General features: G+C 67.4%; 55 protein-coding genes and 1 tRNA gene (2 of these 56 cut by a window edge). 23 read left to right on the forward strand and 33 right to left on the reverse strand.

The window, feature by feature from the left end:
* The 3 genes from ilvA to LTH93_RS05885 form a co-directional block, all read right to left on the reverse strand.
* Nucleotides 1–1094: the 5' portion of a threonine ammonia-lyase gene (ilvA, locus tag LTH93_RS05875; RefSeq protein WP_241465159.1), read on the reverse strand. The gene continues 193 nt to the left of window position 1, outside the view; 1094 of the gene's 1287 nt are visible here — the first part of the coding sequence; its start codon is at nt 1092–1094; its stop codon lies off the left edge, out of view.
* Nucleotides 1091–2545, reverse strand: coding sequence for an AI-2E family transporter (locus LTH93_RS05880; RefSeq protein WP_241465160.1), 1455 nt, complete (start codon nt 2543–2545; stop codon nt 1091–1093). Before LTH93_RS05880 ends, ilvA begins: the two co-directional genes overlap by 4 nt.
* A gap of 145 nt (nt 2546–2690) precedes the next feature.
* Nucleotides 2691–3608, reverse strand: a complete 918-nt coding sequence (locus LTH93_RS05885) for a Bax inhibitor-1/YccA family protein (RefSeq protein WP_241470400.1) — start codon at nt 3606–3608, stop codon at nt 2691–2693.
* 191 nt (nt 3609–3799) lie between these two features.
* On the opposite strand from LTH93_RS05885, the gene LTH93_RS05890 reads away from it, so the two are divergent.
* Nucleotides 3800–4429, forward strand: coding sequence for a biotin transporter BioY (locus tag LTH93_RS05890; protein ID WP_241470401.1), 630 nt, complete (start codon nt 3800–3802; stop codon nt 4427–4429).
* A 52-nt stretch (nt 4430–4481) separates the two neighbouring features.
* Entirely contained in the window at nt 4482–5093 is a 612-nt protein-coding gene (locus tag LTH93_RS05895) for a CbiQ family ECF transporter T component (protein WP_241470402.1), read from the forward strand.
* A 189-nt stretch (nt 5094–5282) separates the two neighbouring features.
* Here LTH93_RS05895 and LTH93_RS05900 read toward each other — a convergent pair.
* From LTH93_RS05900 to LTH93_RS05965, 14 genes are all read right to left on the reverse strand, one after another.
* A tRNA-Leu gene (locus LTH93_RS05900) sits at nt 5283–5356 on the reverse strand.
* 59 nt (nt 5357–5415) lie between these two features.
* Nucleotides 5416–6807: an NAD(P)/FAD-dependent oxidoreductase gene (locus LTH93_RS05905; protein ID WP_241465164.1), complete on the reverse strand. Its 1392-nt coding sequence runs from the start codon at nt 6805–6807 to the stop codon at nt 5416–5418.
* Between the two features lie 72 nt (nt 6808–6879).
* Nucleotides 6880–8337, reverse strand: a complete 1458-nt coding sequence (locus LTH93_RS05910) for a S8 family serine peptidase (protein ID WP_241470403.1) — start codon at nt 8335–8337, stop codon at nt 6880–6882.
* Nucleotides 8334–9317, reverse strand: a complete 984-nt coding sequence (locus LTH93_RS05915) for a Ppx/GppA phosphatase family protein (protein ID WP_241470404.1) — start codon at nt 9315–9317, stop codon at nt 8334–8336. The genes LTH93_RS05910 and LTH93_RS05915 overlap by 4 nt, the downstream gene beginning before the upstream one ends.
* 76 nt (nt 9318–9393) lie before the next feature.
* Nucleotides 9394–10044: a DUF501 domain-containing protein gene (locus LTH93_RS05920; RefSeq protein WP_241465167.1), complete on the reverse strand. Its 651-nt coding sequence runs from the start codon at nt 10042–10044 to the stop codon at nt 9394–9396.
* Nucleotides 10045–10097: 53 nt separating this feature from the next.
* Nucleotides 10098–10667: an FtsB family cell division protein gene (locus tag LTH93_RS13440; protein ID WP_241465168.1), complete on the reverse strand. Its 570-nt coding sequence runs from the start codon at nt 10665–10667 to the stop codon at nt 10098–10100.
* Between the two features lie 230 nt (nt 10668–10897).
* Complete coding sequence (gene eno, locus LTH93_RS05930) at nt 10898–12178, reverse strand: phosphopyruvate hydratase (RefSeq protein WP_241465169.1); 1281 nt, start codon at nt 12176–12178, stop codon at nt 10898–10900.
* A 109-nt stretch (nt 12179–12287) separates the two neighbouring features.
* Nucleotides 12288–13076 (reverse strand): MazG nucleotide pyrophosphohydrolase domain-containing protein, encoded by a 789-nt coding sequence (locus LTH93_RS05935; RefSeq protein ID WP_241465170.1) that lies wholly within the window; start codon nt 13074–13076, stop codon nt 12288–12290.
* A gap of 2 nt (nt 13077–13078) precedes the next feature.
* Nucleotides 13079–14230, reverse strand: a complete 1152-nt coding sequence (locus tag LTH93_RS05940; RefSeq protein WP_241465171.1) for an adenosine deaminase — start codon at nt 14228–14230, stop codon at nt 13079–13081.
* Nucleotides 14231–14290: 60 nt separating this feature from the next.
* Entirely contained in the window at nt 14291–15040 is a 750-nt protein-coding gene (locus LTH93_RS05945) for a DedA family protein (RefSeq protein ID WP_241465172.1), read from the reverse strand.
* 10 nt (nt 15041–15050) lie between these two features.
* A complete protein-coding gene (locus LTH93_RS05950; protein ID WP_241465173.1) occupies nt 15051–16400 on the reverse strand; it encodes a thymidine phosphorylase in 1350 nt (449 codons plus the stop codon).
* Complete coding sequence (locus LTH93_RS05955) at nt 16397–16861, reverse strand: cytidine deaminase (protein WP_255727359.1); 465 nt, start codon at nt 16859–16861, stop codon at nt 16397–16399. The genes LTH93_RS05950 and LTH93_RS05955 overlap by 4 nt, the downstream gene beginning before the upstream one ends.
* Nucleotides 16862–16932: 71 nt before the next feature.
* Entirely contained in the window at nt 16933–18150 is a 1218-nt protein-coding gene (locus LTH93_RS05960; protein WP_241465559.1) for an amidohydrolase, read from the reverse strand.
* A gap of 19 nt (nt 18151–18169) precedes the next feature.
* Nucleotides 18170–19300, reverse strand: a complete 1131-nt coding sequence (locus LTH93_RS05965; RefSeq protein WP_241465174.1) for a mannose-1-phosphate guanylyltransferase — start codon at nt 19298–19300, stop codon at nt 18170–18172.
* Nucleotides 19301–19787: 487 nt separating this feature from the next.
* On the opposite strand from LTH93_RS05965, the gene sdhC reads away from it, so the two are divergent.
* The 5 genes from sdhC (at nt 19788) to LTH93_RS05990 (ending at nt 24437) form a co-directional block, all read left to right on the forward strand.
* Entirely contained in the window at nt 19788–20174 is a 387-nt protein-coding gene (gene sdhC / locus LTH93_RS05970; protein ID WP_342357756.1) for a succinate dehydrogenase, cytochrome b556 subunit, read from the forward strand.
* A gap of 2 nt (nt 20175–20176) precedes the next feature.
* The gene (locus LTH93_RS05975) at nt 20177–20683 is read left to right on the forward strand and encodes a succinate dehydrogenase hydrophobic membrane anchor subunit (protein ID WP_241465175.1); all 507 of its coding nucleotides are present in this window, start codon (nt 20177–20179) and stop codon (nt 20681–20683) included.
* A gap of 79 nt (nt 20684–20762) precedes the next feature.
* Entirely contained in the window at nt 20763–22550 is a 1788-nt protein-coding gene (gene sdhA / locus LTH93_RS05980) for a succinate dehydrogenase flavoprotein subunit (protein WP_241465176.1), read from the forward strand.
* A complete protein-coding gene (locus LTH93_RS05985) occupies nt 22550–23338 on the forward strand; it encodes a succinate dehydrogenase iron-sulfur subunit (RefSeq protein WP_241465177.1) in 789 nt (262 codons plus the stop codon). Before sdhA ends, LTH93_RS05985 begins: the two co-directional genes overlap by 1 nt.
* Before the next feature lie 97 nt (nt 23339–23435).
* Nucleotides 23436–24437, forward strand: a complete 1002-nt coding sequence (locus LTH93_RS05990) for a hypothetical protein (protein WP_241470405.1) — start codon at nt 23436–23438, stop codon at nt 24435–24437.
* A gap of 17 nt (nt 24438–24454) precedes the next feature.
* On the opposite strand, the gene LTH93_RS05995 is transcribed toward LTH93_RS05990, so the two are convergent.
* From LTH93_RS05995 to LTH93_RS06010, 4 genes are all read right to left on the reverse strand, one after another.
* Entirely contained in the window at nt 24455–25564 is a 1110-nt protein-coding gene (locus tag LTH93_RS05995) for a YihY/virulence factor BrkB family protein (protein WP_241465179.1), read from the reverse strand.
* 18 nt (nt 25565–25582) lie between these two features.
* Nucleotides 25583–26590: a tryptophan--tRNA ligase gene (trpS, locus tag LTH93_RS06000; RefSeq protein WP_342357815.1), complete on the reverse strand. Its 1008-nt coding sequence runs from the start codon at nt 26588–26590 to the stop codon at nt 25583–25585.
* 137 nt (nt 26591–26727) lie between these two features.
* Nucleotides 26728–27489 carry an exodeoxyribonuclease III gene (locus tag LTH93_RS06005; RefSeq protein ID WP_241470663.1) on the reverse strand — a complete coding sequence of 254 codons (762 nt, stop codon included), beginning with the start codon at nt 27487–27489 and terminating at the stop codon, nt 26728–26730.
* 161 nt (nt 27490–27650) lie between these two features.
* Nucleotides 27651–28286, reverse strand: coding sequence for a hypothetical protein (locus tag LTH93_RS06010; protein WP_241465180.1), 636 nt, complete (start codon nt 28284–28286; stop codon nt 27651–27653).
* Nucleotides 28287–28452: 166 nt separating this feature from the next.
* Here LTH93_RS06010 and LTH93_RS06015 point away from each other — a divergent pair, with 166 nt between their 5' ends.
* Entirely contained in the window at nt 28453–28794 is a 342-nt protein-coding gene (locus tag LTH93_RS06015) for a hypothetical protein (protein WP_241465181.1), read from the forward strand.
* On the opposite strand, the gene LTH93_RS06020 is transcribed toward LTH93_RS06015, so the two are convergent.
* From LTH93_RS06020 to LTH93_RS06035, 4 genes are all read right to left on the reverse strand, one after another.
* Entirely contained in the window at nt 28778–30295 is a 1518-nt protein-coding gene (locus LTH93_RS06020; RefSeq protein WP_241465182.1) for an MFS transporter, read from the reverse strand. The genes LTH93_RS06015 and LTH93_RS06020 overlap by 17 nt on opposite strands.
* Before the next feature lie 122 nt (nt 30296–30417).
* Nucleotides 30418–31077 (reverse strand): DUF4064 domain-containing protein, encoded by a 660-nt coding sequence (locus LTH93_RS06025; RefSeq protein ID WP_241470406.1) that lies wholly within the window; start codon nt 31075–31077, stop codon nt 30418–30420.
* A gap of 58 nt (nt 31078–31135) precedes the next feature.
* Nucleotides 31136–32431 (reverse strand): ABC transporter permease, encoded by a 1296-nt coding sequence (locus tag LTH93_RS06030; RefSeq protein WP_241465184.1) that lies wholly within the window; start codon nt 32429–32431, stop codon nt 31136–31138.
* Nucleotides 32428–33135, reverse strand: coding sequence for an ABC transporter ATP-binding protein (locus LTH93_RS06035; RefSeq protein WP_241465185.1), 708 nt, complete (start codon nt 33133–33135; stop codon nt 32428–32430). Before LTH93_RS06035 ends, LTH93_RS06030 begins: the two co-directional genes overlap by 4 nt.
* Before the next feature lie 208 nt (nt 33136–33343).
* Between LTH93_RS06035 and LTH93_RS06040 the strand changes: the two genes are divergently transcribed.
* The 5 genes from LTH93_RS06040 to LTH93_RS06060 all read left to right on the forward strand — a co-directional run bounded on the left by LTH93_RS06040 (nt 33344) and on the right by LTH93_RS06060 (nt 39194).
* Nucleotides 33344–34351, forward strand: a complete 1008-nt coding sequence (locus tag LTH93_RS06040; protein ID WP_241470407.1) for an ABC transporter ATP-binding protein — start codon at nt 33344–33346, stop codon at nt 34349–34351.
* Nucleotides 34341–36161: an ABC transporter permease gene (locus tag LTH93_RS06045; RefSeq protein ID WP_241470408.1), complete on the forward strand. Its 1821-nt coding sequence runs from the start codon at nt 34341–34343 to the stop codon at nt 36159–36161. The genes LTH93_RS06040 and LTH93_RS06045 overlap by 11 nt, the downstream gene beginning before the upstream one ends.
* Nucleotides 36162–36402: 241 nt before the next feature.
* On the forward strand, nt 36403–37452 hold the full coding sequence (locus LTH93_RS06050) for an ABC transporter permease (RefSeq protein ID WP_241465188.1): 1050 nt from the start codon (nt 36403–36405) through the stop codon (nt 37450–37452).
* Complete coding sequence (locus LTH93_RS06055; RefSeq protein WP_241465189.1) at nt 37449–38222, forward strand: ABC transporter permease; 774 nt, start codon at nt 37449–37451, stop codon at nt 38220–38222. Before LTH93_RS06050 ends, LTH93_RS06055 begins: the two co-directional genes overlap by 4 nt.
* A 174-nt stretch (nt 38223–38396) precedes the next feature.
* Nucleotides 38397–39194, forward strand: a complete 798-nt coding sequence (locus LTH93_RS06060) for an ABC transporter ATP-binding protein (protein ID WP_241465563.1) — start codon at nt 38397–38399, stop codon at nt 39192–39194.
* A gap of 28 nt (nt 39195–39222) precedes the next feature.
* On the opposite strand, the gene LTH93_RS06065 is transcribed toward LTH93_RS06060, so the two are convergent.
* Nucleotides 39223–39723 (reverse strand): MarR family winged helix-turn-helix transcriptional regulator, encoded by a 501-nt coding sequence (locus tag LTH93_RS06065; protein WP_241470409.1) that lies wholly within the window; start codon nt 39721–39723, stop codon nt 39223–39225.
* 132 nt (nt 39724–39855) lie between these two features.
* Here LTH93_RS06065 and LTH93_RS06070 point away from each other — a divergent pair, with 132 nt between their 5' ends.
* The 7 genes from LTH93_RS06070 (at nt 39856) to LTH93_RS06100 (ending at nt 47372) form a co-directional block, all read left to right on the forward strand.
* Nucleotides 39856–40779: an SDR family NAD(P)-dependent oxidoreductase gene (locus LTH93_RS06070; protein ID WP_241465191.1), complete on the forward strand. Its 924-nt coding sequence runs from the start codon at nt 39856–39858 to the stop codon at nt 40777–40779.
* Nucleotides 40780–40838: 59 nt separating this feature from the next.
* A complete protein-coding gene (locus tag LTH93_RS06075; protein ID WP_241470410.1) occupies nt 40839–41813 on the forward strand; it encodes an amidohydrolase family protein in 975 nt (324 codons plus the stop codon).
* Nucleotides 41806–43002, forward strand: coding sequence for an acyl-CoA dehydrogenase family protein (locus tag LTH93_RS06080; RefSeq protein WP_241470411.1), 1197 nt, complete (start codon nt 41806–41808; stop codon nt 43000–43002). Before LTH93_RS06075 ends, LTH93_RS06080 begins: the two co-directional genes overlap by 8 nt.
* 114 nt (nt 43003–43116) lie before the next feature.
* Nucleotides 43117–43590 carry a MaoC family dehydratase gene (locus LTH93_RS06085; RefSeq protein ID WP_241465194.1) on the forward strand — a complete coding sequence of 158 codons (474 nt, stop codon included), beginning with the start codon at nt 43117–43119 and terminating at the stop codon, nt 43588–43590.
* Between the two features lie 97 nt (nt 43591–43687).
* Entirely contained in the window at nt 43688–44692 is a 1005-nt protein-coding gene (locus LTH93_RS06090) for an ABC transporter substrate-binding protein (protein ID WP_241470412.1), read from the forward strand.
* Nucleotides 44693–44814: 122 nt separating this feature from the next.
* Nucleotides 44815–45819, forward strand: coding sequence for an ABC transporter substrate-binding protein (locus LTH93_RS06095; protein WP_241470413.1), 1005 nt, complete (start codon nt 44815–44817; stop codon nt 45817–45819).
* Nucleotides 45816–47372 (forward strand): acyl-CoA synthetase, encoded by a 1557-nt coding sequence (locus LTH93_RS06100; RefSeq protein ID WP_241465197.1) that lies wholly within the window; start codon nt 45816–45818, stop codon nt 47370–47372. Before LTH93_RS06095 ends, LTH93_RS06100 begins: the two co-directional genes overlap by 4 nt.
* Before the next feature lie 20 nt (nt 47373–47392).
* On the opposite strand, the gene LTH93_RS06105 is transcribed toward LTH93_RS06100, so the two are convergent.
* Complete coding sequence (locus LTH93_RS06105) at nt 47393–48028, reverse strand: PadR family transcriptional regulator (RefSeq protein ID WP_241465198.1); 636 nt, start codon at nt 48026–48028, stop codon at nt 47393–47395.
* Nucleotides 48029–48186: 158 nt separating this feature from the next.
* Between LTH93_RS06105 and LTH93_RS06110 the strand changes: the two genes are divergently transcribed.
* Together LTH93_RS06110 and LTH93_RS06115 are read left to right on the forward strand one after the other, a co-directional pair.
* The gene (locus LTH93_RS06110) at nt 48187–49305 is read left to right on the forward strand and encodes an aromatic ring-hydroxylating dioxygenase subunit alpha (protein ID WP_241470414.1); all 1119 of its coding nucleotides are present in this window, start codon (nt 48187–48189) and stop codon (nt 49303–49305) included.
* Nucleotides 49306–49311: 6 nt separating this feature from the next.
* Nucleotides 49312–50319, forward strand: coding sequence for a PDR/VanB family oxidoreductase (locus LTH93_RS06115; protein WP_241470415.1), 1008 nt, complete (start codon nt 49312–49314; stop codon nt 50317–50319).
* A gap of 95 nt (nt 50320–50414) precedes the next feature.
* Here the strand turns inward: LTH93_RS06115 and LTH93_RS06120 are convergent, their stop codons facing one another.
* The 3 genes from LTH93_RS06120 to glyA are packed head-to-tail and all read right to left on the reverse strand — an operon-like array spanning nt 50415 to nt 53692.
* Nucleotides 50415–51437, reverse strand: coding sequence for an LLM class flavin-dependent oxidoreductase (locus tag LTH93_RS06120; RefSeq protein ID WP_241470416.1), 1023 nt, complete (start codon nt 51435–51437; stop codon nt 50415–50417).
* 51 nt (nt 51438–51488) lie between these two features.
* Nucleotides 51489–52406 carry a bifunctional methylenetetrahydrofolate dehydrogenase/methenyltetrahydrofolate cyclohydrolase gene (locus tag LTH93_RS06125; protein WP_241465202.1) on the reverse strand — a complete coding sequence of 306 codons (918 nt, stop codon included), beginning with the start codon at nt 52404–52406 and terminating at the stop codon, nt 51489–51491.
* An 8-nt stretch (nt 52407–52414) separates the two neighbouring features.
* Nucleotides 52415–53692 carry a serine hydroxymethyltransferase gene (glyA, locus tag LTH93_RS06130; protein WP_241465203.1) on the reverse strand — a complete coding sequence of 426 codons (1278 nt, stop codon included), beginning with the start codon at nt 53690–53692 and terminating at the stop codon, nt 52415–52417.
* A gap of 164 nt (nt 53693–53856) precedes the next feature.
* On the opposite strand from glyA, the gene LTH93_RS06135 reads away from it, so the two are divergent.
* Entirely contained in the window at nt 53857–54312 is a 456-nt protein-coding gene (locus LTH93_RS06135; RefSeq protein ID WP_241470417.1) for a Fur family transcriptional regulator, read from the forward strand.
* 117 nt (nt 54313–54429) lie between these two features.
* Here the strand turns inward: LTH93_RS06135 and LTH93_RS06140 are convergent, their stop codons facing one another.
* From LTH93_RS06140 to LTH93_RS06150, 3 genes are all read right to left on the reverse strand, one after another.
* The gene (locus LTH93_RS06140) at nt 54430–54663 is read right to left on the reverse strand and encodes a hypothetical protein (protein WP_241470418.1); all 234 of its coding nucleotides are present in this window, start codon (nt 54661–54663) and stop codon (nt 54430–54432) included.
* Nucleotides 54664–54946: 283 nt separating this feature from the next.
* Nucleotides 54947–55873, reverse strand: a complete 927-nt coding sequence (locus LTH93_RS06145) for a hypothetical protein (protein ID WP_241470419.1) — start codon at nt 55871–55873, stop codon at nt 54947–54949.
* Nucleotides 55874–55968: 95 nt separating this feature from the next.
* A protein-coding gene (locus LTH93_RS06150) for a hypothetical protein (RefSeq protein ID WP_241465207.1) crosses the window boundary here: on the reverse strand, nt 55969–56000 show its end. 811 nt of this gene lie beyond the right edge of the window; only the last 32 of its 843 coding nucleotides appear in the window; its start codon lies beyond the right edge, outside the window; the stop codon is at nt 55969–55971.

Raw genomic sequence — 56000 nt, forward strand, 5'->3', positions numbered from 1 at the left:
GCTAGCTCACCCGGAAGATCCTTGAGCATCAGCTTCACGGTGAGGAACCGGTTCGCGGCGGAGAGGCCGTGCTGGATCACGCGCAGCATCAGCATCGGGTCGATGTTGCCCCCGGAGAGCACGGCGACGACGTTCTTGGGCCTGATCCCCAGGTCGGCGAGCTTGCCCTCCATCAGAGCCGCGACGGGCACCGCGCCTGCCGGCTCCACGACCATCTTGGAACGCTCCAGCAGGAAGATCAGCGCGCGGGCGATCGCGTCCTCGCTGACCGTGACGACCTCGTCGACGAGCTCCTTGATGATCTCGAACGGGATCTCCCCCGGCCGGCCCACGGCGATGCCGTCGGCGATGGTGCGCACCCCCTTGATCGGGACCAGCGCGTCGGCGGCGAGCGACGGTGGATACGCAGCCGCGTTCTCGGCCTGGACGCCGATGATCTTGACCTCGCGGCCCAGCCGGGCGGCCTGCTGCTTGATCGCCACGGCGGAGCCGGCCAGCAGCCCGCCGCCGCCGATGCCCATGATGACGGTGTCGACCGCGGGCTCCTGCTCCAGGATCTCCAGGCCGATGGTTCCCTGACCGGCGACGACGTCGGTGTTGTTGAAGGGGTGGATGAAGACCGAGCCGGTCTCGTCCGAATTCCGCTGCGCCTCGGCGAGGGCCTCATCGACATTGGAGCCGTGCAGGATGACCTCGGCCCCGTGGTCCCGGGTGGCCGCGAGCTTGGGCAGGGCCACCCCGTGCGGCATGTAGATCTTCGCGGTGATGCCCAGCTTCTTGGCAGCCAGCGCCACGCCTTGGGCGTGGTTGCCGGCCGACGCCGCGACGACGCCGCGGGACTTCTCCTCCTCGGAGAGTCGCGCCATGCGCACGTAGGCGCCGCGCACCTTGAACGAGCCGGCGCGCTGCAGGTTCTCGGCCTTCAGGTGCACGGTGGCGTCCACCATGCGCCCCAGTGCGCGCGAGTGCTCCATGGGAGTGCGCACGATGATGTCGGCGAGCAGCTCCTGGGCGGCCTGGATGTCTTCGAGCTGGACGCTCAGGTGCGCGCCTGGGCGCGCGACTGCCTCTGCGCCGTGCTGGATCTGTGTCATTCTCGCTTGCCCTCATCATCTGGATGGGTGTCGGTCCGGGTCTGAGCGGCAGTGCCGTGGCCAGCGTCCTCGGAGTCGGCATCGGGGTGTGGACGGGTGCCGGCCGCGGTGTGCGTCTCGGTGCGGGTCGGCTGCCCTTCCGCGGCGTCGACGCGGCGTCCGAATCCGCGCCTCTCGGGGTCCAGGCCGGGGATCGTCTGCTTGAACCGGCGGGTGATGTTCGCCAGCGAGGCCTGTTCCTCGGCCTCCTGCACCTCCTTCTGAGCAGCTCGCTTGACGGCTTCTTCCTTCTCCAGCTTCTCCATGGCCTTGGCCTCGGGGTCTGAGCGCCATTCCTCCTTCACCAGGTACCGCGCGGCCCGGGTGATGAAGGCCAGGACCGGCACGGCGAAGAGTGCGCCGACGATGCCCAGCAGGGTGGTGCCGGCGGTCACGGCGAGGATCACGGCCAGCGGGTGCAGCCGCACCGCCTTGCCCATCACGATGGGCTGCAGGATGTTGGATTCGATCTGCTGGACCAGCAGGACCACGCCGACCATCAGCAGCGCGTTGCCCAGCCCATTGGCCACCAGGGCAAGGATGACGGCAACGGCGCCGGTGACCACGGCACCGACGATCGGGATGAAGGAGCCCAGGAAGACCAGCACGGCCACCGGCAGCGCGAGCGGCACTCCCAGCAGGGCCGCGCCGACGCCGATGCCCACCGCGTCGACTCCGGCCACGAAGACCTGGACGCGCATGTAGGAGCCCAGCGCGGTCCAGCCGCGACGGCCTGCGCCGTGGATGGCGGGGCGGTGCTTGCCGGGGGCGAAGAACACCAGGAAGTCCCAGATCTTGCGGCCATCGGCCAGGAAGAAGATCAGGGTGAACAGTGCGAGGATCAGTCCGACGACGAGGTTGCCCGCGGTGGAGCCCAGCGCCATGGCTCCGCCGAGGATCGCGTCAGAGTTCTCCTGCAGATAGGCGAGGCCTTCTTCGAGCCCCTGATTGATCTGGTCGGCAGAGATCTCGATGCCGAAGCGGGCGGCGGTGTCCTCGGCGAGGGTGACCAGCTCGAAGAGGCCTTCCTGGACCTGCGTGGCCATCTCGGCGAAGCCGGTGACCAGCTGCTGGCCGACCAGGTAGAGCAGTCCCGCCACGAAGCCGATGAGCACCAGCAGCGTGGTGATCGCCGCAACCACGCGCGGGAACTTCCACTTGACGAAGACGTTCTGCAGCGGGCGCAGCAGGGTGGCCAGCAGGGCGGCCACAAGCAGCGGGATCAGCAGCAGCGAGATGTGGCTGAGCAGCCAGATCATCACGCCCGCGAAGAGCAGGATGATGATGACGCGCCAGGACCAGGCGGCGGCGATCCGGATGCCCCATGGGACGTCTTCCTGGATCCGCTGTTCCTCGGCCATCCGGGGAGGGACGTCCTCTTCCATCAGCTCGAGCTTCTCGACAGTGTTCATTGCTACATCCTGCCATGGCAACAAGGGGGTGAATCGACGACGGGCCCGCCTGATGCTCGCGAGCATCGGGCGGACCCGTCGTGGTCTGCACGGTCTCAGCTGACCGGCGTGCTCACCGGCGCTGAGCTCTCAGTTCGGAGCGTGATCAATCCGCCATCGAACGTATGATCGCGATCACGCGCAGGATCTCGATGTAGAGCCACACCAGGGAGACGGTGAGGCCGAAGGCGGCGGCCCAGCCGTACTTCTGTGACACGCCGGCCTCCACGCCTTCCTGGATATTGGTGAAGTCCATGACCAGGGAGTAGGTGGCCAGGAGGATGGCGAAGGCGCCGATGGCGATGCCCATCCAGCCTGAGCGCAGGCCGAACATGCCCATATCGGTGAACATGACCAGACCGAAGTTCATCAGCGAGAACACGGCGTAGGCGATGATCGCGACGAAGAACATCTTGTTCAGCTTCGGAGTCGCGCGGACCTTGCCGGACTTGAACAGCGCCAAGACGGTGCCGAAGACCGCCAGGGTGGCCAGCACTGCCTGCACGGCGATGCCGGGGAACATCATCTCCATGACCATGGTGAAGGCACCGAGGAAGAAGCCCTGGGTGGCGGAGTAGGCCAGGATCAGGGCCGGGTTCGGCTCCTTCTTGAAGGCGTTGACCAGGCCGAGGCCGAAGCCGGCCAGCGCCGCGACCAGTGCCAGCCCCATGATCGCACCCGGCATGACCATGCCGAGGGCGACGGCGCCGGCCGCGCCGAGCAGCACGACGGCGAAGCTGGTGACGGTCTTGCGGATGACATCGTCATAGGTCATCGCCGCGCCCTGGGAGCCGGCGGCATCGGGCAGGTTGTACTGGCGGTTCAGCTGATCCGCCCCGGCGGCCGAGGCCTGCTGGCCGGGCATGCCGTACTGGGCGGCGAAGGGCTGGCCCTGCGCGGGGCTCTGCTGGCGCGACTGCTCGGTCACGCCGCCCTGGTCATTCATGTAGAACCGGCGCCGCTCGCGCTTCTTCTCGCTGAACTGGTCAGGGAAGGCACCGGTGTTGAAGATCGGGTTGGACATGTGTGACCGCACTCCTATCGGTGCTCGGGTGGATGTCTCATCGTCTGTCCCCGCAGGTCACGGCCGTCCGGCCGATCTCATGAGGGACGAGTCCCTGGATATTCTAGCGTCCTCGCCCCGCCGCAGCTGGAGATTACCTGGAAATCTGCCACCGGCGGACGGCGAGCGGCCCCAGGCGCTATATTTGAACGGTGTTCAATAAATCTCCAGCCCCGCCCGCCTCGGTGACGCCAGGCGCCACCGCACCCGCCGCTCCCAGCACCGCGGTGCGCAGCATCGCCCAGATGGCGATGTTCGCAGCACTTGTCGCAGTCCTGGGCCAGCTTCCGGCCATCCCCCTGGCCGGGGGCGTGCCGATCACGCTGCAGACCCTCGGAGTCATGCTCGCCGGCGCAGTGCTGGGACCGTGGCGCGGCGCCGGGGCCATCGTGCTGCTCCATCTGCTCGTCGCAGCAGGACTGCCGCTGCTCGCCCACGGCTCAGGGGGTCTGGGCGCCTTCGCCGGGCCCAGCGCCGGTTTCGCGCTGGGCTGGATCCCTGGAGCCTTCGTGGTGGGACTCATCACCCAGGCCTCCTGGCCGCTGCGACTCTGGCGCACCATCACCGGCACGGTGCTCGGTGGGATCCTGGTCGTCTATGCCTGCGGGATGCCGGTCATGGCGTTCCAGATGGGACTCACCATGGAGCAGGCGGCGCTGATCAACCTGGCCTTCCTTCCCGGCGATCTCCTCAAGGCGGCCATCGCGGTGGCGCTGACCCACTCGCTGGCACGCGCCTACCCGGCCCCGTTCAGCCACGCCCGCTCGCGCCGACGCACCTGATGCCGGCCCACGTGACACCGCACGTGAGGACACCGCACGTGATGACGCCGCTGTGGTGATCCCGCTCTACCGCCCGGGCACCTCGTACCTGCACCGGATGCCGGTGGGTGCGAAGTTCCTCGGGATCTTCCTGGCCGCCCTCGCGGCCTCGATCTTTCGCGAGAACCTCGGGGTGCTGCTGGGCATCTGGGCCGTGACACTCCTAGGCTTCCTGTTCTCCGGGATCGGGCTTCGCGGCCTGGTCGCCCAGCTCTGGCGGCTGAAATGGCTGGTGGTGGTGCTGACCATCCCCCAGCTGATCTTCCTGACCCCCGCCGAGGCGGGCTTCAACGTGGCGCGGGTGCTCGCCGTCGTGCTGCTGGCCGCACTGTTCACCCTGACCACGGCGACCTCGGACATCCTCTCCAGCTTCGAGCGGGTCCTGCGACCGTTGGATCCGCTGCTGCTGCGCCTGGGGCTCAGCGCCGAACGGATCTCGCTGGCTCTGTCCTTGACCATCCGCTCGGTGCCGGTGATCCTGTCCTTCTATGCAGACATCCGTGAGGCCCAGCGGGCGCGCGGAATGCGGCCCGCTCCGCGCGCCACGGTGCTTCCGCTGCTGGTGATGAGTCTGCGCCACGCGGAGGAGACCGCCGAGGCTCTGGCGGCGCGCGGGGTGCGCTGAGCCGGGATCCGCCCAGCACGGTTCCCACCGTCGGGCCCTGATCCGCCCCGCCTCAGCCTGGACTGGGTGCGGGTGAGCTGCACGAGGACTTCTCCCGGGATCGACATCACCGGTTTCACGGACCCCTCTGCAGCCGGGCAGCGGGCGCCTGGGCCGGCCACCTGCGCTGGCGCGCGCCGGGATCATCGGTGCCCCCAGTGGGACTCGAACCCACACTGGACCGATTTTAAGTCGGTTGCCTCTGCCGATTGGGCTATGGGGGCAGAAAGCGGACTGTCACTGACAGCCCGCTCTCTAGTTCTGCCTCACGAATGTTCCGAGGTCAGCCCTTGGCCGGCTCCTTGGGCTTGACTCCGCCGGCAGCTTCCTGAAACTGCCGGTACGGGCTCTCGAGATCGCGCACCGGAGTGTAGTCGCGGCCCAGCACGAGCTCGGAGACCCATCCACCGATCACGCGGACCTTGCGCTCCACGGTGGGGATCGCCAGCGCGTGGTAGCCGCGGTGGGCCATCCAGGCGGGGAACCCGTTGATCTTGATCTTCAGCGGGTTGCCGACGCCCTGGAACATGCCCAGTCCGGCGACGGCCCCGAGGGAGTCGTGCTTGTACTCGCTGAGCTGGCCCTGGCCGAAGCTGGCCGCCAGCACGTTCTTCGCGAGCACCTTGGCCTGGCGGGAGGCGTGCTGCGCGTTGGGCACGCAGGTGCCGTCGGGCAGCCCGCCGCCGCTGAGGTCGGGGATCGCGGAGATGTCACCGGCGGTCCAGGCGTTCTGGAGCACCCTGCCGTCTTCGTCGGCGATCTGCAGGGTGGCGGTGCCGGTGACGCGGCCACGCGGGTCCACCGGGAAGCCGGACTTCTTGGCCACGACGTTGGCGGCGACGCCGGCGGTCCAGACCAGGGTGTCGGAGTCGAAGCGGTCGGCCTCGGACTTGTCCTTCATATTGATCAGTCGCATCTCACCGTCCACGACGGAGCCGAGCGAGGTGTTCAGCAGGACCTCGATGCCGCGCCCGCGCAGGTGCTCGACGACGCCGACGGCCTGGTCCTCGGTGACCTCGGGCATGACCCGGCCCATGGCCTCGACCATCACGATGCGCACATCGGTCTGACCGATGCGCGGGTTCACGGCCACTGCGGCCCGGATGATGTCTTCCATCTCCGCGACGGTCTCGATGCCGGCGAAGCCGCCGCCGACCACGGTGAAGGTCAGGGCGCGGGACTTGGCCACTTCGTCAGTCATCACCGAGGCGGACTCGATGCGCTCGAGGATGTGGTTGCGCAGCGTCAGCGCCTCTTCGATGGTCTTCAGACCGATGCCGTGCTCGGCGAGGCCCTCGATCGGGAAGGTCTTCGTGGTCGCGCCGGCGGCCATGATGATGTCCTGGTAGGGCAGCTCGACGGTCTCGCCCTGGGAGAGCTCCACGGTGGCGGTGCGGCCGTCGTGATCCACGGCGCTGACCTTGCCCGTGATGATCTCGGAGTCCTTGAGGTGGCGGCGGTGCGAGACCACCGCGTGGCGGGCCTCGATGTGGCCGCCGACGACCTCGGGGAGGAAGGGCTGGTAGGTCATGTACGGCATGGGGTCGACGACGGTCACGATCCCGCCGGCGGCCTTCACCTTCTTCTGGAGCAGCTGTGCGGTGGTGAGACCGACGTAGCCGCCGCCGACGATGAGGATACGGGGTTTCGCGGAAAGCGTCTGTGGAATAGCCATATGCATCATCCTATACGGTGCTCGATGGTGGGTGGTGAGGTCTGCTCGGGCCGGAGGAGCCGAGTGGATCGCTCAGCTCTGATCGCGGCGACGGGCGCGATGCAGGTGGATCGCGGCCATGCTGAGCACGGCCACCACGAGCAGCGCGGCGGCGCCGACTGCTGCGGGCCCGGCCCAGTCCTGCGCGGTGCCCAGCTGGGCCGCCTCGGGCATGGCCCGGGGCTCACCTTCGGGGCCGGCCACGACCCCGGCGTCCTCGGGGATCTCGTTCGTGTCGGTCTCTTCGACCTCGCCCCGCCGATGGACTCGCACCCATTCGGCCAGCGTCGAAGACTGCGAGGCGTCGAACGCGGGGGCGTCGCCGGCGACCGCCTCGGCCACGTCGAGCACTCCGTGTCCGTACTCAGAGTCCACACCGTCGGCTCCTTCTGAATCCGCGGTGGAGAGCATCCGGTGCTTGACCTCTTGGGCGCTGAGCTCCGGGTGGGCGGCCCAGACGAGTGCGGCGGCTCCGGCGACGATCGGGGAAGCTCCCGAAGTGCCGTTCCACTGGATGTAGCCCCCACCGGGCATGGCGCCGACCAGGGGTTCGGAGGCGGCGGCGATGCCGATGGCGATGCCCTGGGAGGAAGAGTCTGCGCTGATGCTGCGGGCCTGGTCGACCCCGGCCACGGCGAGCACTCCCGGGATGGTGGCGGGCGCGCCCACCGAGAGGTGTCCGGAGGCGCGGTTGCCGGAGGCGGCCACGACGAGCACGTCGTTGTTCTCGGCGTGGAGGAAGGCCTCGTCCCAGGCTTCGGGCCATTCCTGGAAGCCCGAGCCCAGGGACATGTTGATGATGTCGGCGCCGTTGTCCACCGCCCAGATCACGGCCTCGGCGATCTGTTCCTCGGTGCCGCCGCCGTAGGGGTTGGGGTCTTGGAGCAGCAGCGAGACCGAGAGGAGGGACGCTTCGGGGGCGACTCCGACCACGCCGTCGTCGGGATCGTCATCCTGGGTCAGCTCCCGAGGCGCAGTGCGGGTCTGCTCGAACTCCGCGAGAGCGTCGGCGTCGACGTCGTCCTGCCAGTCCTCGCCGTAGATGTCCTCGAGCGAGGCCTCAAAGTCCTCCCACCAGTCTTCCCATTCGTCGTCGTCGAGCTCTTGGATGTCCTCGTCCACCAGTCCGGCGACCGCTGAAGCCTCCGCGGAGGTGCCCCGGCCGACGGCCAGGGACGCCACCAGCGTGCCGTGCTCGGTCGCGACCTGATCCACCGGGGCGCCGCCGTCACCGGCGCCGGACACGTCGGTCCCGCCGACGACCGCGCCGGAGAGGGTGGGGTGGCTGGAGTCCACGCCGGTGTCGATGACGGCGATGGTCTTGCCCTCCCCGCGGGTGGTCTCCCAGGCCTCGGTGATGCCGTAGTCCTCGAGCCAGTACTGCTGGTCGCGCCACTCATCGGCGTGGGCTGCCGGCGCGGCGAGGATCGCGCCGCTCAGACCCAGTCCGGCGGCGAGCCCTGCTCCGAGGGCGCGTGAGCCTGCTGTCATCTCTGGGGCTCCGCTCCCAGCTGTGAATGCTCGCGCGACTGGGAGTGTGCCAGGGACATCGCGATGCCGTCGAGGATGTCGTGCTCGGAGGCGACCGCCGAGATGATCCGCCCGTGGGTGACCTTGTTCAGGTAGTCCAGGATCGTGCCCCAGATCAGCGCGCCGGCGCCGATCACGTCCACCCTGCCGGGGTGCATGATCGGCATCTGGGCGCGGGCGTCCCGGGTGGAGTGGACCAGCTGATCCACCGACTGGTGCAGGGTGTCGAGGTCGATCTCCGCGCCGTGGATCAGGTCAGGTTCGTAGTCCTCGAGCTTCAGCGCGTGCGCGGCCACCGTGGTGACGGTGCCGGCCACCCCGATGACCACCTCTGCCTCGTGCAGCGGCATCACCTCGGAGACGTTCTCCAGGAAGGACAGCGTCTCGAAGCTGGTCATCGAGGTCTCGGTGTCGGTGGGCGGGTCGCTGCGCATATGCCGCTCGGTGAAGCGCACACATCCCATGTCGGTGGAGATGGCGTGCTCGACCCCGGCGGAGGTGCCGAGCACGAATTCGGTGGATCCGCCGCCGAGATCCACGACCAGGATCTTGCGCTCGGCGTCCCAGTCCAGGACTGAGGCGGCGCCGGCGAAGGACAGTCCTGCCTCCTCGCTGCCACGGATGACCTCGGGCTCCACACCGAGCCGGTGTTTGACCCCGGCGATGAACACATCGCGGTTGGCCACGTCCCGGGACGCCGAGGTGGCGACGAAGCGCACGGCCTCGACGTGGTGCCTGCGGATGAGTGCGCCGTAGCGGTCCACCGCGGCGAAAGTCCGATCCAACGCTCCGGCCGAGAACTCGCCGGTCTCGTCCACGCCCTCGCCCAGGCGGACGACGGTCATCTGTCGCACCACATCGTTGACCCGGCCGCTGTCTTCGACATCGGCGATCAGCAGCCGGATGGAGTTGGTTCCGCAGTCGATGGCAGCAACTCTCATGGGGGTGTCCTTCTCCTCGCCGGTGTTCGTGAGCGGGCGACGGGCTGGCCGTCCCGCGGGGGTCCTTGCCAGCACTCTATGCGGTCTCTTCGGGGTCCTGCGAGACGGGGCCCTCGGCGTCCGCGTTCTCCTGCCGGGCGAACCCCTGGTTCTTGCGGCGCACGTGACGACTGAGATCACGCTGCGGAACCGCGGCGTCGTGGTCCCAGGATGCGGCGCAGATGCAGGTCTGCGGGGTGAACTCGTCGGCGATGCGTTCCAGCGTCTCATCGCCGAGCGGGTTGATGCCTGGTCCGACCGCAAGCGAGTGCCCGACGAGCACGTGCAGGCACTTGACCCGATCGGGCATCCCCCCGGCACTGACGCCCTCGATCTCCCAGACCGGGTCAAGCCCGGCGACGCCGCGGATCCGTTCGCGCTCGGCGAGGTAGTTCTCGTGGGCTCTCCGATGGGCCGCGGCGAGCTCGGCGTCGGTGGTGAGCCGTCGGCTCATCTCGGCCATGAGACCTGCGGCCTCCAGCCGAGAGACGGCTGCGGTCGCGGCGGGGTGGGTGAGGTAGAAGGTGGTCGGGAAGGGAATCCCGTTGCTCAGCCGTGGCGCCGTGGCTGCCACCAGGGGGTTTCCGCAGGCGCAGCGGGCTGGGATCTCGACGACGTCGCGCACTGGCCTGCTCAGCTGCAGGCTCAGGGTGTCCAGATCGCTGGGGTGCGGGGTAGTCGAGTTCACGGGAGCCGAGTTTACTCCACTGCTGCGGCCAGCCGGCCCCGTGTGCTGTCGGATCAGTCTTCGGCGGCGGAGCGGACCAGGGAGTCCCAGAGCGCCTCGGCCCAGGGGAGGTCGTGGCGGACCTCGCTGGAGTCCAGCGGCTGGATCTCCTCGGTGTTCCCCTCGGGATCACCCATGACCTGGTAGCGGCGCTCCCCCGGCATGACCAGGTTGATCCGTTCGCGGGCCTGCTGGCGGACGAAGTCTGGATCGTCCCAGCGCACCAGCTCCGACTGCAGCTGCGCCTGCTCCTCCTGCTCAGCGGCGATCTGAGACTGAAGCTCGTTGATCTCCGAGCGCTGCTGGAAGAAGCTGTTCACGGTGGGGACCAGGAAGGAGATGACGACCAGGACCACGATGCTCAGCAGGATCATCCGGCCGGGGAAGGTCCGTTCGGGGACCGTCGTGGCGGCACTGACCGGGGTCTTCGCCGATCCGGAAGGGCTGGAGCTGCGCGTCTTGCGCCGGGCGGTGATGTCGGCGGGAGTCCGGATCTCGCCGGAGACCTGCTCGCGCTCGGCCAGCCGACGAGCCTGGGCCGCGCGCGCTTTGACCTCCGCTGAAGAAGCACGTCTGCTCGGCACGAGATGTCACCGCCTTGAGGGGGAAGAGGGGAAGTAGGGGTGGCCTCTGAGGATATCTGCCGCGAGCCCCGCGGCTCGGATCTGACACGCGACGAGGCCGAGCGTGAGCAGAAGCTTCACCGCCGGAACAGGAGGGGGCGCCAGGCAGCTCGGCCTCTGGTCGCGACCAGGACCGGTGAGCCTGACACCCCGTCCCGCCGGCGTTCATGTACGCCGGGGAGCTGCCGAGACTACGCGGTGAAGCGCGGGAACACAGAGGCTCCGGCGTAGCGCGCGGCGTCGCCGAGCTCTTCTTCGATGCGGAGCAGCTGGTTGTACTTGGCCACGCGCTCGGACCGAGCCGGTGCGCCGGTCTTGATCTGGCCCGAGTTGGTGGCCACCGCGATGTCCGCGATGGTGGTGTCCTCGGTCTCGCCGGAGCGGTGGGAGATCATCGTGGTGTAGCGGCTGCGCTGGGCCAGCGCGACCGCGTCGAGGGTCTCGGTGAGCGATCCGATCTGGTTGACCTTGACCAGCAGCGAGTTCGCCGTGTCGGCGGCGATGCCCTTGGCCAGGCGGTCCGGGTTGGTGACGAAGAGGTCGTCGCCGACCAGCTGAACCTTGTCCCCGATCTGCTCGGTCAGGTTCTTCCAGCCGGCCCAGTCATCCTCGTCCAGCGGGTCCTCGATGGAGATCAGCGGGTACGCATCGACGAGCTCGCCGTAGTAGGCGCTCATCTGCTCGGGAGTCTTGGACTCGCCCTCGAAGGTGTAGACCCCGTCGGCGTAGAACTCGCTGGCTGCCACGTCCAGGGCCAGGGCGATGTCCTTGCCCGGGGTGTAGTTGGCGCGCTTGATGGCCTCGGTGATCAGATCCAGTGCCGCCCGGTTGGAGGGGAGGTCCGGCGCGAAGCCGCCCTCGTCGCCCAGCCCGGTGGCCAGGCCCTTCTCCTTGAGCAGGGCCTTCAGCGAGTGGTAGACCTCCACGCCGGCGCGCAGCGCCTCGGAGAAGGTGGCCGCACCGATGGGGGCGATCATGAACTCCTGGATGTCGACGTTGGAGTCCGCGTGGGAGCCGCCGTTGAGGATGTTCATCATCGGCACGGGCAGCAGGTGCGCGTTGGGGCCGCCGAGGTACTTGTACAGCGGCAGGTCCGAGGCGTCGGCGGCGGCCTTGGCCACGGCCAGGGAGACACCGAGGATCGCGTTGGCGCCCAGCGAGTTCTTGTTCTCGGTGCCGTCGAGGTCGAGCAGGATCTGGTCGATGATGCGCTGCTCGGTGGCGTCCTGTCCTTCCAGGGCGGCGGCGATGACGTCGTTGACTGCGCCCACGGCGCCGGTGACGCCCTTGCCGAGGTACCGGTCCTTGTCACCGTCGCGACGTTCCGCGGCTTCGAAGGCGCCGGTGGAGGCGCCGGAGGGGACTGCGGCCTGGCCGAAGCTGCCGTCCTCGAGGAGGACATCGACCTCCACGGTCGGGTTGCCTCGCGAGTCGAGGATTTCGCGGCCGTACACACTGACGATGAGAGACATATTCTTCTCGGCTCCTTGTTGTTCATTCGGTGGGAAACTTTTCGGGTGTGCCGAGCGCGCCCTTGCGCCGGTGCATCGACGAGCTGTTCAGCGCTCCTGCTGATCAGGCTCAGGTCATGCGGTTCAGGTGGCGGCGCAGCGCCCGCTCCGGGTCCTGCCCGTTCCCGCGTGCGGTGCGCACCACAGCAAAGAGTAGTTCACCGAGCTCCTCCTCGTCAGCCGCCGCCAACGTGGCCGATTCAGTGTTGGGGAGATGTTCACCGCGCTCCCGGCCGAGCCGGTCGATGACCTTGGCGGCCTTCGCGAGCGCTGGCAGGTGAGCCGGAAGCGAGCCGACGACGCCGGCCAGGTGTGTGCCGCCGCCGTCGTCGGCTGCGTTCACGGCCGTTCCGTTTCCAGCCGTTCCGAGCTCAGCCGTTCCGATCTCAGCCGCTGCGTTGTCAGCGGCCTTCTCCTCGGCCTTGATCCGGGTCCAGGCGGCCTCCACCTGCTCGATGGTCGCGTTTGCATCCACGGCCAGGCGGCCCTCTGCGGTGAAGACATGCGGGCTGCGGCGCACCAGCTTCGCGGTGATGGCCTGGGCCACCCCGTCGAGGTCGAAGCTGCCGCGCTCCTGGGCCAGCTGGGCGTGCAGGGCGACCTGGAAGAGCAGATCCCCCATCTCCTTGCGCAGCCCCTCGTCAAGGCTGCCGGCCTCGATCTCTTCGAGCACCTCGTAGGCCTCTTCGACGAGGTATTCGGTGAGATCGCCGTGAGTCAGCTGAGAGGTCCAGGGGCAGTGCTCGCGCAGCCGCGCGATGACCCAGCGCAGCATCGCGATCTGGTCATTGCCCGCGGGATCAACCCTGGTCAGACCGGAGTGGGACGGACCAGCGCTGACCTGTTGGCCGCGGCTCATCTTCACTGCCAGGCTTCGAGGATCATCCCTGCCAGGGCCTCGCGCTCCTCATGACCGAGGAACGAGGACTCCAGCGCGTTGACCTGGAAGTCGGCGAGCTCACCGAGGCCGTAGTCGAAGGTGCTGGCGATCAGCGCGAGCTCTCCGGAGAGGGTCACCCCGGAGACCAGTCGGTTGTCGGTGTTGACGCCGACGTTGAAGCCCAGCTGGTAGAGCATGTCGAAGGGGTGGTCGCTGAGTTCCGGCGGCTGGCCCTGGGCGAATCCGGCGATCGCGCCGGTCTGCACGTTCGAGGTGGGGCTGACCTCGAGGTGGATCTGGCGGTCGCGGACCCAGCGGGCCACGGGGCCGAGCTCCACCTGGAAGACCTCTTCCCCGGCCTCGGAGTCCACATCGCCCTCGATGACGCTGATGTCCTCGGCGACGCGGACGCCGTGGCCCAGGCGCTGGGCGCGGCCGGAGACCAGCGCGTCGCGGACGGATTCGATGCCGTCGCCCTCACCGGCGTGGACCGTGGTGGGGAACATCTCGGTGGCGAGCCGGGTGAAGGCATCGGCGAAGCGGCTCGGCGGGAAGCCGGCCTCGGGTCCGGCGATGTCGAAGCCGACGACGCCCTTGTCCCGGTGGCGCAGCGCGACCTCGACGATCTCATCGGCACGGTCGGACTGCCGCATGGCGGAGACCAGCTGGCCGACGACGATGACGCCGTCCTGCTCCGCGACGGTCTCCATGCCCTGGTTCAGTCCTTCCTGGACGGCCTCGACGGCCTCGTCCAGGCTCAGGCCCTGCTCCTGATGCTGCTCAGGCGCCCAGCGAACCTCGGAGTAGATGATCCCGTCGGCGGCGAGGTCCTCGACGTATTCCTTGGCGACCCGGCGCAGGTTCTGCGGGGTCTGCATCACGGCGGTGGTGTGCGCGAAGGCCTCCAGGTACTTCTCCAGGGATCCGGAGTTCGCGTTCTGCCGGAAGCGCTCGGCGAGCTCCTCGGAGTCCTGGCTGGGAAGTTCGTGGCCGATCTCCGCGGCAAGCTCGATCAGGGTCTCTGGGCGGAGCGAGCCGTCCAGGTGATCGTGCAGGGAGACCTTGGGCAGATTGCGCAGCTGCTCTTCGAGCTTTGCGGCGGCGGTGCGGACATCAGCAGCAGTAGAAGTCATAGGAGCGAGTCTATCCAGGACCGGGAAGGAAGTCGCCCGAGGTCGTCGAGCCCGCGCACCTCAGCGCGTGGGGTGTTCGTGATCTCCGTCCTGGTCTGCGTCATGATCTCCGCGGTCGCGGTGCAGCCGCAGCGGGGGCTCCACGGGCAGCGCCGCGGTGTCCAGATACCCCTTCGGGTCGATGTGCACGCCCCTGCGGTCCAGCCACGAGGCGAAGAGCCTGAAGAGCCGGTCGAAGATCCAGCCCAGCAGCACCGCCCCGGTGATCGAGACGGTCATCGCCACCAGGACCGAGTCGAAGATGTTCGCGCTGATCGCGCCGATCCCCACCGAGTACGAGGCCCAGACGAGCGAGGCGAACGCGTCGATCACCAGGAACCGGCGGATGGAGAACCCGGTGGTGCCGGCGACGAAGTTGATCGCCACTCGAGCTCCGGGGATGAACCGTCCCACGAAGATCAGCAGCACCCCGCGCTTGTCCAGCTCATGACGAGCCCAGATCAGCGTGCGCTGAGGCGCGGGTCGGCGCATCCAGCCGAAGCGCATCGGGCCGATCGCCCGGCCGATCCGGTAGGCGATGAAGTCCCCGAGCAGCGCCCCGGAGGCGGCGACCAGGACCACCCAGAGCAGGAACGGAGTGCCCGGCTCTCCCGAGAGCGACCCCAGGCCGACCACCAGCGAGTCCGAGGGCACGATCGGGAAGAACCCATCGACCATGCAGAGCACGAAGAGGCCCACCAAGGTCCACCATCCGGAGGCCGCCTCCAGGATGGTCTGGTTGATGGCGTCAAGGATCTGCCCGGGACTCATCCGCGTGGCCTCAGTCGGTCAGGTCTGCCGCGCTGATGCGGTCAAAGACCAGATCAGGAGTCTCATGCGGGCCGCCCTCGACGTCGACGTCCACGGCGCGCTCCAACGACTGCTGCGCCCGGGTGATCCGGTGCTCATCATCGGTGAGCAGGGTGAACAGGGGCTGACCTGCGGTGATGAAGTCACCCGGTTTGGCGTGCATGCGCACCCCGGCTCCGGCCTGCACGGAGTCCTGCTTCCGCGCCCGCCCGGCGCCGAGCCGCCAGGCGGCGAGCCCCACAGCCATGGCGTCCATCCGGGTCACGGTGCCGGAGACCCCGGCGCTGATCGTATGGCTGTGCACCGCCTGCGGCAGGGCCGCATCCGGGTTCCCGCGCTGCGCGGCGATCATGCGACGCCAGGAGTCCATCGCGCGTCCGTTGCGCAGGTTCTCGGCCGGGTCGACTCCGCTGATGCCCACGGCGGTGAGCATCTCAGCCGCCAGCGCCACGGTGAGCTCGACGACGTCGGCCGGCCCACCTCCGGCGAGGACCTCAACCGACTCCTGGACCTCGATGGCGTTGCCCGCGGTGAGTCCCAGCGGGGTGTCCATATCGGTGAGCAGCGCCGAGGTCTTCACACCGGCGTCGGTGCCCAGGGCGACCATGGTGCGGGCCAGCTCCGCGGCGTCGGCCCGGGACTTCATGAAGGCGCCGGAACCTGCCTTCACATCCAGGACCAGCGCGTCGGTGCCCTCGGCGATCTTCTTGGACATGATCGAGGAGGCGATCAGCGGGATCGCCTCCACCGTGCCGGTGACGTCACGCAGCGCGTAGAGCTTCTTGTCCGCCGGGGCCAGCCCGGGGCCGGCCGCGCAGATCACGGCGTTGACCTCATCGAGCTGGCGCAGCAGGGCGTCATTGCTCAGATCCGCCTGCCAGCCTTCAACGGCTTCAAGCTTGTCCAGGGTGCCGCCGGTATGGCCGAGTCCACGGCCGGAGAGCTGCGGGACGGGCACGCCGAAGCTCGCGACGAGCGGTGCCAGTGGGAGGGTGATCTTGTCTCCGACTCCCCCGGTGGAGTGCTTGTCTGCGGTGAGCCGGCGCCCGCCCTCGGGCGTGCGCAGGGAGGAGAAGTCCATCCGCTCGCCCGAGGCGATCATCGCCGCGGTCCAGTGACCGATCTCCTCCCGGGTCATCCCGTTGAGCAGGATCGCCATCGCCAGTGCAGCCATCTGCTCGTCGCCGACGAACCCGTCGGTGTAGGCGGCGATCAGCCATCGGATCTGCTCCTGGGAGAGTCGTCCGTGGTCTCGCTTGATCCGGATCAGCTCGACGGCGTCGTGGGCCGAGCGGTCATAGGTCGCACCGGCAGCGGTCATCGCTTCTCCAAGTCGTTGATCTCAAGATCGCGGGGGCCGAAGGCTTCCGGCAGCAGGGCGGCCAGGGTGGTGGCGCCCCGGGCGGTGCGCACGTGCATGGTGGGGGCGGAGAACTCCAGCAGCAGCTGCCGGCAGCGGCCGCAGGGGGTGATGTACTCGCCCTGCCGATTCACGCAGGTGAACGCGACGATCTTGCCTCCGCCGGCCATCTGCAGCGCCCCGATCATGGTGCACTCCGCGCAGAGGGTGAGCCCATAGGAGGCGTTCTCCACGTTGCACCCGGAGATGATCGATCCATCCTCGAGCAGCGCGGCGGCGCCGACCGGATAGTCCGAGTAGGGCACGTAGGCCCGGGTCATCGCGATCCTGGCCTGGGTGGTGAGGCGCTCCCAGTCGGCGTCGTGGTCCGGAACGGGGATCCGTGCGATCCGTCCGGTCAGAAAGTCATCGTCCTGAGTCATAGGGGCCATCCTACGAGGCCACCCGCATGCGCGAGTGCCAATGTCGCAGGCGCAGGCGAGTCGGGAGGAGGCTAGTCCCGGCGGAGCTCGTTGATCGCGCTGAGCGCCGTGGTGACCATGATCTTGGTGCCGTAGCCGATGCATCGCTCGTCCGGGACGTAGTCGCCGCGGTGCAGATCGAAGTCGATGCCGCCCGGGGTCTTCGTCCCGAGCCGGAACATCGCCCCGGGAAGCTCCTGGGTCATCCAGGCGAAGTCCTCCCCGCCCATGGACTGCGGGGCCAGCTCCAGTCCCTCGGAGCCCAGCACCTCGCGGCCGGCGTGCTCCAGCAGTGTGGTCTCGCGCTCATTGTTGATCACCGGAGGCACGCCGCGGATGTGCTCCAGCTCCACGTCCACCCCCCAGGGGGCGGCGACCTGCTCGACGATCTCATCGAGGAGCTTGCCGGCGTCGCGCCAGGCCTCGGCGTCGAGGATCCGCATGGTCCCGACCAGGGTGCCGCTGGAGGGGATCGCGTTGTGCGCGCTGCCGGCCTCGATCTGGCCCCAGACCAGCGAGACCGCGGAGCGCACGTCCACGCGGCGGGAGAGCACGGCGGGGACGGTGGAGGCGATGTGCGCCAGGGCGGAGACCATGTCCTCGGTCAGGTGGGGCCGGGAGGTGTGACCCCCGCGGCCGGTGACGTTGATCCGGACCACGTCGGCAGCGGAGGTGATCGCGCCGATGCGGGTCCCGATCATGCCGACCTCGATGCGCGGGTCGCAGTGCAGCGCGAAGATCCGGGGCAGCGGTTCCAGCACGCCTTGGCGCACCATCTCCAGAGCACCTCCGGGCATGGTCTCTTCGGCGGGCTGGAAGATGACGCGGACCTTGGCGCCCAGACCCGCCGGGTCGCCGTCGGTGATCCGGTGCTGGTGCAGCTGCTGCAGGCTCAGCGCGACGCCGAGTGCGACGGTGGTGTGGATGTCGTGGCCGCAGGCGTGGGTGACGCCCGGGTGGGTGGAGGCGAAGGGCAGGTCGGTGAGCTCGCCGACCGGCAGCGCGTCGATGTCCCCGCGGAATCCGGCAGCGAACTCGCCGGCGCCGACGTCCACGTAGAGCCCGGTGGTCTCTGGCATCAGCTCCGGCTCCAGCCCGACGGCGCGCAGCGCGGCGGCGAGCTTCTCCGTGGTGCGCTCTTCCTTCCAGGACAGCTCGGGATGGGCGTGCAGGTCCCGACGCATCGCGACCAGCGTCGCTTCGAGATCATCGACGACCTCGGCGGCCGAGGCGTGGGCGGCTTTGAGCATCACCGTGCGGCGAGCAGGCTCAGAGGACATCGGATTCTCCCTGCGCTCTGAGCGCCTCCACGGCCTGCTTGACCGACTGCGCGTGGTCGGTGGTGGTCACCAGCAGCGCGTCGGGGGTGTCCACCACGACGATGTTCTCGACTCCGATCAGGGCCACCACGCGCTGGGTGTCAGAGACGACGACGCCGGAGGACTGGTCCGAGTAGACCCGGGCCTTCTCCCCCAGCACGGTCATCGACTCCTGCTCCCGTGCCGGGTTCAGCCGGGCGATGGCGGCGAAGTCACCGACGTCGTCCCAGGTGAAGTTCCCGGGGATCACGGCGACATCGCCGGCGGCCGCGGCGGGCTCGGCCACGGCGTAGTCGATGGCGATCTTGGGAAGCTCGGGCCAGACCCGCGCGGTGACCTCGGTCTGCTGCGGTGTTCCCCAGGCGGCGGCGATCTCGATGAGGCCCGCGTAGAGCGTCGGCTCCGCCCGAGCGAGGTGGTCCAGCAGCAGCGCAACCGGGGCCACGAACATCCCGGCGTTCCACAGGTACTCTCCGGAGTCGACATACTTCTCGGCGAGCTCCTGGCCGGGCTTCTCGACGAACTCCGCGACGTCCCGGGCGTTCGGGGCGTCCTGGATCGGGGCGCCGTCGACCTTCAGAGCGGCGCCGCGGCGGATATAGCCGAAGCCGGTGGAGGGGTGGGTGGGGGCGATGCCGATGGTGACGATCTTGCCTGTCGCAGCGGTGGCCACGGCCTCGCGCACAGCCTCCTGGAAGATCTCCACCGGGGCGATGACCTGGTCGGCGGCGAAGGAGCCCATGATGATCTCGGGGTCACGCAGGTGCAGGATGGCCGCGGCCAGCCCGATGGCGGCGGCGGAGTCCTTGGGCTCGGATTCGAGCACGAGGTCGTTCTCATCGAGCTCGGGGATCTGCACCCGCACGGCTTCACGGTGTGACTCTCCGGTGACCACCATCACGCGCCTGCCGGTCAGCGGCGCGAGCCGCTCGTAGGTCCCGCGGATCAGCGTGGTGCCCGAGCCGGTGAGGTCGTGGAGGAATTTCGGGGCGCTGGCCCGCGAGAGCGGCCACAGTCGCGTGCCCACTCCGCCCGCGGGGATCACCGTGTAGAACTTGTCCAAAGCTGCCTGTGAAGTCACCTCCCCAGGGTAGACCCATCGGCCGCTCAGCCAGGCCAGCCGCGCAGCGGGTGCGCGGTCGGGTGCGCGTCGGGTGCGCCTCGGGGACGCACCGGCCCGCCCGCGGAGCCTGCGAGAGAAGCTGCGCGGGGAGCCGCGAGACGAGCTGCGAGACGGCATGCGGTCAGGGCGACGAGACTCGCGTCCGCTGGCCTGAGAGCTCATTTCGGAATTGCGTCCTCACATTGCGGCTTTTCTACACGTTGTAGAAGTCATTTGGATCGGACTGTCATTTCGCCTCCGAGCCTGGATCAGGTGTGCGCCGAGCCGCGCAACAAAGCCTCCTGGAGCGCACCACGAGCCGCATCGGCTGCCGCGGTGCTCTAGTCTGGTAACTGACAACAGACTCGCGCCGGCGTCACGGTTTCCGCACCGCCGCAGCGAAGAACATACGTACGTAACTGTGCGGCGCGGAACGCCATGCAACGATGCAGGGAGGTAATGACAGGTGACGCAGACAAAGGGCACCCTCTATAAAGGCCGGGAAGGTATGTGGTCCTGGGTAGGACACCGGATCACGGGTGTCGGGATCTTCTTCTTCCTCCTGGTCCACGTACTCGACACGTCTCTCGTGCGAGTATCGCCAGAGGCCTACGACGCGGTGATCGGCGCGTATAAGAACCCGATCATGATCGTCGGTGAGATCGGCCTCGTCGGCGCGATCGTCTTCCACGCTTTCAACGGTCTGCGGATCATCCTGGTCGACTTCTGGTCCCAGGGCACCCGCTACCACCGCCAGATGCTGTGGACCGTGATGGGCCTCTGGGTCATCACGATGATCGGATTCACCGTCCGCCACTTGATGCTGTTCTTCGAAGGCTGGGGAGGGTTCTGAAAATGACCACCACTAAATCTGACGCCCTCCTGCCCGCCCAGGGCATCGAGGCTCCCCGCTCCGGGCGGATCGACCCCAAGTACCTGCGCAGCGGGTCCTCGAAGTCCGGCAGCTTCGAGATGGCCGCTTGGGTCTTCATGCGCGTCTCCGGCGCCGCTCTCGTGGTGTTGATCTTCGTCCACCTTGCAGTGAACCTGCTGGTCGGCGAGGGCATCCACCAGATCGACTTCGGCTTCGTCGCGGGCAAGTGGGCAAACCCGGTCTGGCAGTTCTGGGACCTGGCCATGCTCTGGCTGGCGATGCTCCATGGCGGCAACGGCATGCGCACCATCATCAATGACTATGCCGAGAAGGACTCCACGCGGATGTGGCTGAAGTCCATCCTCTACCTCTCGGTGATCGTCATCATCGTGCTGGGCACCATGGTCATCTTCACCTTCGAGCCCTGCCTGCTCGACAACTCCGGCCAGCTCCTCGAGTCGTCACCCTCCTTCTGCCAGAACGTCTGATGCCGACCGGGTCCACCCCGGTGCGCACCTCTGCGCGTTCTCATGCTTCCGAACACCAAGAAAAGAGAGCCACAAGCTGATGCAGGTTCACAAGTACGACGTCGTCATCGTCGGCGCCGGCGGCGCCGGAATGCGCGCGGCCATCGAGTCCGGCCAGCGCGCCCACACTGCCGTGCTGACCAAGCTCTACCCCACCCGGTCCCACACCGGCGCGGCACAGGGCGGCATGTGCGCCGCACTGGCCAACGTCGAAGAGGACAACTGGGAGTGGCACACCTTTGACACCGTCAAGGGCGGGGACTATCTGGTGGACCAGGATGCAGCCGAGGTCATGGCCAAAGAGGCCATCGACGCCGTGCTCGACCTGGAGAAGATGGGCCTGCCCTTCAACCGCACCCCCGAGGGCAAGATCGACCAGCGCCGCTTCGGCGGGCACACCCGCGACCACGGCAAAGCCGCCGTGCGCCGCGCCTGCTACGCCGCTGACCGCACCGGTCACATGATCCTGCAGACGCTGTATCAGAACTGCGTGAAGCACAACGTCGAGTTCTACAACGAGTACTACGTGCTCGATCTGCTCACCGTGGACGAAGAGGTGACCCGTGAAGACGGCACCACCTACACGCAGAAGAAGACGGCCGGCGTCGTCTCCTATGATCTGGCCAACGGTGAGATCCACGTCTTCCAGGCCAAGTCCGTGGTCTTTGCCACCGGCGGTCTGGGCAAGATCTTCAAGACCACCTCCAACGCGCACACGCTGACCGCCGACGGCATGGCCCTGGCCTACCGTGCAGGCATCCCGCTGGAGGACATGGAGTTCGTGCAGTTCCACCCGACCGGCCTCGCCGGGCTGGGGATCCTGCTCTCCGAAGCCGCTCGCGGCGAGGGAGGCATCCTGCGCAACTCCGAGGGTGAGCGCTTCATGGAGCGCTACGCCCCCACGATCAAGGACCTCGCTCCGCGTGACATCGTCGCCCGGTCGATGGCCAACGAGGTGCGTGAAGGCCGCGGCGCCGGTCCGAACAAGGACTACGTGCTGCTGGACCTGACCCACCTGGAGCCGGCGCACATCGATGCGAAGCTTCCCGACATCACCGAGTTCGCCCGCACCTACCTCGGCGTGGAGCCCTACACCGAGCCGGTGCCGGTCTTCCCGACCTGCCACTACGCCATGGGCGGTGTGCCCACCACGGTGAAGTCTGAGGTCCTGCAGGACAACGACACCATCGTGCCCGGCCTCTTCGCCGCCGGCGAGGTCGCCTGCGTCTCGGTGCATGGCTCCAACCGCCTGGGCACCAACTCGCTGCTGGACATCAACGTGTTCGGCAAGCGCGCCGGCCTGGCCGCCGCCGAGTACGCCGCCACCGCTGAGTTCGTGGAGCTGCCGGAGAACCCGACGGCGTTCACCGAGAACCAGCTCAACGCGATGCGTGCCAGCACCGGCGGAGAGCGCGTCTCCACCCTGCGCTCGGAGCTGCAGGAGACCATGGACGCGAACATGCAGGTGTTCCGCTCCGAGGACACCATCAAGGAAGCCCTCGCAGTCATCGCTGACCTGCGCGAACGCTATAAGGGCGTGCAGATCCAGGACAAGGGCAAGCGATTCAACCTCGACCTGCTCGAGGCCGTGGAGCTCGGCTTCCTGCTGGACATGGCCGAGGTCATGACCGTGGCAGCCCTGCACCGCAAGGAATCCCGCGGCGGACACTACCGCGAGGACTTCCCGGAGCGTGATGACGAGAACTTCATGCTCCACTCGATGATGTACCTGGATACCGAGTCCTCGACTGAGGGCACGCACGGGATCCGCGCCGACACCAAGCCGGTCGTCTTCACCCGTTACGAGCCGATGGAGCGTAAGTACTGATGAGCACCCCCACCACAGAAGCCGCAGAGCCCGCTTCCAAGATCGACCTGGCCCAGAGCACCGGCGGCGGGGAGGTCCCCAGCTTTGACGTGACTCTGCAGGTGCGCCGCTATGACCCGGAGTTCTCCGACGACGCCCGCTGGGACGAATGGACGATCACCATGTACGGCACCGACCGTGTGCTGGACGCCCTGCACAAGGTCAAGTGGGAGATCGACGGATCCCTGACGTTCCGCCGGTCCTGCGCCCACGGCGTCTGCGGCTCCGATGCCATGCGCATCAACGGTCGCAACCGGCTGGCCTGCAAGGTGCTGCTCAAGGACCTGGACACCTCCAAGCCGATCCTGGTCGAGCCGATCAAGGGTCTGCCCGTGGAGAAGGACCTGATCGTGGACATGGAGCCCTTCTTCCAGTCCTACCGCGAGATCATGCCCTTCATGGTGAACAACTCCCCGGCCCCGACCGGCGAGCGGATCCAGTCCCCGGAGGAGCGCGAGCGCTTCGACGACACCACCAAGTGCATCCTCTGCGCCGCCTGCACCTCCTCCTGCCCGGTCTTCTGGACCGATGGTCAGTACTTCGGTCCGGCGGCCATCGTCAACGCACACCGGTTCATCTTCGACTCCCGCGACGACGCCGGCGACATGCGCCTGGAGGTCCTCAACGACAAAGAGGGCGTGTGGCGCTGCCGCACCACCTTCAACTGCACCGACGCCTGCCCCCGCGGCATCGAGGTCACCAAGGCCATCCAAGAGGTCAAGCGTGCGGTGCTGACCCGCAGCATGTAGTACCCGCTCATCAAGAGGTGGGGTGGCGGGCGCGGTCGATGCGCCCTTCGCCCCACCTCTTTTTACATCCCCCTCCCGGAACCGGTTAGGTGAGCTCATGGACAGATACGACGAGGCCGCCCGACATCTGATCGATGTCGGAGTGGGCCGGACGAACTTCACGAACATCGTCGTGGCCGCGGAGGCCCTGGACCGTGGCATCACCGTGCGCAGGGCCACCAGCAGCAGCCGGATGGTGCTGGAGCACCAGGGGCGCATGCGCACCTGGGCCGGCGGAAGCACGAACCACAACGATGACCTGCTCAAGAAGATCGCCTCCTACAAGGACGTGGCCAGCCGTCTCTTCCGCGACCTCAAGATCAGCGCCCCGGAGAACGCGGTCTTCGGCGTCTCGGAGTCTGCGCGCGCCTGGGCCTGGGCGTCGCCCTTCACCAGGAGCGTGATCAAGCCGCACAACGGTCGGCAGGGCCAGAACGTCCACGCCGGCATCGCGACCGAGGAAGAGTTTCACACGGCCTTCCACCGGGTCGCCGCAGCGAGCAGCCAGATCCTGGTGGAGGAGTTCTACACCGGAGTGGAGCACCGCTGCCTGGTGGTCGAGGGCAGCCTGGTGGCGGCGACCCAGCGCCGGCCCGCAAGCGTGCTCGGCGACGGGCGCACCAGCATCAGCGACCTGGTCAGGGCGAAGAACCGCGACCGCGGCCCGATCCACAAGGACCTGGTCATCGACGCCGTCGCGCGCGAGTACCTGGACCGCCACGGCTACCGGCCCGACACGGTCCCGAGGGCGGCGGAGCGCGTCTACCTGAGAAGCACCTCTAACCTGCATACGGGAGGAGACGCGGTCGACGCCACGGACGAGATTCGCGACGAGGAGCGTGAACTCGTGGAGCGCGCGGCGCGGGCTCTGCGCGGACTCCGCATCGTCGGATTCGACGTGCTGCTGCCCCGCGGTGACGGCGACGTCCACGCAGCCTCGGTGCTCGAGATCAACGCCAGCCCGATGGTCTCGATGCACCACTTCCCCTGGTCAGGTGAGCCCCGGGACGCGGCTCGCCACGTGGTCGATTCGCTCTTCCCGCGCACCGTCCGGCGCTGAAGCACCCCTGCGCCGCCTCAGCGGGCGGCCGCGACGGGTCCGAGACGGCGGCTGCGGGCATCGGTGGCCAGCGCCGCCCAGGACGCGCAGAGCAGGTAGATCAGACTGAGCAGGAAGAAGTAGATGAAGAAGCCCAGCACTGTGGCGAAGGATGACACGATCAGGTTTCCGCCTTCGACCCCGCTGAGCAGGAACGTGGAGAGCTGGCGCAGCATCGAGGAGCCGACGGCGGCGAGCAGCGCCGCCCGCCAGAGCACCGAGACCGGCATCACCACTCGTGAGGCCACGCGGAAGATCAGGATCGCGACCAGCACGTCGAGGATCAGCGGCACGGCCAGTGTGATCACGGTGCCGACCAGTCCTTGAAGCACGTTCAGGTTCCAGCCCAGCACCCGCTCGCTGAACTCCAGCACCGATTCTGAGATCAGGCTGGTGGCTGTGGCGGCCAACAGCATCGTGCCCAGCAGCAGCATCACCCCGAGGTCCCGAGACTTGACCACCAGCACGTTCTCATCCATGAGCGGACGGTCGAAGATGCTTCGGATCCCGGAACGCAGCCCGTTGATCCAGCTCAGCGAGGCCACCATAGCCACCAGCAGCGAGACCACCAGGGTGAGGCCGAAGCCCCCGGTGTCGAAGAGCTGTTCCTGCGTGGCAAGCCCGTCTTCGCCGATCAGCCCGGGCAACGCATCATTGGTCAGATCCACGATCGTGTTCTGCAGCTCCTTGTTCCCGCCGATGACGAGGCCCGCCACGGAGAACCCGGCCACCAGCGCGGCCGAGACGGAGAAGAACATCATGTACGCCGCACCGGCGGCCATCACCGTTCCGTAGTGGAACAGGAAGAGGTTCAGGATCCGCATCCCGCGGGTGGTGTCGAGTCGGGTGAGCCCCCAGAACACGGTCGGCCCGAACATGGATGCGCGGCCGCGACCCTCCCTGCGGGCGTGGCCCCGGGCGCGTCGGGCCTTGACCTCTCGACGCCGCAGAGCCTCGAGGTCCAGCGGGTTGACCATCCCCGAGACCTCCTCGCGATCATTCATCGCCTTCGCGGCGGCTCGCGCGTGTCCGGCGATCAGACCGTGCCCGCCGGTCCGTGGTCGCAGCCTGGAGGGGTCCTCGTTCACCGCAGGCTCACTGTCGGCTCACTGCGGGCTCGCCGGGAGGAAGCCGACCTTGTCGTACACCTCGGCGAGGGTCTCCCCCGCCACGGCCCGCGCCTTCGCGGCGCCGGTGGCCAGCAGCGCGTCGAGCTGCGCCGGATCTTCGAGCAGCTCCTCGGTGCGGTCACGGATCGGGCCGAGCTTCGCCACGACCACCTCGGCCAGCTCTACCTTCAGATGGCCGTACATCCGGCCCTGATACTCCTCGACGATCTCAAGCACCGGGCGGTCGGTGAGCGCGGAATAGATGCTCAACAGATTCGAGACCCCCGGCTTCTCGGCCTGGTCGAAACGGATCTCGGTGCCGTCGTCGGTCACTGCTGACTTGATCTTCTTCGCGATCTGCTTGTCGGTGTCCATGAGGTTCAGCAGCCCGGCGGGCGAGGCGGCGGACTTGGACATCTTCGCAGTGGGATTCTGCAGGTCATAGATCCGCGCCCCGGCGTCCGGGATCAGCGGCTCCGGCACCCGGAAGGTCTCCCCATAGCGGTGGTTGAAGCGCTGGGCCAGGTTCCGCGAGAGCTCCACATGCTGCTTCTGGTCCTGCCCGACCGGCACCCCGTGGGGCTGGTAGAGCAGGATGTCTGCCGCCTGCAGCATCGGGTAGGTGAAGAGCCCGACGCCGGCCGCGTCGGCACCCTCTCTGGCCGACTTGTCCTTGAACTGGGTCATCCGCGCGGCCTCCCCCATTCCGGTCAGGCAGGTCATGATCCAGCCCAGCTGGGCGTGTTCGGGAACATGGGACTGCACGAAGACCGTGGAGCGCTCGACGTCGAGGCCCCCGGCGATGTACTGGGCCGCGGTCCGGCGCACCCGGGTGCGCAGCTCGGCCGGGTCCTGGTGCACGGTGATCGCGTGCATGTCCGGGATGAAGAAGAAGGCGTCGTAGCGCTCCTGCATCTTCACCCAGTTGACCAGCGCTCCCAGATAGTTTCCCAGGTGCAGGGAGTCAGCCGAGGGCTGCATCCCGGAGAGTACGCGCTCAGTCACAGCAGTTCCTTCGTGTCGTCGGGAAGAGTGTCGTGCCGCAGAGTGTCGGGTCACGAGTCAGGCTAGCGGCTTGTCCGCCGCAATGCGGGAAGCGGGCTCACCGTGGCCGGAAGAGCCCTGGATCGTGCAGCCCGGCGTCAGGGCAGCTTGTAGTCCACCACCAGCGGGGCATGGTCGGACCAGCGCAGCGAGTAGTCCTGCGCCCGGTCGACCTGCAGGTTGCCGGCCAGCTCGGCGAGGCCCGGGGTGGCCATGTGGTAATCGATCCGCCATCCGGTGTCGTTGTCGAAGGCCTTCCCGCGGTAGGACCACCAGGTGTAGGGCCCCTCGACCTCGCCGGCCAGGGAACGGGCGACGTCGCAGAAGCCGAGCTCACCGAAATAGGCATCGAAGTAGGCGCGCTCCTCGGGCAGGAAGCCGGAGTTCTTCACGTTGCCCTTCCAGTTCCTGATGTCCAGCTCACGGTGGCCCACGTTGAGGTCTCCCATCACCAGCAGGTGATCGGTGCGCTGGGCCAGCTTCGGCAGGTACTCGGTCATGTACTGCAGGAACCGCATCTTGTGCTCCTGCTTGGTGGTGCCCACCTCGCCGGAGTGCACGTAGACGCTGACCACGGTCAGCGTGGAGCCGTCGCCGAGCTCATAGTCGGCTTCGATCCAGCGGCCGTCGTCCTCGGGATGCCCCTCGCCGATGCCGTTGCGGGTGGCGATCGGTGCGTTGCGCGAGATGATCGCGACGCCGGCCCGACCCTTGTCGGCGGCCTCATATTCGTGGACGTGCCAGGTCTCCCCCAGGGGCTCGGTCATGTCGGTGACGAGTTTGGTGAGGATCTCCTCGTCGGCCCGGACCTCTTGGAGCGCGAGGATGTCGATCTCGCGCTCTGCCAGCCATTCACCCATGCCCTTGCGGTGCGCCGCGCGGATCCCGTTGACGTTGACCGAGGCGATCCGGGTCTGCTGGTCGGGCTTGGGATCGACGATGCGGTGCGGGTGCTCACCGAAGTCTGGTGCTTCTGCGGAAGTCGCTGCGCCGTTGGAAGTCTCGGTCACGTCGGGTCCTTTCAGTTGACGATCTCGCCGGTGATGGGCCGGTCGTCGTCGTTGTTGCGGTTCTTCGCGCGGCGTGCGTCGCCTTCGCGATGCTGACTGGACCCGCCGCGGTGATCCTGCCCGGTGTCGCCTGCGCCGCGGCCGACGTGTTCGGAGAGCATGTCTCGGCCGTTGCCGGCGGTCATCTCGATGGTGTCCAGCGCCCGGTCCACCATCGCCAGGTCAGCCTCGCCACCCTTGGCGAGCTCCTGGGTGATGACCCGCTTCTGCACCTGGACGATCTTGAAGGAGTGATCGAGCTTCAGGTTCCGCGCGTGGGTGTCCTCGTCGACCACGGCGGTGCCGCCGAGCGTGTCGGCACGGCGGGAGGCCGCGTCGGCGCGCGCCGAGTCCAGCGTCTGGCCGAACTTCTTGGCTCCGGTGCGCACCGAGATCACCAGCACGGTGGCCAGAAGCAGCCAGCCTCCGGCGATGACGGCGATGATCCAGCCGATCACGTCGTTCTGGTTCGCGGCGAAGACCAGCGCCACCAGCAGCACGGTGATCATCACCGCGAAGCTGATGCCGGAGGTGCGCCGGCCGAAGTTTTTGAGGGTTTCTTGCGCGCCAGATGCGCCGCCTGTGGGCAGTGACTGCTGAGAACTCATGCGCCTGATTATCCCTGCGATCACGGCGTCATGGCGAATCGCCCTCGTCCTGGCACAGGTTTCCTGCCGCAGACCGGGTGAAACCTGATCATCCGAGCGTCGCTCACGTCTGAAATGATGGTCAGGAACGTCGCCCAGAGCTGTCCCAACGATCCAGGAGGACCTGATGGCCGCACAACCCGAGACTTCCCGCCCCGCGGATGCACCCGAGCGCACCACATACATGCGCCGCTACGCGCTGGACCCGGCGCTGGCGCAGGAGTTCGTCAGCTTCCTGACCAAGAAGGTCATTCCGGCGCGGGAGGAGCGCGGGTTCACGGTGGAGTCGATCTGGCTCTCCGACGGCATGGACGAGCTGACCTGGTTCGTCAGCCGCTTCGGTGATCGTGAGGAGTTCGCGCAGGCGGAGCAGGCCTGGGAGGACTCCCCCGAGCGCGCCGAGATCTTCGCGGGCGCCCCGGCCTATGTGACCGGCAAGGATCTGCGCCCGGTCACCCGCCTGCGCTGACCGGGTTCTCCAGCGCCTGCCGGGCCCGCCGGGCGGCGAAGAGCGCAGCCGCCACCGAGGTCAGCATCAGTCCGGCGATCACCAGGGAGCTGGTGACGATTGCTGACTGGTGGCCCTGCTCGGCGCTGACCGAGAAGTAGACGCCGGTGACCACCGCGATGCCGATCGCGGTGGACACCCGCTGCGCCGTCTGCGCCACGCCCCCGGCGGCTCCCGCCATGGACTCTGGAACCTCCCGCATCGAGAGCGTCTGTGCACTGGGGATGATCAGCGCCTGGGAGAGCCCGACGACCGCCAGCGCTGCCCCGATCAGCCACAGCGACCCGTAGGGGGTCACCATCAGTGCGGCGGCGCCCGCCAGTGAGAGCATCGCGACGACGCCGGAGATGGTCCCGCTGACCAGCATGCGGGGGCCCTTGCGGTCCACCGCCTGGCCCACCCGCGAGGAGAGCAGCATGACCATCACGGCGCTGGGCAGCGTGACCAGCCCGGCGATCAGCGCACCCTCCCCGCGGCCCTGCTGCACGTAGACCGCGACCACCGCCCAGGTGGCCGGCATGCCCGCGAAGTACAGGCCCAGCACCAGCGAGTTCAGCGTGTAGCTGGGCAGGGTGAACAGCGACAGATTGACCATCGGGGCTGCTGCGTCGCGGCGGCCGAGCCTGCGCTCCCAGAGCGCCCACAGCACCAGCACGCCGAGGCCGGCCACGGCCAGAAGCCCGCCGAGCAGGCTGCGGAACGCGATGAAGGGCAGCATCAGCAGCAGCACCGCGATGCTGAGCAGCACCACTCCTAGCGGGTCCAGCCGTGCGATGCCTCGGGCGGCCGACACGGGGCTGGCGGCCCCCGGCGCGGCGGGCCCAGGTCGCTCGGCAGGATCGGGGAGATCAGCGGGGCTGAGCGCCTCGGCGTCGTCCAGGGTCTTCGGGAGCCAGCGCACGATGGCGATCAGCGCGATGACGGTGACCGGGACGTTGATCAGGAAGGTCATCCGCCAGCCGAGGTCTGACCCGGTGGTGTCGATGATCAGTCCGCCCAGCGCGGGCCCCGCAGCTACTGCGACCCCGATGATGGTGCCCATCATCCCGTAGGCCCGCCCGCGCGCGGGTCCGGTGAAGAGACGTTGGATCATCCCGATGATCTGCGGGGTCAGGATGCCGGCTGCGAACCCCATGAAGACCCGGGCAAGGTTGAGCACCAGCGGGTTCATCGCCAGCGCGGCGCCCAGGGAGGCGGCCCCGAAGAGCACCACGCCGAACATGAAGAGGCCGCGTCGGCCCCAGATGTCTCCCGCGCGGCCTGCAGGGACCAGCGCCATGCCGAAGGCCAGCGCGTAGCCGGAGAGCACCCACTGCAGATCCGCCGAGGTGGCGCTGAGGCTCTCCTCGATGGCGGGCAGGGCGACGTTGACGATGCTGATGCTCAGCAGCGCCGCGAAGAGCGGCAGGAACATCGCCGTCATCATGCGGCGCGAGCTGCCCATGGCAGAGGTCTGATTCACCCGTTCACCCTATCGCCGCAACACTCTCGCGACTCGCCCTCGAGGTGTCCCGTGACATGCCCGCTGACGCAGAGCGGGGGCGCCCCCGTGAAGGAGCGCCCCCGCAGAGCGAGAAGTGATGACTACCGGCGGAACTGTGCCAGGTAGGTCTTGACCTCGGTGCTGAAGGCCAGCACCAGCCAGTAGACGGCGACGCCCACGTGGACCAGCACGAGCACCAGTGTCAGCAGGTCGGCGCCGATGACGCCGAACAGGGTGAACAGGATGCCGAGGATCGCGAAGACGATGCCGGTGATCCGTGCCCAGTTCTTGTTCTTCCTGAGTCCGAAGAACACCAGCAGGTACAGCCCGACGCCGATGATCAGTGTGACCCAGACGAGGGCCGTGGTGAGGCCCAGCATCATCTCGGCCAAGTCCGCGGCTTCCTGCCCGGTCGCCCCCTGCTGCTCGGCGGTGTTCATCAGTTCCTGCCGGAGCAGGTCGTCGCTCATGAACAGCCCCGGCAGCGCGCTCAGCACATAGATCGCGAGCGAGACCAGGGTCAGGGTCTTGAGCAGGCTGTACTTCCTGGGCTCCGCGATCGGCCCGCCGTAGGCGCCGGGCGCATAGGGGTCGGTGCCGTACTTCGAGGTGGGCTCACCACCGGGGAAGCCGCCGGGCTGGTTGCCGCCGTAGCCGCCGGGCTGGTTGCCGCCGTAACCGCCGGGCTGGCTGCCCGGCTGGCTGCCCGGCTCATTGCCGGGGAAGCCGGCGGGCTGGTCTCCGTAGGGAGGGTTGCTCATATCTGCTCCTTGTTCACAGTTTGTGTTCACGACTCACCTTAGGCCCAGCGGGCCGTCGTCACTCGTACCGAAGCGCCTCGATCGGGTCCTTCTTCGCCGCCCTCGCGGCGGGAAGCGTGCCTGCCAGGAAGGCGATGAAGACGATCAGCGCGATGATCCCGGCGATGGCCAGCGGATCCACCGCGAAGAGCGTCAGTCCGGCCACTGCTCCCAGCGGGCCGCCGTCACCGGTGAGCCAGGCGTTGCCGAGAATCCCGGCCCCGAGTCCGAGCACCACGCCGATGATCGAACCCAGGATGCCGATGACCACGGCCTCCATGGAGAAGAGCCCGAAGACCTTTCCGCTGGACATGCCCATCGCCTTCATCAGACCGATCTCGCGGGTGCGTTCCTGCACCGACATCAGCAGCGTGTTCACGATGCCGAAGCTTGCCGCGAGCAGCGCGATCAGGCCGAATCCGGAGAGCACCCAGGAGACGGCGTCGATCACGCCCTGGACGGCGCCGATCTGGTCCTCCACGGTCAGTCCGAGGAGGTCCTGCTCGGTGAGCGCGTCCTTGATGCCCTGCTCATTGGCCTCGAGGTCGTCCACGTCGACCACCGCCATCGTGTAGGCGTTCTGGGCCTGGCCCTCGTAGCCCTCCATGGAGAGGTCGTTGAGCTCCTGGTTCAGCTCCCGTGAGGGCATGGGGGTGGCTCCGATCCCGGAGAGCGCCTCCTCGGAGACTCCGACGATCTCGGCCTCCACCGCGGTCTGCTCACCGGTCACATTGCTGATGCCGATCTGCACTGTCTCGCCAAGGACCTGTTCGGCGTCCTCGGTGTCGAAGATGGTGAGCCACTCGGCCGGGATGCTGAGCTCCATCCCGTCCTCACCGGGCGCCTCGCCGGCTTCAAGCTCGAGTCCCAGCGCATTCGCCGGCACGTCGAGCTCCATTGCGTACTGCGCACCGTCGGGCGTCTCGAGGTAGTCAGGTGAGACGAAGACCATCGGGTCGACGGCTGAGACGTTGTCGATCTCCTCGATCGACTCGATGTCAGAGTCGGTGAGCACACCACCGCCGGAACCCGGTCCGAACATGCCGCCGGAACTTGCTGCGGCCTCCGGGTCGTATTCGGCCGGACCATCGGTCGGCGCGGCGTCAGAGGCGCCGGTGCTCATGACGAACATCTGCGAAGAGCCGCCGAAGCCGGCGACCACCGTGTCCACATACTTGTTGACTCCCGCGCCCAGCCCCGAGGTCAGGGTCAGGGTGAAGGAGCCGATGACGATGGCGACCACCGTCAGGGCGGTGCGCAGCTTCGAGCGGAAGGTGTTGCCCAGCGCGGTGCGTGCGACGTCGACTGACCTCATGCGTGCACCCCCGTGGCGCCGTGCTCTTCGGCGACGATCTCGCCGTCCTGCATCATGAGCCGGCGCTGGCACTTCGCGGCCAGGTCCTCATCGTGGGTGACGACCACCAGGGTGATGCCGTGATCACGGTGCAGCCCGAAGAGGATGTCTTCGACGATCTCCGAGGTGACGGTGTCCAGGTTGCCGGTTGGCTCATCGGCGAAGAGCACCGCGGGCCTGTTGACCAGGGCGCGGGCGATGCAGGCCCGCTGCTTCTGGCCGCCGGAGAGGTTGGTCGCCTTGTTCTTGGCCTTGTCGGCCATGTCCAGCTGCTCCAGCACCTCCATGCCGCGACGGTTGCGCTCAGACTTGCCCATCCCGGCGATCTTCAGCGGCAGGGTGATGTTCTCCAGCACCGTCTGGTTGGGGTTGAGGAAGAACTGCTGGAACACGAACCCGAAGGACTCGTTGCGCAGCTGGGAGACCTTCTTGGGCTTCAGCGCGGTCACCGGCTCACCGCCCAGCGCGACGACTCCGGAGGTGGGCTCATCGAGAAGCGCCAGCAGATGCATGAGAGTGGACTTGCCGGAACCTGACTTGCCCACGATGGCAACAGATTCGCCCTCGTGGATCTCGAAGGTCAGGCCCTTGAGCGCGTCGAAACGGGTTGCGCCCTTGCCGTAGACCTTGACGAGGTTCTCGGTCTCGAGAACTGGGGTGGACATTGATGGCCTTTCATCGTGCTCAGAGGTGCTGGGCAGACCTGCCGCGAAGAGGACCTGCCGCGAGAAGTTGGAACTACCTGTTCATTCTCGCGGATGACACTGCCCGAGACATCGGCCCAAAGGATGAACCTCTCCGGGGCACAGACTCTGCGACAATGCGCCGATCGCGCTCTCACCAGGGATCTTCACCACGAGTACACTGCCTTTCATGCCCGTCGAACATGCGATCCGCGCCACAGGTCTGACCAAACGTTACGGCGATTTCACCGCCGTGGACGGCATCGATTTCACGGTGAATCGGGGGGAGTCCTTCGGCCTGCTCGGACCCAACGGCGCAGGCAAGTCCACCACCATGCGGATGATCGCCGCCGTGGCCTCGCGCAGCGCCGGCACGATGTCCGTGGCCGGGCTGGATCCGGAGAAGAACGGACCTGAAGTCCGGGCACGACTGGGGGTGATCCCGCAGCAGGACAACCTGGACGAGGAGCTCAGCGTCCGGGAGAACATCATCATGTATGGCCGCTATTTCGGGCTGCCGCGCCGCTGGCTCAGCGCCAAGACCGAAGAGCTGCTCGAGTTCGCCCAGCTCACCCATAAGGCGACCTCCCGGGTGGAGGACCTCTCCGGCGGCATGAAGCGCCGGTTGACCATCGCCCGCGCGCTGGTCAACGAGCCGGAGATCCTGCTGCTCGATGAGCCCACCACCGGACTGGACCCGCAGGCGCGGCACATCCTCTGGGACCGGCTCTTCCGGCTGCGCGAATCCGGGACCACGCTGGTGCTCACCACCCACCATATGGATGAGGCCGAACAGCTCTGCGAGCGCCTGATCGTGGTGGATGAGGGACGGATCATGGCGGAGGGCTCCCCCGCTGGGCTGATCCGTGACCATTCGACCCGTGAGGTGCTCGAGCTGCGCTTCGGCATGGACCGTAACCAGGAGCAGGCCCAGCAGCTCACCACGCTGCTCGGCTCCCCCGGTCCTGCGTCTTCGAACGACCCGGTGCCTTCGAATGGATCCGCGACCGCGGGTCGCGACGTCGGCTTCAGCCATGTGGAGGTGCTGCCCGACCGGCTGCTCGTCTACGCCGGCTCCGCCGAATCTGCGCTGGAGCAGATCCACGCCGCAGGTCTGCGTCCGATGACGTCTCTGGTGCGCCGCTCCTCCCTGGAGGATGTCTTCCTGCGACTGACCGGGAGGACCCTTGTCGACTGATCCCCTGACCGCGGACCCCGCGCTGAAGGGCCCAGCCAGCCCCGCCGCGGACAAGCAGGCGATGGCCGGCAGGGCCCGCCGCTTCGGCGCGCTGCACCAGGCCGAGCGCACGCTGCGCAGCATGCGGGCCTATGGCACCGTGATCATCTTCTCCTCGGTGAGCCAGCCGATCATGTACATCCTGGCCATGGGCCTGGGCCTCGGCGTGCTGGTGGGCGAGGGCGGCGACTTCGCCCAGTACGGCGCGAGCAGCTACCTGATGTACATCGCCCCGGCGATCCTCGCCTCCACCGTGGCCATGGCCGCAGGCATCGAGTTCACCTTCCCGGTGATGGAAGGGTTCAAATGGCGGCGCCTCTACTACGGCGCCCAGGCCTCCCCGTTGAGCCCGGGCCAGATCGCCTCGGGCCACATCCTGGCGGTCAGCGTGCGCTTCGGCATCCACGCGGCGGTCTTCACGGTGGTGCTCCACCTCTTCGGCGCCATCAGCTCCCCGCTGGGAGTGCTGATGATCGTCAGCGCGATGCTGGGCGGGCTGGCGATCGGGCTGCCGATCATGGCGTACGTGTCCACGCTGCGCGATGAGAAGGGGCAGATGTCGCTGATCCAGCGGTTCGTCATCATGCCGCTCTTCCTGTTCTCCGGCACCTTCTATCCGCTGACGAACCTTCCGGGCTTCCTGCAGGTCCTCGGCTGGTTCTCCCCCATCTGGCACGCCAATGAGCTGGGCCGGGTGCTCGCCTTCGGCCAGCCCACGCCGGCCTGGCTGATCGTGGTCCATGTGCTCTACCTGCTGGGCATCACCGTGACAGCCTGGCTGGTGACGGTGCGGATCTTCACCCGCCGGCTGGGCCTGGAAGAGTGGCGGGGCCGGACCCCCGGTGCCAAGGCCGACGCCAGGCGCCAGGACCGGCTCGCTGTGAAGGACGCGTCCGACGTCGCACGCTCGGCTGCCGCTGAGACCGCTCCTGCGTCACGCGGCGAGCTCCCGCGGATCTCGTTTCGCCGCGGGTTCGGCGCGAACTACTACTCCGGCAACATCCGCGCGGTGTTCGGCCGCGGCCTGACCGCGATCCGGAACAACCGCGGGGTCATCTTCCTCTCCGGCCTGCTCGAGCCGGTGCTGTTCCTGACCTCCTTCGGCCTGGGGATCTCCCCGATGATCGCCGGGGTCGACGCCGAGCAGGTGGGACTCAGCGGCGGCGGGACGATCAGCTATGCCGCGTTCATCGCCCCGGCGCTGCTTGCGGTCTCGGCGATGAACGGCGCGATCTTCGACTCCACCTGGAACGTGTTCTTCAAGCTCAAGATCACCAAGCTCTACCGCACCATGATGTCCACCTCGCTGGGCCCGGTGGATGTGGCAGTGGGCGAGATCTGCCTGGCGCTCTTCCGCGGCGGGCTCTACGCGCTGGGCTTCCTCGGCGTGCTGCTGGTCGGCGGACTGGTGGACCCGCTGGCCGCGGTGCTGATGTGGTTCACCGCGCTCTTCGTCGCCCTGGGCTTCGCCTCGGTCGGGATGGCGGTGACCTCGTTCATGACCCGGTTCCAGCAGATGGACTGGATGATGATGGTGCTGATGCCGATGTTCCTCTTCTCGGCCACGCTGTTTCCGATCAGCGTCTACCCCGTCGGGGTCCAGGCGTTCATCCAGGCGCTGCCGCTGTGGCACGCGGTGGAGCTGATGCGCGACATCGCCTTCTGGGACTTCAGCGGCCTGACCCTGGTGCACATCGGCTACTACCTCGTGATGATCGTCGCCGGGCTGGCGCTGACCACGTACCGGATGAAGAAGCTCTTCCTCCGCTGATCCCCTGACCCAAAGCCCGTTGAGGGGCGGATTCTCCGTGCATCTCAGGCCGTCTGGCCCTCGAGATGCCCGGAGAATCCACCCCTCAGCGTTGGGTGGCAGGCAGCGCCCTTGAGAATCTCAATCATTGTTTTCTTGAACTATTGACGTAGGAGGCCTATCCTGACTGTGATGTGTTCTGCATCACAGTGCGAGCGATCTCATTGTGGTGATCCGAGCAACCTTGCACAAGGAGTCATAGATGACTGATGAGAGCTCGCGCCCGGGGCCGGACCCTCGCGGCAAAGCCCCAAGAACCCGCGAGGAGGAGGTCCACCGGCTGCACCGCTGGGAATCCTCCGCCGCCGCGGACCGCCGAGGCGGTGACCTCCGCCGACACACCGACGTGTCCAGCTCGGCTGCCCTGGACATCGCCACCCGTCCGGACCCTGCCGCGCCGCTGACCTCGATCGCGCAGAGCGGCGCCACCGGTCGCGCCACGACCTCGGGACCAGGACGGGCCCGCCGACGACCGCGGCGCGGCTGGGACACCAAGCTTCTCGGCGCCGCCGGGGTCGTGGGCCTGTTGCTGACCTGGGAGATCGTTCCACGCATCGGACTGGTCAACGAACGGTTCATGCCCCCGGCCTCAGAGGCCATCGGCGGACTGATCACGAACTTCGGACTGGCCGACTTCTGGGTCGCGGTGTTCGACACCATGCACGCCTGGGCCCTGGGCATGATCATCGCGGTGGTGCTGGCCACGGTGCTGGGCTTCATCATCGGCTCCTCGACCTTCCTGCGCCGCTTCACGAACTCCACGATCGAGTTCCTGCGCCCGGTCCCCTCGGTGGCGCTGATCCCCCTGGCCGTGCTGCTCTTCGGCGTGGGCATCGAGTCCTCGCTGATGCTCATCGTCTACGCCTGCTTCTGGCAGGTGCTCATCCAGGTGCTCTACGGGGTGGCAGACGTCGACTCGGTCGCGATGAACACCGCACGGTCCTACGGACTGGGACCGATGGCGCGGATGCGCTACGTCACCTTCCCGACCGCGCTGCCCTACATCATGACCGGCGTGCGCCTGGCCGCCGCTGTGGCCCTGATCCTCGCGGTCACCGCCCAGCTGATCATCGGCACCCCCGGCCTGGGGGCCGAGATCAGCAGGGCCCAGTCCGGAGGCAACTACGTCTCCATGTACGCCCTCGTGCTGGCAACCGGCCTGCTCGGGGTCCTGATCAACCTGGTCATGCGGATGATCGAGCGCAAGGTCCTCTCCTGGCACTCCTCGGTCCGCACGGAGGTGGCGGCATGACTTATATCCGGAGTTTCCTCAACATCGTGGCCCTGCCGCTGATCCTGCTGTTCATCTGGTTCCTGGCCACACTCGGGGAGGCGAGCTTCTTCGTCCCCACCCCGCAGCTGCTGGTCGAGACCTTCATCAACACCTGGACCGCGGAACGCTTCGCCGGCGACGTCTTCCCCTCGCTGGGACGGCTCATGGTGGGCATCGCGCTCTCCATCGTGATCGGCATCGTGGGCGGCCTGCTGATCGGCTCCTTCCGCTGGCTGCGCGCCCTGCTGGAACCCACCCTGGAGTTCTTCCGCGCAATCCCGCCCACGGTGCTGATCCCGGTGCTGATGCTGCTGGTCGGCATCGGCGACGAGATGAAGGTCTCGGTGATCGTGCTCGGCGCCGTCTGGCCGATCCTGCTCAACACCATCGAAGGTGTGCGCTCGATGGACGAGGTGCTCGCCGACACCAGCCGCACCTACGGGATGAACAAGGTCAACACCGTCCGGTATCTGATCCTGCCCTCGGCCATGCCGCAGATCATGGCCGGCATCCGCCAGTCGCTCTCGATCGCGCTGATCCTGATGGTGATCTCGGAGATGTTCGCCTCCACCGAAGGGCTGGGCTTCACCATCGTGCAGTTCCAGCGCTCCTTCGCCATCCCAGAGATGTGGTCCGGGATCGTCCTGCTGGGACTCATCGGCGTGGTGCTCTCCTTCATCTTCCAGCTCGCCGAGCGCTGGATCCTGGGCTGGTACCACGGGCTGCGCGAGATCGAGCAGTCAGCCTGAGCCGGCCGCACCCCGGCCACCACACCACTTCACACGCGCGACTTCCAGAGAAGGGACCCGGAGATGACCTCCGCACACTCACAGCCCACAAACCCCGTGATCAGCCAGTCCAGCATCCAGGACACACCGGACGGCAGGATCCCCGTCGGGCGGACCATGCCCGATGAACAGCCGATGCTCTCGGTGCAGAACCTGAAGAAGGTCTATCACACCGACGGCGGAGACATCGAAGCGGTCAGGAACCTGACCTTCGACCTTCCCAAGGGTCAGCTGGCCTGCCTGGTGGGACCTTCCGGATCGGGCAAGACCACGCTGCTCAAGTGCATCTCAGGGCTCATGGCGCCCAGCGCCGGCGAGGTCACCCTGCACGGGCAGAAGGTCACCGGGCCGCCGAAGTCGATGGCCGTGGTCTTCCAGGAGTACGGCCGCTCACTGTTCCCCTGGCTGCGGGTGGCAGAGAACGTCGAGCTTCCGCTGAAGAACCAGGGGATGGACAAGTCCGCCCGCAAGGATGCAGTGGAACAGGCGCTGGAGGCCGTGGGCCTGGCCCACGTGCCGAAGTCATACCCCTGGCAGCTCTCCGGCGGCATGCAGCAGCGTGTGGCGATCGCCCGCGCCGTGGCGTACCAGCCGGAGGTCCTGCTGATGGATGAGCCCTTTGCCGCCGTGGACGCGCAGACCCGCGCCGATCTCGAGGACCTGGTCCGCGGCATCTGGAAGAAGCTGGGCGTCTCGGTGCTCTTCGTGACCCACGACATCGATGAGTCCGTCTACCTGGGCGAGCGGGTCATCATTCTGTCCTCCTCACCGACGATCATCCAGGAGGACGTGCTGGTGGACCTTCCGGCGGACCGCGATCAGCTTGAGACCCGATCCTCGCAGCGCTTCGCCGAGCTGCGTCACCACGTCTACGAGCAGATCCAGCTGGCAAAGAAGGGCTTCCGACCCGAGGACGCCGTGGCGATGAAGTAGGCCCGCAGCGGGTGTGGAGCTGCGCGCCTCAGAAGACGATCTTGGCGAGCAGCACGCGCAGCTGATCCCGCTCCGCGGGACTCAGCGCCTGCAGGGTCTGCTCCTCGGCCTCGCGGGTGCGCTGCACCGCCTGGGCGTAGAGCTCGTGGCCGGCTTCGGTGGCGACCAGGATCTTGGAGCGACGGTCCCGCGGATCGGGCTCCCGCCGGATCGCGCCGCGGTCTTCGAGGATGTCGACGAGGGCGACGACCTGGCTGGGGTCGAGGTCCAGGAATCCGCCCAGCTCGCGCTGCGAGGGGTTGGTCCCGGAGCACGCCATGGCCAGCACGGAGAAATGGCGCACCTTGAGGTCCAGGTCGGCCAGCAGCTGATTGGCCAGGGCATTGCCCCGGCCTCGGGCACGCGCGGTGAGGAATGCGACTTCACGTGCCAGGGCGGAGTCCTGGAAGCGCTCCTCGCTTTCCTCACTTCTCGCCTGCTTCGCGGGAGACGGTGCGCTCGCCGCGGCGGCGGGGGTCGAGGGGGGCATGGATTCTCCTAGCAGCGGTTCCCGAGTGCGGGATTGAACGGATGAGAAGACAAATCATTGACTTTCTCAATATTATCAAGTGAGATGTATCACAGTAAGCATAGGCCGCGTGGCCCTACAGAAGGAGAGACTATGTCGTTGCAAGGCAAGGTTGCCATCGTGACAGGCTCCGGAGCGGGCTTGGGACTGGCGTATGCCCAGGAGCTCGCCGCCCAGGGCGCCGCCGTCGTCATCAACGACGTGGATCAGGCCCACGCTGATGCCGCCGTGGCGGCCATCGAAGCCGCCGGCGGCCGAGCAGTCGCCGTGGTGGCCCCGGTGGGGTCCACCGAGACCGCAGAACAGCTCGTCGAGACCGCCGTGACCAGCTTCGGAGGTCTCGACATCCTGGTCACCAACGCGGGGATCCTGCGCGACAAGTCGCTGCTGAAGATGTCCGACGACGACTTCGACGCCGTGATCAACGTCCACCTCAAGGGCACCTTCACCTGTGTCCGGGCCGCGTTCAAGCACTTCAAGACCGAAGGCGTGGCCGGGCGGATCGTCTGCATCGGCTCCCCCACCGGTCAGCGCGGAAATTTCGGGCAGACCAACTACGCCGCCGCCAAGGCTGGCATCGTGGGCATGGTGCGGACCTGGGCGCTGGAGTTCAAGCGCGCCGGAGTCAGCGTCAACGCCGTGATCCCGGTGGCCGCCACCGCGATGACCAAGACCGTGCCCTACTTCCAGAAGGCCGTGGAGGCCGACGAGCAGGGGCAGCCCATGCCCGACTTCTTCCGCAAGGGGCTCGGCTTCGGCACCGCGCAGGACGCCGCCGGCGTCGTCGCCTTCCTCTCCTCCGACGCCGTGGAAGGCATCACCGGACAGGTCATCGGCGCGGGCGGAGACCGGCTGCAGGTCTGGAGCCACCCCGAGCCGGTGGTCGAAGAGTTCCACGACGGCGGCTGGGACTACGCGACGCTGCAGACCCAGGGCCGCGACATCCTCGGCGCCCACCTGCAGTCGGTGGGCGAGTCCATGCCGGAGCTTCCCGCCGAGCTGCAGCCCACCGCCTAGGCCGCACAGAACACATGCCCAGGACAGCCCGGACAGCCCGAGCAGGAGAGGATCCCCCGATGCGATACCGATCTGCCATCGACGTACATGCCATCGAGGCAGTGGACACCCACGTCCACCTGGAGCTGGACTCGCACGGACACCGCGCGCTGCCCGAGCTGTTCTTCGACGCCTCGGCGAAGTACTTCAAGACCACCGAGCGCACACCCTCGATCGATCGCATCGCGGAGGTGTACCGGGCGCACCGGATGGCGGCGGTGGTCTTCACCGTGGATGCCCGGACCCAGATGCAGCACGCGCCGAACTCCATCGATGATCTGGTGGCGGGGTGCCTGCGCAACAACGACGTGCTGCTGCCCTTCGGCTCGGTGGATCCTCGCACCGGACCCGCGGCCCTCGTGGAGGCTCGGCGGCAGGCCGAGGAGCTGGGCGTCCGCGGCTTCAAGTTCCACCCCACCGTGCAGGGCTTCGACCCCTCGGATCAGCAGTTCTACCCGCTGTGGGAGACCCTGCAGGAGATCGGCCTGCCGCTGATCTTCCACACCGGACAGAACGGCATGGGGGCCGGCACCCCCGGCGGAGCAGGGTTGAAGCTGAAGTACTCCAATCCGCTGCTCCTCGACGACGTCGCCGCAGACTTCCCCGGGCTGCCGATCATCATGGCGCACCCCTCGGTGCCCTGGCAGGACGAGGCGATCTCCATCGCCACCCACAAGTCCAACGTCTACATCGACCTCTCCGGGTGGTCCCCGAAGTACTTCCCTGACAATCTGGTCCGCAGCGCGAACAACATCCTCTCGGCCAAGCTGCTCTTCGGCACCGACTATCCGCTGATCACCCCGGAGAAGTGGTTGGACGCCTTCGCGGATCTGCCGATCAAGGACGAGGTCCGGCCCAGGATCCTCAAGCACAACGCGGTCGCGCTGCTCGGACTCGAGGCGCCTTCAACGGTCCCCGGTGCCACGACCACAGACCCCACGACCACAGACCCCACGACATCCGACCCCGTGACACCCGGAGCCCACGATGCGTGAACCAGCCACCGGCACGGTCATCCCCTCGGACCTCTACGGCTTCGCGGAGCGGCTCACCACGGCCGAGCGCAGCGTGATCACCGGACTGCGCGAGGTGCTCGCCGCACAGGTCCACCCCCACCTCAATGCCGCCTGGGATGAGGCGCGCTTCCCGGAGGAGATCATCGCCCCGCTGCGCAGCCTGAACCTGATGGACCCGCCTGCCCTGCGCGAGGCCGGAGAACCGATCCGCGACATCTTCCTCGGCTTCCGGAACTTCGAACTCACCCGCTGCGACATCAACGTGGCCACCTACTACAACGCCCAGGCCAGCCTGTTCCGCACGGTCTGCACCGTGGGCGGCTCCGTCGAGCAGGCGCGTGAGCTCGACGCGAAGATCGTCTCCCATGAACTCACCGGAGTCTTCGGACTGACCGAACCCGAGCACGGCTCCGACGTCGCCGGAGGCCTCGCCACCGCAGCAACCCAGGATCCGCAGACCGGGGACTGGATCATCGACGGCGCCAAACGCTGGATCGGCGGCGCCACCGCGGCCGACGTCGTGGCGACCTTCGCTCGCGACACCGCGGACGGTCAGGTGAAGTGCTTCCTGGTCCCTACTTCGGCCCCGGGTGTCTCCATGGAGGTCATTCCGCGCAAAGCCTCGCTGCGGATCATGCAGAACGCCGACATCACCTACCGGCAGGTCCGCGTCCCGGAGAGCGCCCGACTGCAGCAGATCAACAGCTTCTCCGACGTCGCCGGCTGCCTGCGCCGGATGCGTTCCGATGTGGCCTGGATGGCCACCGGAGCCATGGCCGGCGCCTACGAGGCCGCCCTGGCCTACGTCCGGCACCGGGAGCAGTTCGGCCGCCCCATCGCCGGATTCCAACTGGTCCAGGAGAAGCTCGCGATGATGCTGGGCAACCTCACCGCCTCGCTGGGCATGGTCGTCCAGCTCACCGAGCAGCAGGCCGCCAGGATCTACCGGGATGAGAACTCCGCGCTGGCGAAGATGTACACCTCGCTGCGGCTGCGCGAGACCGTGGCGCTGGCCCGCGAGGTCTGCGGCGGCAACGGAATCACGCTGGACACCGACGTGGCCCGGTTCCACGCCGACGCCGAGGCGATCTACTCCTACGAAGGCACCCACGAGATCAATGCGCTCATCGTCGGACGGGCCGTCACCGGGGTGGGAGCCTTCACCTAGCCCTTCTCACCCATGACTCTTCACCCGGGCAGACGCCTATCAAAAAACAGATGTGACGCAGACCACACCCGAGGACCCGTGCACTCAGAATCACCCGCCACCTCAAGGAGCAGCATGACCGACACCGACACCGCCCGCACCGTCGTCTCGTTCGAGGACGCACGCACGATGGCCGGCACCGACCTGGGCGAGACCGCCTGGCGCGAGATCACCCAGGAGATGATCAACACCTTCGCCGATGCCACCGATGATCACCAGTGGATCCACGTGGACCCCGAGCGGGCCAAGGACGGACCCTTCGGAGCGCCCATCGCGCACGGCTTCCTGACCCTGTCCCTGATCATTCCGTTCTGGGGCGAGCTCTTCGACGTCACCGATGTCAGCACGAAGCTCAACTACGGCCTGGACAAGGTCCGCTTCACGGCACCGGTGAAGGTCGGATCCAAGGTACGGATGCGCGGCACCATCAGCGCCGTCGAAGAGGTCAAGGGCGGAGGCCTCCACCTGGTCGTGGACGCGACCTTCGAGGTCGAGGGACAGGAGCGACCCGCCGTCGTGGCCACCTTTCTGGCCCGCTTCTACCCCTGACCCGAGCCGAGCAGCTGCTGTTGAACCCACTCCTCCACCGTCACGCCACACCCACCGAGGGCCGCCGTTCTGCGGCCCCGCACCTCAAGGAGCAGTCATGAAGAAGAACATCGCATCCATCACCGGACTCGCCGCGGTCAGCATCCTGGCACTGGGCGCCTGCGGCTCGGGGTCTCCGGCCAGGGATGAGGAAGACGGCAATGGCGCCGACACCGCGAGCGAGAACGGCGAGCTGACCGAGATCACCGTCGGCGTGCTCCCCATCGCCCCCTCGGTCGGGATCTACTACGGCATCGAGAACGGCATCTTCGAGGAGCACGGGCTCGACGTCGAGCTCTCCACCTCCAACGCCGGCGCCGCCATGCTCCCCGCCGTGAACACCCAGCAGCTCGAGTTCGGCATCGGCAACCCCAACTCGGTGCTCAACGCCAACGACCGCGGACTGGACATGCGGATCGTCACCGGGTACTCCAACTCGCTGGCCGAGGGCGACGACATCGCCGGCGTGGTCTCCACCGTGGAGAGCGGCATCGATGACTGGACCGGACTCGAGGGCAACACCGTCTCGGTCAATGCGCTGCAGACCCAGGGCGATCTGACCATCATGGAGGCCGTGGAGCAGGCCGGCGGCGACCCCGAAGCCGTCGAATTCTCCGAGATGCCCTTCCCCGACATGCAGGCCCAGCTGGAGCAGGGCAACACCGACGCCATCTGGGTGCCCGAGCCCTTCCTGAGCAACGCGCTGGCCGATGAGGCGAACCAGCTGGTCGGATACTCCTTCCAGGACGCCATCGCCGGAATGCCCACCATGGTGAGCTTCAGCTCCGGAGAGTACGTCGACGAGAACCCGGAGGTGGCCCAGGCCTTCAGCGACGCGATGAACGAGTCGCTGCAGGCGGCCGAGGAGGACGAGGAAGGCGTGCGCGCACTCCTTCCCGAGTTCATCGACCTGCCCGAAGAGGCAGCCGAGAACCTCCGCATGGAGGAGCTCGACGGCGAGATCCGCACCGAGCAGATCGAGGAGGCCGGGGCGCTGATGGTGAAGTTCGACTTCATCAGCGACGAGCCGGACACCTCCACGCTGTACTTCGAAGGCGAGTGAGCCCCACGCAGCCGACTGCGCCGGTGGGCGGGAGCGGAGCACCCCTTCCGCCCACCACCGCTGACTCACACCCTGACTCTTGACATCCCTGACTTCATTCCTATACACATCGGAGAACCACCATGAAACACCTGTCTCGCGGGACCTTCGCCCTCTGCGCCGTCCTTGCCCTCTCAGCCTGCGGAAGCGGCTCCCCCTCCGGCGACGCCGATGGCGAACCGGCCGACGATGACGCCCAAGCCGAGGGCCGCGAGCTCACCGAGGTCGAGGTCGGCCTGATTCCGATCGTCGACGTCGCCTCGATCTACCTCGGGGACCGGGAGGGGATCTTTGAAGAACACGGGCTTGACCTGACGCTGACTCTGGCCCAGGGCGGCGCCGCCATCATCCCCGCCGTGTCCACAGGAGACTTCGACTTCGGCTTCTCCAACGTGACCTCCCTGCTCGTCGCGGCCGACAGCGGGCTGCCGCTGCAGACCGTGGCCGCAGGTCCGCAGACCACGGGCGACTCCGAGAATGACTTCTCAGCGATCCTGGTCAAACCGGACTCCGGCATCGAAACCGTCGCGGACCTCGAAGGCCAGCGTGTGGCCGTCAACACGCTCAACAACATCTCCGACTCGATGATCTCCGAAGGCGTGCTCGAAGCCGGTGGCGAGCCGTCGAACGTCGACTTCGTGGAGGTCGCCTTCCCCGACATGCTCGCCCAGCTCGAAGCGGACAATGTCGACGCCATCTTCGCGGTGGACCCCTTCGCGAGCATCGCCGACAACGAGGGTTACGACCGGGTCTTCGCGCCCTTCGCCGATGTGGTCGACGAGCTGGGTGTGGGCACCTACTTCGCCTCGCAGCAGCTGGTCGACGAGGACCCGGAACTGGTGGAGAGCTTCCACGCCGCGGTCCAGGAGTCTCAGGCCTACGCCGAGGAGAACCCCGAGGCGGTGCGCGAGGTGCTGCTCGAGTACACGACCATCGATGAATCTCTGCTGAGCGAGATCACGATCCCCGCATTCCCTGAGGAGGTCAATATGGACTCGCTCCAGCAGGTCGCGGAGATCTCTGAACGCCACGGACTCATCGGTGAGGTCCCGAACGTCGAGGACCTGGTCTGGGAGGGCGCTCGATGAAGAATCACGGACTGGGCGACTGGATCCACCGACGACGGGTGCGATCCTGCGGCCAGACCGCGCTGATCAGCGCCGGTGGAGAACAGACCTATGACCAGCTGGCACAGCGCATCGACAAGCTCGCCAACGCCCTGACCGACCGCGGGATCAGCTCCGGTGACCGAGTGGCGTATCTGGGCGAGAACTCCGCGGCGTTTCTCGAGACGCTCTTCGCCGCGGGAAGTCTCGGCGCGGTGTTCGTCCCGCTGAACACCCGGCTGGCACCGCCCGAGGTCCAGTTCGCGCTGCAGGACTCGGGGGCCCGGCTGCTGGTCACCTCACATCCGCTGACACCGGTCGCCGCGCCGGCCTGCCGGGACACCGCCGTGGAGCAGGTGCTGATCGTGGTCGAGGGAGCGGCTCCACCCGAGGAGCCTGCAGCATTTCCGGTGCCCACGGAGACGTTCGAAGCGGTGCTGGCCTCAGGAGCCGAGCAGCGGCCGGACGTCGCGGTGGAGCTGGAGGATCTCGCGGTGATCCTCTACACCTCCGGCACCACCGGGAGCCCCAAGGGCGCCATGCTCAGCCACGGGAACCTGACCTGGAACGCCATCAACGTGCTCACCGACTTCGACCTCTCCAGCAAGGACGTCGCGCTGATGATCGCGCCGCTGTTCCACGTCGCCGCCCTGGGACAGGGCGCGCTGCCGGTGCTGCTCAAGGGCGGGAGCATCCTCCTGGAGCAGCGTTTCGAGCCGGGGCGGGTGCTGTCGCTGATCGAGGAACACCGGGTCACCAACATCTCCGGGGTGCCCACCACGTTCCAGCTGATCTGTGAGCATCCACAGTGGGAGAGCACCGACATCTCCTCGCTGCGCAACCTCACCTGCGGCGGCTCCGCGGTGCCGATGCGGGTCCTCGACGCCTATGAGAGCCGCGGGCTCGCGTTCACCATGGGATACGGGATGACGGAGACCTCACCGGGCGCCACGACCCTGCCTCCGGCCTATTCACGGACGAAGCAGGGCTCCGGGGGGCTCCCGCACTTCCACACCGACGTCAGAGTGGTGGACCCGGCGGACCGGCCCTGCCCGATGGGCGAGGTGGGCGAGATCCAGGTGCACGGACCCAACGTGATCGCCGAATACTGGAACCGGCCCGAGGCCACCGCCGGCTCCTTCGTGCACGAAGAAGATGGCCTCTGGCTCAAGACCGGGGATATGGGCTACTTCGATGAGGACGGCTTCCTGTTCATCTCCGACCGGCTCAAGGACATGATCATCTCCGGCGGGGAGAACATCTACCCGGCGCAGGTGGAGCAGCAGATCGCAGCGTTGGAGGCCGTCGCCGCCGTGGCTGTCATCGGGGTAGAGGATGCCCGCTGGGGCGAGGTCCCGCGCGCGGTCATCGTGGTGCGCGATGGCCACGCGCTGACCGAGGAGCAGGTGCTGCACCACCTCCACGGCAAGCTCGCCCGGTACAAGATCCCGAAGTCGGTGGTCTTCGTGGAATCGATGCCGCGCACCGCCTCGGGCAAGATCCGCAAACCCGACCTGCGCCGACAATATGCCTAGGCGCTGAACATCGGAGCCGTTCAGCCCTGGAGGTCGGGGGCGGCGTCGACGTCGGGGGTCGGCGCGGCGTCGTCGTGCTGCTCGAGCTGCTCGAGCAGCTCCAGGCCGCTGTGCGCCCAGTCCACCTCGGCCTGGGCCAGCCGAATCAGTCCGTCGTAGGCGAACGCCTTGAAGGCGACGATGCGCTCATGCTGCTCGGCGGGATAGCGCTCCAGCCGGGCGGCGATCATCGGGTGCTCGTGGGATTCGATCGCCTGGATCTGGCTGCTCCACTGCGCGATCTGCTCGTTGTAGTGCGCGGCGTGCTTCTGCAGGTGCATCCGCACATTCTCAGGATCGGTCCATTCAAAATACGCGGCCTGCATATGGGCCACATCGCGCCAGGGCGCGTACTTCAACGGAGTGGCCATCCACTCACGGAACGCCGCTTCCCCGGCCGCAGTGATGTAGTACCTGGTCTTGGTGCTGTTCGGGCCCCAGCGCTCCTCACGGCCCTCCACCAGCACCTCCGTCTCCATCCGCCGGAGCTCGGGATAGATCTGCGAATCCGGGGCGTGCCAGACGTGCCCCACCGAACCCTCGAAGCGCTTGGCGGTCTCATAACCGGTCAGCGGGGCCGCGGTGAGGATCGCCAGGATGGCGTAGCGCAGGCTCAAGGCGTTGGAACCTCTCGAAAAGGGGCAGGTGCTTGCCCTCCACTATATCCAGAGCTATTCTGTGACCCACAGCACATATAACTATGTAGATAGCTAGTGGCGTCGACGAGCGGACCGAGACCGGTCTCCACGGCGTCCTCGAGTCACAGGAGGCGGACATGACAGATCTCAGCCCGAGCGGCGCCACCGCGAAGAACATGGCCTATCCGCTCAACGCCTGGTATGTGGCCGGATGGGATCATGAGGTCAATCGGAAGAAGATCCTCTCCCGGAAGATCGCCAACCGCCCCATGGCGCTCTACCGCACCGAGGAGGGCCGGCCCGTCGCGCTGACCGACGCCTGCTGGCACCGACTCGCCCCCCTCTCCATGGGCTCCCTGGTGGGTCCGGACGGAGTCCAGTGTCCGTATCACGGCCTGCAGTACAACTCCGCTGGTCGTTGCACCTTCATGCCGGCGCAGAAGACGATCAACCCCTCGGCGATGGTGAACTCCTTCCCCGTGGTGGAGCGGCACCGCTTCATCTGGGTCTGGCCCGGAGACCCGATGCTCGCCGACGCCGCCCTGATCCCGGACATGCACCAGATGGGCTCCGACGAGTGGGCCGGCGACGGCAAGACCATCGATGTGCGCGCGAACTATCAGCTGGTGCTGGACAACCTGATGGACCTCACCCATGAGGAGTTCCTGCACTCCTCCTCGATCGGGCAGAAGGAGCTCAGCGAGTCCGATATCGAGGTCACCCACGACGACCGCACGGTCACCGTGACCCGGTTCATGGAGAACATCGACGCCCCACCGTTCTGGCTGAAGAACATGCGAGACAAGTTCCCAGACTTCGAAGGCAAGGTCGACCGCTGGCAGATCATTGAGTTCCAGATGCCCTCCACGATCTGCATCGATGTCGGGGTGGCCAAGGCGGGCACGGGCGGGCTCACCGGTGATCGCAGCCAGGGTGTGAACGGGTACGTAATGAACACGATCTCCCCGGTCGATCAGGCCAACGCGATGTACTACTGGGCCTTCATGCGCAACTACCGGCTGGAGAGCCAGCGGATCACCACCGAGCTGCGCGACGGCGTGCACGGGGTCTTCGCCGAGGACGAGGAGATGCTCACCGCCCAGCAGCAGGCGATCGTGGACAACCCGGACCACGAGTTCTACAACCTCAACATCGACGCCGGCGGCATGTGGGTGCGCCGGCTGATCCAGCGCGCCGTGGAGGCCGAGCGCACGATGCTCGCCTCCGACGCCGACCTCTCCGACGCCAAGGGCTGATGCCAGGTGTCACAGGGAACCCAGCTGCACTGGCAGCGAGCCGTGGTGAAGTCGCGCCGCGCCGCCGCCGATGAGATCGCCGAGATCGTCCTCGCCGGGGAACGACCGCTGTTCACCGAGCCTGGCGCGCATATCGACGTGCGCATCGCCCCGGACATGGTCCGCTCCTACTCGGTGGTCGAGGGTGCGGTGGACGGAAGCTGGGTGAAGATCGGGGTGCGCCGCTCCCCCACCTCGCGCGGCGGATCACGGTTCATGCACGCCCTTGAACCCGGTGATCCCCTCGAGGTCACCTCGCCGCTGCAGAACTTCCCGCTGCGAGTGGGCGCGCCGCGCTACGTGCTCCTCGCCGGCGGAGTGGGCATCACGGCGATCCACTCGATGGCCCGGGTGCTCAAGCGGCTCGGCGCGGACTACCAGCTGATCTTCGTCGGACGCTCCCGCCCGGCCATGGCCTTCCTCGACGAGCTGCATCGCGAGCACGGACCGCGGCTGAGGCTCTCGGTCGATGACGAGGGCGACGTCCTCGACGTCAAGGGGCTCCTTGGGCAGGTGGATCACTCCACCGAGTTCTACATGTGTGGTCCCATCCGACTGATGGACGCCGTGCGGAGGGCCTGGATCGAGCGCGAGCTGCCGATGCCGAACCTTCGCTACGAGACCTTCGGCAACAGCGGCTGGTTCGACCCGGAGGAGTTCGAGCTGCGGATCCGCGGCTCCGAGCGCCACACGGTCGTCTCTCCGGACGAGTCCATCCTGGAGGCGCTGGAGCGGGTCGGCGTGGAGGCCATGTACGACTGCCGCAAGGGCGAATGCGGGCTGTGCGTGGTCAAGGCCGACCAGCTGAACGGCGTCATCGACCACCGTGATGTGTTCTTCAGCGAGGCGGAGAAGAGCACCGACACCAAGCTCTGCGTCTGCGTCTCCCGGGTGGCCTCCTGCGCGAACTCAGCGGGAGCCGGTGCCGAGGATTCAGCCTCGACGCGGGCTACGCTGACCCTCGACTTTCCCTGATCCCCCACCGTTGAGGGGCGGCTTCTCCGGACATCTCATGGGCCGAGAGGCCGCAGCTGTTCGGAGAATCCGCCGCTCGACGCGTCAGGTGGGTCTTACTTCCAGCCCAGCGGCTTGGCCACGTGCTCGACCAGGGATTCAAGGATGTGGGCGTTGTAGTCCACGCCGAGCTGATTGGGCACGGTCACCAGCACCGTGTCCGCGGCCTGGACTGCCTCGTCCTTGGCGAGCTCCTCGACGAGCAACTCGGGTTCCGCAGTGAAGCTGCGTCCGAAGATCGCGCGGGTCTTCTCGTCGATCATGCCGATCTGGTCCTTGGAGTCGCGCTGGCCCAGGAAGTAGGCCCGGTCCTGGTCCGAGACGATGGGCAGGATCGAACGCGAGACCGAGACCCTGGGAGCGAAGCCGTGGTCGTGCTTGGCCCATTCATCACGGAAGGCCTGGATCTGCTTGGCCTGCTGGATGTGGAACGGCTCGCCGGTCTCGTCGTCCTTCAGCGTGGAGCTCATCAGGTTCATCCCGCGTGAGGCCGCCCAGCGCGCGGTGGCATCGGAACCGGCACCCCACCAGATGCGCTGACGCAGACCCTCGGAGTGTGGCTCCAGGCGCAGCAGCCCCGGCGGGTTGGGGAACATCGGTCGCGGGCTGGGCTCGGCGAAGCCCTGGCCGGAGAGCACCTGCAGCGCCACCTCGGTATGCCGGCGCCCCATGTCGGCGTCGGACTCGCCCTCGGCGGGCTGGTAGCCGAAGTGCCGCCAGCCTTCCACGGCCTGCTCCGGTGAGCCTCGGGAGATGCCGAGCTGCAGCCTGCCCTCGGCGATGAGATCCGCGGCGCCGGCATCTTCGGCGAAGTAGAGCGGGTTCTCGTAGCGCATGTCGATCACGCCGGTGCCGATCTCGATGCGATCGGTCTTCGCGCCGACGGCGGCGAGCAGCGGGAACGGCGAGGCCAGCTGCCGGGCGAAGTGGTGCACCCGGTAGTAGGCGCCGTCGACGCCCAGCTCCTCAGCCGCAACGGCAAGGTCGATGGACTGCAGCAACACATCAGAGGCAGAACGGGTCTGCGAATGCGGTGAGGGCGTCCAGTGTCCGAAGGAGAGAAATCCGATGTTCTTCACATTTGAAGGAACACCCTCGGCGCCACCACTATTCCTGGCCTGCTGCGCGGACTACTCCGCGAGCTGACGCTCCGCGGTGAGCACCACGTTGGCCAGCAGCTCTGCGCGGGTCATCGGGCCGACGCCGCCGGGGTTCGGTGAATACCAGGAGGCCACCGACTCGATGCCCGGAGCGAGGTCACCGTAGATCTTCGCCTTGCCGGTCTCCGGGTTCACCTCGCGGGTGACTCCAACGTCGAGCGCGATCACGCCGGGCTTCAGGTCCGCCGGATCGATCATGTGCTTGACCCCGGCGGCGGCGACGACGACGTCGGCGCCGGCCAGGTGCGCGGCGAGATCTCTGGTCCCGGTGTGGCACAGGGTCACGGTGGCGTTGACGTCGCGCCGGGTCAGCAGCAGCCCGATCGGCCGACCGATGGTGACCCCGCGTCCGACGACGACGACGTGCTTGCCGCGCAGGTCCAGGCCGTAGCGGTCCAGGAGATCCACACAGCCCTTGGGCGTGCACGGCAGCGGGGTGGTGATCTCCTCGTTGACGTTGGCGACCAGCCGGCCCAGGTTCATCGGGTGCAGGCCGTCGGCGTCCTTCTCCGGGGAGATCGCCTCGAGCACCTGCTGGGTGTTCAGCTGTTTGGGCAGCGGCAGCTGGACGATGTAGCCGGTGCAGGCCGGGTCCTCGTTGAGCTTCTCCAGCTCGGCGAGCAGCTGCTCCTGGGTGGTGTCGGCGTCGAGCTCCACCTGGATGGAGTTGATCCCCACCTCGGCGCAGTCGCGGTGCTTGCCCGCCACATAGGACTGGCTGCCGGCATCGGCGCCGACCAGCACCGTGCCCAGCCCGGGGGTGACCCCGCGGGCCTTCAGCTTCGCGACCCGTTCGGCGAGGTCGGCCTTGAGCGCCTTGGCGGTGGCCCTGCCGTCGAGGATCTGCGCCTGCTGCGGAACCCGGGCCTGCTGCGGGGCGTCGCTCATCGGCGGGTTCACCAGTCCTCGAGGCCTTCGTAGAGCGGGAAGTCCTTGGTCAGCGCGGCGACCCGGGACTTCAGCCCGTGCAGGTCCGCGTCAGGCTTGAGCGCCTCGGCGATGATGTCGGCGACCTCGCTGAATTCCTTCGCCGCGAAGCCGCGGGTGGCCAGGGCGGGGGTGCCGATGCGCAGGCCGGAGGTGGTCATCGGTGGGCGCGGGTCGTTCGGCACGGCATTGCGGTTGACCGTGATGCCGACCTCGTGGAGCGTGTCCTCGGCCTGCTTCCCGTCGAGCTCGGAGTCGCGCAGGTCCACCAGCACCAGGTGCACGTCGGTGCCGCCGGTGAGCACCGAGACGCCATGCTCGGTCACATCCGGGGCGATCAGTCGCTTCGCCAGGATCTGGGCGCCTTCGATGGTGCGCTTCTGCCGCTCGGCGAACTCCTCGGTGCCGGCGATCTTGAAGGCGATGGCCTTGGCCGCGATGGCGTGCATCAGCGGGCCGCCCTGCTGGCCGGGGAAGACTGCGGAGTTGATCTTCTTCTTGTGCTCTTCCTTGGTCAGGATGATGCCTGACCGCGGGCCGGCGAGGGTCTTGTGCACGGTGGTGGTGACGACGTCGGCGTAGGGCACCGGGTTCGGGTGCAGTCCGGCGGCCACCAGGCCGGCGAAGTGAGCCATGTCCACCCAGAGGATCGCTCCGACCTCGTCGGCGATCTCGCGGAAGCGTGCGAAGTCGAGCTGGCGCGGGTAGGCGGACCAGCCGGCGACGATCATGTCGGGCTTCTCGGCGATGGCCTGCTCGCGGACCTTGTCCATGTCGATGATGCCGGTCTCGGCGTCGACCTCATAGGCGGCGATCTCGTAGAACTTGCCGGAGAAGTTCAGCTTCATGCCGTGGGTGAGGTGCCCGCCGTGGGCCAGGGAGAGGCCCATCAGCTTGTCGCCCGGCTTCAGGAAGGCGGTCATCACGGCCACATTGGCCTGGGCGCCCGCGTGCGGCTGGACGTTGGCGTGGTCAGCCCCGAAGAGCGCCTTGGCGCGTTCGATCGCGAGGTTCTCTGCGACGTCGACGAATTCACAGCCGCCGTAGTAGCGCCGTCCCGGGTAGCCCTCGGCGTACTTGTTCGTCAGCACCGAGCCTTGGGCCTCGAGGACGGCGCGCGGGACGAAGTTCTCGCTGGCGATCATCTCGAGGGTGTCGCGCTGGCGTCCCAGCTCATCCGAGATCGCCTGAGCGATCTCTGGATCGACCTCGGCCAATGGGGCGTTGTTGATATCCGATGTGCTCATGCTCTGAAGCTCTCCTTGCGGATGAATACGTGGCAGCGTGAGCCAGTCTATCGCTCAGCCGGGTCGGCCCACGCCGGATGGCCGCGCTGGACTCCCGCCAGACCGGGGATGTGACACGCACCCGGTTTATTGTGAATGACTCATATGTGCGGCACACTGGGAGCATGACCTCCTCCGACTGGCCTGCCCGGCTGCGCGAACGCGGACTCCGCGTGACGCGCCAGCGCCTCGCAGTCCTGGAGGCAGTGTCCGCCCAGCCGCACAGACCGGCCGACGCGGTCCACGCCGCCGTCCGCGAACAGCTGCCCGAGATCACGGTGCAGTCGGTCTACACCGTGCTGCATGATCTCACCGCGCGCGAGCTGCTGCGCAGGTTCGACCCGCCGGGTTCACCGGCCTGTTACGAGACCCGCACCCACGACAACCATCACCACGCGATCTGCACCCGCTGCGGCCGGATCGAAGATGTCGAATGCGTCCATGGAGAGGCACCCTGCCTGCAGGCGCCTGCAAGCCTGGGAATGCAGATCCAGGTCGCCGACGTCGTCTTCCGCGGCGTGTGCCGCACCTGCTCGGAAGGCTCGGAGGAGCTCGTCGGCTCCGGCTCCGCTGGAGCCTGACATCTCCCGCCCGGCCCGACCGCTCCCCCGGCCCCTGACGCGTCCTGCCTACGCACAAGAAACCCCCGCAGGGAACCGGGGTTCCTCGCGGGGGTGTCTTTGAAGAGAAGAAGTCGATCAGACGTCGTCTTCTTCTTCCTCCATCGTCTCTTCTTCCATGGGCTCTTCTTCCATGGTGTCTTCCTCTGTGGTGTCTTCCTCTGTGCCCGGATCCTCGACTTCGCCGTTCTCTGCCGGCTCTTCAGTGTCGGTTCCGCCATCGTCGCAGGCGGTGGCACCGAAGAGTGCCAGGGAGCCGATGCCGACGACGCCGGCCAGGGTGCGAAGCTTGCTTGTTTCGGTGGTAGCCATAATTCGTTTACCTCCGTCATTTGCATCAGAAGATGCTGCGCGGTCTTTCCGCGGTCTGTCATCGTTGAGCGACCGTGTGAGATCCCCTAGATGACCTGCACCTAGTCTGCACAGACCGGACGCTTCAGCGAAAGCCTATTCGGCCATTCCGGCCTGATTCATGGGGAGCTCCTACCGGGCATGGAGCCGGCGTTGCTGTGGGCCGGCATTCCTGAATGGAAGCTGGGAGCCTGCCGGGGGTCCGCCGAGGGTCTGCCGGGCTGAACCAGCCCGAATCCTGGGCTCAGACGAGATCGCTGAGAATCCCCTGCAGCTGCTCATCGTCGATGACCGCCTCATCCTCGGGCTCCTCCGGGGTCTCAGCCTCGTCCCAGTCCGTGACGGTGACCTCGAGGTCCTGGTCCTCACCGGGCAGGCGCAGACCCATCAGCTGCGGTGAACCCTCGTCGGCGAGCACCGCGAGCTCGACGTCTTCGTTGGAGTAGACCCAGACGTTCTGACCGTCCCGAGTGTCCAGCGACGAGTCCAGGTCGAGCTCGGCCAGGGAGTCGACGTCCAAGGTCTCGGTGACCTCGGCGCGCAGCAGCTCCAGCAGCGCGTCGGGGGTGCGCGGCACCGCGGGCTCGGCGTCGCTGACGTCGACCCATTCCCCTTCGGCGCTCAGGGCTGCGCTGAGCGCCTCGGCATCGACCTCTGGCTCCACCTCGGGCGGGACCTGCGCCTCGTAGTCGAAGACGAAGGCCTCCACGGACTGGAACGTGTCGTCGCCGAAGGTCAACACCTGGAAGTCGGGGCTGTAGTTCAGCTCGGTCGCGGCGTCTCCTTCGAGTTCTCCGGTGACCGAGAGCTCGAAGCCCTCGTCGTCGCCTTCGAAGAACTCCGGTGCGTATCCGAAGAGCTCATGGCCGCGCTCCAGACCTGCCGCCATGGTGATGCTGACGCTCTCCTGCTCCAGGGAGGACTCCCAGACCTCGGTCTCGATCTCGGCGAGGTCCGCGACCTGCTCGTCGTCCTCATTCTCGGCGATCTCGTCTGAGGTGACTCCCTGGTCCTCCGCTCCGTCAGTGTCGACGTTCTCCTGCGGGTTCTCCGCTTCACGCGGATCTTCCTCACCGCAGCCGGCCAGTGCCAGGGCTGCGATGCTCAGCACCGCCGTGGTGGTGAATGCTCGCGTGACGGCCTTGGGGGACGTCTGGGTTCCGTTGCTCATGGTGTTTCCCTTCCACTGTGTGGCTGGGACCCCGGACTGATGTCCAGGCGTCCCGTTTCTGCACAACCCCCCGTTGTGTTGGTCTCTCGTGCCGCTCAGGCCTCGGCGTCGTCGTTGTTCTCGTCCT

Source organism: Nesterenkonia sp. DZ6 (genome assembly GCF_022565835.1).
GTDB lineage: Bacteria > Actinomycetota > Actinomycetes > Actinomycetales > Micrococcaceae > Nesterenkonia.

Excerpts from the sequence above, each read along its gene's own strand:
- glyA (WP_241465203.1), bottom strand. The coding sequence starts at position 53,692 with ATGAGCACATCGGATATCAACAACGCCCCATTGGCCGAGGTCGATCCA.
- LTH93_RS05960 (WP_241465559.1), bottom strand. The coding sequence starts at position 18,150 with ATGCTCAAAGCCGCCCACGCCTCGGCCGCCGAGGTCGTCGATGATCTC.
- LTH93_RS06050 (WP_241465188.1), top strand. The coding sequence starts at position 36,403 with ATGACTGATGAGAGCTCGCGCCCGGGGCCGGACCCTCGCGGCAAAGCC.
- LTH93_RS05880 (WP_241465160.1), bottom strand. The coding sequence starts at position 2,545 with ATGAACACTGTCGAGAAGCTCGAGCTGATGGAAGAGGACGTCCCTCCC.
- LTH93_RS06110 (WP_241470414.1), top strand. The coding sequence starts at position 48,187 with ATGACAGATCTCAGCCCGAGCGGCGCCACCGCGAAGAACATGGCCTAT.
- LTH93_RS06070 (WP_241465191.1), top strand. The coding sequence starts at position 39,856 with ATGTCGTTGCAAGGCAAGGTTGCCATCGTGACAGGCTCCGGAGCGGGC.
- LTH93_RS06075 (WP_241470410.1), top strand. The coding sequence starts at position 40,839 with ATGCGATACCGATCTGCCATCGACGTACATGCCATCGAGGCAGTGGAC.
- LTH93_RS05910 (WP_241470403.1), bottom strand. The coding sequence starts at position 8,337 with ATGACAGCAGGCTCACGCGCCCTCGGAGCAGGGCTCGCCGCCGGACTG.
- LTH93_RS05945 (WP_241465172.1), bottom strand. The coding sequence starts at position 15,040 with ATGAGTCCCGGGCAGATCCTTGACGCCATCAACCAGACCATCCTGGAG.
- LTH93_RS05985 (WP_241465177.1), top strand. The coding sequence starts at position 22,550 with ATGAGCACCCCCACCACAGAAGCCGCAGAGCCCGCTTCCAAGATCGAC.
- eno (WP_241465169.1), bottom strand. The coding sequence starts at position 12,178 with ATGTCTCTCATCGTCAGTGTGTACGGCCGCGAAATCCTCGACTCGCGA.
- LTH93_RS06035 (WP_241465185.1), bottom strand. The coding sequence starts at position 33,135 with ATGTCCACCCCAGTTCTCGAGACCGAGAACCTCGTCAAGGTCTACGGC.
- LTH93_RS05915 (WP_241470404.1), bottom strand. The coding sequence starts at position 9,317 with ATGAGAGTTGCTGCCATCGACTGCGGAACCAACTCCATCCGGCTGCTG.
- LTH93_RS06015 (WP_241465181.1), top strand. The coding sequence starts at position 28,453 with ATGGCCGCACAACCCGAGACTTCCCGCCCCGCGGATGCACCCGAGCGC.
- LTH93_RS06030 (WP_241465184.1), bottom strand. The coding sequence starts at position 32,431 with ATGAGGTCAGTCGACGTCGCACGCACCGCGCTGGGCAACACCTTCCGC.
- sdhA (WP_241465176.1), top strand. The coding sequence starts at position 20,763 with ATGCAGGTTCACAAGTACGACGTCGTCATCGTCGGCGCCGGCGGCGCC.
- LTH93_RS05905 (WP_241465164.1), bottom strand. The coding sequence starts at position 6,807 with ATGGCTATTCCACAGACGCTTTCCGCGAAACCCCGTATCCTCATCGTC.
- LTH93_RS05935 (WP_241465170.1), bottom strand. The coding sequence starts at position 13,076 with ATGAGCCGCGGCCAACAGGTCAGCGCTGGTCCGTCCCACTCCGGTCTG.
- LTH93_RS06040 (WP_241470407.1), top strand. The coding sequence starts at position 33,344 with ATGCCCGTCGAACATGCGATCCGCGCCACAGGTCTGACCAAACGTTAC.
- LTH93_RS06005 (WP_241470663.1), bottom strand. The coding sequence starts at position 27,489 with ATGGGTGAATGGCTGGCAGAGCGCGAGATCGACATCCTCGCGCTCCAA.
- LTH93_RS06095 (WP_241470413.1), top strand. The coding sequence starts at position 44,815 with ATGAAACACCTGTCTCGCGGGACCTTCGCCCTCTGCGCCGTCCTTGCC.
- LTH93_RS05975 (WP_241465175.1), top strand. The coding sequence starts at position 20,177 with ATGACCACCACTAAATCTGACGCCCTCCTGCCCGCCCAGGGCATCGAG.
- LTH93_RS05950 (WP_241465173.1), bottom strand. The coding sequence starts at position 16,400 with ATGACCGCTGCCGGTGCGACCTATGACCGCTCGGCCCACGACGCCGTC.
- LTH93_RS05955 (WP_255727359.1), bottom strand. The coding sequence starts at position 16,861 with ATGACTCAGGACGATGACTTTCTGACCGGACGGATCGCACGGATCCCC.
- LTH93_RS06080 (WP_241470411.1), top strand. The coding sequence starts at position 41,806 with ATGCGTGAACCAGCCACCGGCACGGTCATCCCCTCGGACCTCTACGGC.
- LTH93_RS06065 (WP_241470409.1), bottom strand. The coding sequence starts at position 39,723 with ATGCCCCCCTCGACCCCCGCCGCCGCGGCGAGCGCACCGTCTCCCGCG.
- LTH93_RS06100 (WP_241465197.1), top strand. The coding sequence starts at position 45,816 with ATGAAGAATCACGGACTGGGCGACTGGATCCACCGACGACGGGTGCGA.
- LTH93_RS06140 (WP_241470418.1), bottom strand. The coding sequence starts at position 54,663 with ATGGCTACCACCGAAACAAGCAAGCTTCGCACCCTGGCCGGCGTCGTC.
- LTH93_RS06060 (WP_241465563.1), top strand. The coding sequence starts at position 38,397 with ATGCTCTCGGTGCAGAACCTGAAGAAGGTCTATCACACCGACGGCGGA.
- LTH93_RS06145 (WP_241470419.1), bottom strand. The coding sequence starts at position 55,873 with ATGAGCAACGGAACCCAGACGTCCCCCAAGGCCGTCACGCGAGCATTC.
- LTH93_RS05940 (WP_241465171.1), bottom strand. The coding sequence starts at position 14,230 with ATGACTTCTACTGCTGCTGATGTCCGCACCGCCGCCGCAAAGCTCGAA.
- LTH93_RS06055 (WP_241465189.1), top strand. The coding sequence starts at position 37,449 with ATGACTTATATCCGGAGTTTCCTCAACATCGTGGCCCTGCCGCTGATC.
- LTH93_RS06135 (WP_241470417.1), top strand. The coding sequence starts at position 53,857 with ATGACCTCCTCCGACTGGCCTGCCCGGCTGCGCGAACGCGGACTCCGC.
- LTH93_RS06125 (WP_241465202.1), bottom strand. The coding sequence starts at position 52,406 with ATGAGCGACGCCCCGCAGCAGGCCCGGGTTCCGCAGCAGGCGCAGATC.
- LTH93_RS06010 (WP_241465180.1), bottom strand. The coding sequence starts at position 28,286 with ATGAGTTCTCAGCAGTCACTGCCCACAGGCGGCGCATCTGGCGCGCAA.
- LTH93_RS06090 (WP_241470412.1), top strand. The coding sequence starts at position 43,688 with ATGAAGAAGAACATCGCATCCATCACCGGACTCGCCGCGGTCAGCATC.
- LTH93_RS06025 (WP_241470406.1), bottom strand. The coding sequence starts at position 31,077 with ATGAGCAACCCTCCCTACGGAGACCAGCCCGCCGGCTTCCCCGGCAAT.
- LTH93_RS05885 (WP_241470400.1), bottom strand. The coding sequence starts at position 3,608 with ATGTCCAACCCGATCTTCAACACCGGTGCCTTCCCTGACCAGTTCAGC.
- LTH93_RS05990 (WP_241470405.1), top strand. The coding sequence starts at position 23,436 with ATGGACAGATACGACGAGGCCGCCCGACATCTGATCGATGTCGGAGTG.
- LTH93_RS06085 (WP_241465194.1), top strand. The coding sequence starts at position 43,117 with ATGACCGACACCGACACCGCCCGCACCGTCGTCTCGTTCGAGGACGCA.